The organism is Pontibacter sp. SGAir0037 (assembly GCF_005491705.1).
GTDB lineage: Bacteria > Bacteroidota > Bacteroidia > Cytophagales > Hymenobacteraceae > Pontibacter.
In genome coordinates this window covers 4610877-4668547 of sequence record NZ_CP028092.1, presented here as the reverse complement: position 1 = coordinate 4668547, position 57671 = coordinate 4610877, and the positions used below count along the sequence as shown (strand labels likewise).

The 57671-nt window shown below is 45.3% G+C and carries 47 protein-coding genes (1 of these 47 only partly in view); 22 read left to right on the top strand and 25 right to left on the bottom strand.

Annotated elements, in window-relative coordinates; genetic code table 11:
* Positions 1–137: 137 nt before the first annotated feature.
* The 7 genes from C1N53_RS19365 (at position 138) to C1N53_RS19335 (ending at position 10186) form a co-directional block, all read left to right on the top strand.
* The gene (locus C1N53_RS19365) at positions 138–1820 is read left to right on the top strand and encodes a tetratricopeptide repeat protein (RefSeq protein WP_137760888.1); all 1683 of its coding nucleotides are present in this window, start codon (positions 138–140) and stop codon (positions 1818–1820) included.
* A gap of 225 nt (positions 1821–2045) precedes the next feature.
* Positions 2046–3182: a phytase gene (locus C1N53_RS19360; protein WP_137760887.1), complete on the top strand. Its 1137-nt coding sequence runs from the start codon at positions 2046–2048 to the stop codon at positions 3180–3182.
* Between the two features lie 23 nt (positions 3183–3205).
* On the top strand, positions 3206–6007 hold the full coding sequence (locus tag C1N53_RS19355; protein WP_137760886.1) for a TonB-dependent receptor: 2802 nt from the start codon (positions 3206–3208) through the stop codon (positions 6005–6007).
* A 62-nt stretch (positions 6008–6069) separates the two neighbouring features.
* The gene (locus tag C1N53_RS19350) at positions 6070–7659 is read left to right on the top strand and encodes a right-handed parallel beta-helix repeat-containing protein (protein ID WP_137760885.1); all 1590 of its coding nucleotides are present in this window, start codon (positions 6070–6072) and stop codon (positions 7657–7659) included.
* Between the two features lie 167 nt (positions 7660–7826).
* The gene (locus tag C1N53_RS19345) at positions 7827–8345 is read left to right on the top strand and encodes a hypothetical protein (RefSeq protein WP_137760884.1); all 519 of its coding nucleotides are present in this window, start codon (positions 7827–7829) and stop codon (positions 8343–8345) included.
* A 66-nt stretch (positions 8346–8411) separates the two neighbouring features.
* On the top strand, positions 8412–8750 hold the full coding sequence (locus tag C1N53_RS19340; protein ID WP_137760883.1) for a YciI family protein: 339 nt from the start codon (positions 8412–8414) through the stop codon (positions 8748–8750).
* Positions 8751–8911: 161 nt separating this feature from the next.
* A complete protein-coding gene (locus C1N53_RS19335; RefSeq protein ID WP_137760882.1) occupies positions 8912–10186 on the top strand; it encodes an RNA polymerase sigma factor in 1275 nt (424 codons plus the stop codon).
* Here C1N53_RS19335 and C1N53_RS19330 read toward each other — a convergent pair.
* Both C1N53_RS19330 and gldB read right to left on the bottom strand, forming a co-directional pair.
* Positions 10149–11342: a glycosyltransferase family 4 protein gene (locus C1N53_RS19330; protein ID WP_137760881.1), complete on the bottom strand. Its 1194-nt coding sequence runs from the start codon at positions 11340–11342 to the stop codon at positions 10149–10151. The two genes, C1N53_RS19335 and C1N53_RS19330, sit on opposite strands and share 38 nt — an antisense overlap.
* A gap of 32 nt (positions 11343–11374) precedes the next feature.
* Positions 11375–12367 (bottom strand): gliding motility lipoprotein GldB, encoded by a 993-nt coding sequence (gldB, locus tag C1N53_RS19325; protein WP_240773284.1) that lies wholly within the window; start codon positions 12365–12367, stop codon positions 11375–11377.
* A 76-nt stretch (positions 12368–12443) separates the two neighbouring features.
* Between gldB and C1N53_RS19320 the strand changes: the two genes are divergently transcribed.
* A complete protein-coding gene (locus C1N53_RS19320) occupies positions 12444–13103 on the top strand; it encodes a porin family protein (protein ID WP_137760880.1) in 660 nt (219 codons plus the stop codon).
* A 67-nt stretch (positions 13104–13170) separates the two neighbouring features.
* Here the strand turns inward: C1N53_RS19320 and C1N53_RS19315 are convergent, their stop codons facing one another.
* From C1N53_RS19315 to C1N53_RS19305, 3 genes are all read right to left on the bottom strand, one after another.
* Positions 13171–14766: an Rne/Rng family ribonuclease gene (locus C1N53_RS19315; protein WP_137760879.1), complete on the bottom strand. Its 1596-nt coding sequence runs from the start codon at positions 14764–14766 to the stop codon at positions 13171–13173.
* Between the two features lie 210 nt (positions 14767–14976).
* Positions 14977–15843 carry a tetratricopeptide repeat protein gene (locus tag C1N53_RS19310; protein ID WP_137760878.1) on the bottom strand — a complete coding sequence of 289 codons (867 nt, stop codon included), beginning with the start codon at positions 15841–15843 and terminating at the stop codon, positions 14977–14979.
* 64 nt (positions 15844–15907) lie between these two features.
* Positions 15908–16213, bottom strand: coding sequence for an HU family DNA-binding protein (locus C1N53_RS19305; protein WP_137760877.1), 306 nt, complete (start codon positions 16211–16213; stop codon positions 15908–15910).
* Positions 16214–16560: 347 nt separating this feature from the next.
* Here C1N53_RS19305 and mutY point away from each other — a divergent pair, with 347 nt between their 5' ends.
* From mutY to recG, 5 genes are all read left to right on the top strand, one after another.
* Positions 16561–17643 carry an A/G-specific adenine glycosylase gene (gene mutY / locus C1N53_RS19300; RefSeq protein ID WP_137760876.1) on the top strand — a complete coding sequence of 361 codons (1083 nt, stop codon included), beginning with the start codon at positions 16561–16563 and terminating at the stop codon, positions 17641–17643.
* A 127-nt stretch (positions 17644–17770) separates the two neighbouring features.
* Positions 17771–18235, top strand: a complete 465-nt coding sequence (locus tag C1N53_RS19295) for a single-stranded DNA-binding protein (RefSeq protein ID WP_137760875.1) — start codon at positions 17771–17773, stop codon at positions 18233–18235.
* Between the two features lie 26 nt (positions 18236–18261).
* Positions 18262–19632 (top strand): gliding motility-associated protein GldE, encoded by a 1371-nt coding sequence (gene gldE, locus C1N53_RS19290; RefSeq protein WP_240773283.1) that lies wholly within the window; start codon positions 18262–18264, stop codon positions 19630–19632.
* The gene (gene gldD, locus C1N53_RS19285; RefSeq protein WP_137760874.1) at positions 19589–20212 is read left to right on the top strand and encodes a gliding motility lipoprotein GldD; all 624 of its coding nucleotides are present in this window, start codon (positions 19589–19591) and stop codon (positions 20210–20212) included. The genes gldE and gldD overlap by 44 nt, the downstream gene beginning before the upstream one ends.
* A gap of 109 nt (positions 20213–20321) precedes the next feature.
* On the top strand, positions 20322–22421 hold the full coding sequence (gene recG / locus C1N53_RS19280) for an ATP-dependent DNA helicase RecG (RefSeq protein ID WP_137760873.1): 2100 nt from the start codon (positions 20322–20324) through the stop codon (positions 22419–22421).
* A gap of 6 nt (positions 22422–22427) precedes the next feature.
* On the opposite strand, the gene C1N53_RS19275 is transcribed toward recG, so the two are convergent.
* The 9 genes from C1N53_RS19275 to C1N53_RS19235 form a co-directional block, all read right to left on the bottom strand.
* Positions 22428–22607: a hypothetical protein gene (locus tag C1N53_RS19275; RefSeq protein WP_137760872.1), complete on the bottom strand. Its 180-nt coding sequence runs from the start codon at positions 22605–22607 to the stop codon at positions 22428–22430.
* Positions 22608–23014: 407 nt separating this feature from the next.
* Complete coding sequence (locus C1N53_RS19270; protein WP_240773282.1) at positions 23015–23716, bottom strand: glycosyltransferase family 2 protein; 702 nt, start codon at positions 23714–23716, stop codon at positions 23015–23017.
* A 318-nt stretch (positions 23717–24034) separates the two neighbouring features.
* Positions 24035–25825: an acyl-CoA dehydrogenase family protein gene (locus C1N53_RS19265; RefSeq protein WP_137760870.1), complete on the bottom strand. Its 1791-nt coding sequence runs from the start codon at positions 25823–25825 to the stop codon at positions 24035–24037.
* Between the two features lie 71 nt (positions 25826–25896).
* Positions 25897–26241, bottom strand: coding sequence for a four helix bundle protein (locus tag C1N53_RS19260; RefSeq protein WP_137760869.1), 345 nt, complete (start codon positions 26239–26241; stop codon positions 25897–25899).
* A gap of 48 nt (positions 26242–26289) precedes the next feature.
* Positions 26290–27468, bottom strand: coding sequence for an acetyl-CoA C-acyltransferase (locus C1N53_RS19255; RefSeq protein ID WP_137760868.1), 1179 nt, complete (start codon positions 27466–27468; stop codon positions 26290–26292).
* Between the two features lie 92 nt (positions 27469–27560).
* A complete protein-coding gene (locus C1N53_RS19250) occupies positions 27561–27857 on the bottom strand; it encodes a GIY-YIG nuclease family protein (protein WP_137760867.1) in 297 nt (98 codons plus the stop codon).
* Between the two features lie 78 nt (positions 27858–27935).
* Positions 27936–30338: a 3-hydroxyacyl-CoA dehydrogenase/enoyl-CoA hydratase family protein gene (locus tag C1N53_RS19245; RefSeq protein WP_137760866.1), complete on the bottom strand. Its 2403-nt coding sequence runs from the start codon at positions 30336–30338 to the stop codon at positions 27936–27938.
* 30 nt (positions 30339–30368) lie between these two features.
* Positions 30369–30803, bottom strand: a complete 435-nt coding sequence (locus C1N53_RS19240; RefSeq protein ID WP_137760865.1) for a MarR family winged helix-turn-helix transcriptional regulator — start codon at positions 30801–30803, stop codon at positions 30369–30371.
* Between the two features lie 209 nt (positions 30804–31012).
* Entirely contained in the window at positions 31013–32773 is a 1761-nt protein-coding gene (locus C1N53_RS19235) for a long-chain fatty acid--CoA ligase (RefSeq protein ID WP_137760864.1), read from the bottom strand.
* 240 nt (positions 32774–33013) lie between these two features.
* Between C1N53_RS19235 and C1N53_RS19230 the strand changes: the two genes are divergently transcribed.
* From C1N53_RS19230 to murQ, 4 genes are all read left to right on the top strand, one after another.
* Entirely contained in the window at positions 33014–34171 is a 1158-nt protein-coding gene (locus tag C1N53_RS19230; RefSeq protein WP_137760863.1) for a formimidoylglutamase, read from the top strand.
* A 226-nt stretch (positions 34172–34397) separates the two neighbouring features.
* The gene (locus tag C1N53_RS19225; RefSeq protein ID WP_137760862.1) at positions 34398–34652 is read left to right on the top strand and encodes a cytochrome b5 domain-containing protein; all 255 of its coding nucleotides are present in this window, start codon (positions 34398–34400) and stop codon (positions 34650–34652) included.
* Between the two features lie 69 nt (positions 34653–34721).
* Positions 34722–35579: a BadF/BadG/BcrA/BcrD ATPase family protein gene (locus tag C1N53_RS19220; protein WP_137760861.1), complete on the top strand. Its 858-nt coding sequence runs from the start codon at positions 34722–34724 to the stop codon at positions 35577–35579.
* Between the two features lie 81 nt (positions 35580–35660).
* The gene (murQ, locus tag C1N53_RS19215) at positions 35661–36482 is read left to right on the top strand and encodes an N-acetylmuramic acid 6-phosphate etherase (protein ID WP_137760860.1); all 822 of its coding nucleotides are present in this window, start codon (positions 35661–35663) and stop codon (positions 36480–36482) included.
* 13 nt (positions 36483–36495) lie between these two features.
* On the opposite strand, the gene C1N53_RS19210 is transcribed toward murQ, so the two are convergent.
* Positions 36496–37542, bottom strand: a complete 1047-nt coding sequence (locus tag C1N53_RS19210; RefSeq protein WP_137760859.1) for a hypothetical protein — start codon at positions 37540–37542, stop codon at positions 36496–36498.
* Between the two features lie 307 nt (positions 37543–37849).
* On the opposite strand from C1N53_RS19210, the gene C1N53_RS19205 reads away from it, so the two are divergent.
* Positions 37850–38419: a hypothetical protein gene (locus C1N53_RS19205; RefSeq protein WP_137760858.1), complete on the top strand. Its 570-nt coding sequence runs from the start codon at positions 37850–37852 to the stop codon at positions 38417–38419.
* Between the two features lie 166 nt (positions 38420–38585).
* Here C1N53_RS19205 and C1N53_RS19200 read toward each other — a convergent pair whose 3' ends face one another.
* The 3 genes from C1N53_RS19200 to era all read right to left on the bottom strand — a co-directional run bounded on the left by C1N53_RS19200 (position 38586) and on the right by era (position 41271).
* Positions 38586–38792, bottom strand: a complete 207-nt coding sequence (locus tag C1N53_RS19200; RefSeq protein WP_137760857.1) for a hypothetical protein — start codon at positions 38790–38792, stop codon at positions 38586–38588.
* Positions 38793–38997: 205 nt separating this feature from the next.
* Complete coding sequence (der, locus tag C1N53_RS19195) at positions 38998–40311, bottom strand: ribosome biogenesis GTPase Der (protein WP_137760856.1); 1314 nt, start codon at positions 40309–40311, stop codon at positions 38998–39000.
* Positions 40312–40380: 69 nt separating this feature from the next.
* Positions 40381–41271 carry a GTPase Era gene (gene era, locus C1N53_RS19190; protein WP_137760855.1) on the bottom strand — a complete coding sequence of 297 codons (891 nt, stop codon included), beginning with the start codon at positions 41269–41271 and terminating at the stop codon, positions 40381–40383.
* A 361-nt stretch (positions 41272–41632) separates the two neighbouring features.
* Here era and hemH point away from each other — a divergent pair, with 361 nt between their 5' ends.
* Positions 41633–42661, top strand: a complete 1029-nt coding sequence (hemH, locus tag C1N53_RS19185; protein ID WP_137760854.1) for a ferrochelatase — start codon at positions 41633–41635, stop codon at positions 42659–42661.
* An 84-nt stretch (positions 42662–42745) separates the two neighbouring features.
* On the opposite strand, the gene xylE is transcribed toward hemH, so the two are convergent.
* The 3 genes from xylE to C1N53_RS19170 are packed head-to-tail and all read right to left on the bottom strand — an operon-like array spanning position 42746 to position 47070.
* Positions 42746–44188: a D-xylose transporter XylE gene (gene xylE, locus C1N53_RS19180; RefSeq protein ID WP_137760853.1), complete on the bottom strand. Its 1443-nt coding sequence runs from the start codon at positions 44186–44188 to the stop codon at positions 42746–42748.
* Positions 44189–44219: 31 nt separating this feature from the next.
* On the bottom strand, positions 44220–45551 hold the full coding sequence (xylA, locus tag C1N53_RS19175) for a xylose isomerase (protein WP_137760852.1): 1332 nt from the start codon (positions 45549–45551) through the stop codon (positions 44220–44222).
* A gap of 28 nt (positions 45552–45579) precedes the next feature.
* Positions 45580–47070 (bottom strand): xylulokinase, encoded by a 1491-nt coding sequence (locus C1N53_RS19170; RefSeq protein WP_137760851.1) that lies wholly within the window; start codon positions 47068–47070, stop codon positions 45580–45582.
* A gap of 214 nt (positions 47071–47284) precedes the next feature.
* On the opposite strand from C1N53_RS19170, the gene C1N53_RS19165 reads away from it, so the two are divergent.
* Entirely contained in the window at positions 47285–48319 is a 1035-nt protein-coding gene (locus C1N53_RS19165) for a LacI family DNA-binding transcriptional regulator (protein ID WP_137760850.1), read from the top strand.
* Positions 48320–48508: 189 nt separating this feature from the next.
* Here the strand turns inward: C1N53_RS19165 and C1N53_RS19160 are convergent, their stop codons facing one another.
* From C1N53_RS19160 to C1N53_RS19145, 4 genes are all read right to left on the bottom strand, one after another.
* Entirely contained in the window at positions 48509–49624 is a 1116-nt protein-coding gene (locus tag C1N53_RS19160; RefSeq protein ID WP_137760849.1) for an endo-1,4-beta-xylanase, read from the bottom strand.
* Between the two features lie 40 nt (positions 49625–49664).
* The gene (locus C1N53_RS19155; protein ID WP_137760848.1) at positions 49665–50423 is read right to left on the bottom strand and encodes an SDR family NAD(P)-dependent oxidoreductase; all 759 of its coding nucleotides are present in this window, start codon (positions 50421–50423) and stop codon (positions 49665–49667) included.
* A gap of 15 nt (positions 50424–50438) precedes the next feature.
* Positions 50439–52601 carry an alpha-glucuronidase family glycosyl hydrolase gene (locus tag C1N53_RS19150; protein WP_137760847.1) on the bottom strand — a complete coding sequence of 721 codons (2163 nt, stop codon included), beginning with the start codon at positions 52599–52601 and terminating at the stop codon, positions 50439–50441.
* A gap of 70 nt (positions 52602–52671) precedes the next feature.
* Positions 52672–53706 (bottom strand): LacI family DNA-binding transcriptional regulator, encoded by a 1035-nt coding sequence (locus C1N53_RS19145; protein ID WP_137760846.1) that lies wholly within the window; start codon positions 53704–53706, stop codon positions 52672–52674.
* Between the two features lie 739 nt (positions 53707–54445).
* Here C1N53_RS19145 and C1N53_RS19140 point away from each other — a divergent pair.
* Both C1N53_RS19140 and C1N53_RS19135 read left to right on the top strand, forming a co-directional pair.
* The gene (locus C1N53_RS19140) at positions 54446–57583 is read left to right on the top strand and encodes a TonB-dependent receptor (RefSeq protein WP_137760845.1); all 3138 of its coding nucleotides are present in this window, start codon (positions 54446–54448) and stop codon (positions 57581–57583) included.
* Positions 57584–57594: 11 nt separating this feature from the next.
* On the top strand, positions 57595–57671 hold the start of the coding sequence (locus C1N53_RS19135) for a RagB/SusD family nutrient uptake outer membrane protein (RefSeq protein ID WP_137760844.1). Its footprint extends 1876 nt past the window's final position; the window shows 77 of its 1953 coding nt (coding positions 1–77); its start codon is at positions 57595–57597; the stop codon falls past the right edge of the window.

The window sequence follows — 57671 nt, the reverse complement described above, 5'->3', positions numbered from 1 at the left end:
CTATACCACCTGGTGGATTACCACTGCACCTGTTTCTCAGGAGCTTATAGCAAGCTAATTATAATTTAACCCACTACTAACATTCTGGTAACATACCGCTGCTACCTTACCTGTTTTAGCACTTAAGGTAGCAGCTTATGCTTTTAGTATATACTTGGGGAATCAGCTTTTGCCTCACCCTCCTCTCTTTCAGTACAAACGCCCTGAGTCCTACTCCGCCACTTTCTCAGGATAGCATCTCGGAAAGCGACGGCCCAGGAAAAACAGATCAGCTTACACAATGGGCAGGCCAACTGCTGGCGAGCCACCCTGACTCGGCATACGAGTTGGCGCATCGGGCGCTGCAAATGGCCGAAAAGCAAGAGTACGTCCTGGGGCAGGCCAACAGCCATCAATTGCTCGGGCGGCTCCTTTACCACCAAGGCGTTTATAATCAATCGCTCAACAACCTGCTGCAGGCCGAAAAGCTATACCTGGAACTCCGGCACGAAGATCAGTTAGGCGAAAACCTCAACTACCAGGGCCTGGTATATTATGCCATCCGCCAGCCTGAACTCTCGCTCAAACACCATCAGGAGGCGCTGGAACTATACGAAAAGCAAAAAGATCAAAAAGGAATTGCCTACTCCTATGGCTGCATCGGGCGGCTATACGAGAAACGGCAGCAGTATGTACTGGCTTTGGAATACCAGCAGAAGGCGCTCAATTTATACGAGCAACTGCAGGATAAACAGGGCACCGCTACCATACTGGAAAACATTGGCAGTATACTCGAAGACAAGGAAGAGTATCAGGAAGCCCTGCGCTACTTTAATAAATCGGTAAGGCTGAGTGAGGCTGCCGCCGACAGTTTGGCGATTATAGTAGGGCTGAATAACATCGGCGACATCTACCGAAAGACCGGCCGCTATGCATTGGCCATAGAAACTACCCGGCAAGCCCTGCAATTGGCAACCCGGCTCGGCGATCGGTACCAGATCAGCAGTGCCCACAAAGACCTGAGCCAGGAGTATAGCTTAACTGGCAATTACAAGGCAGCCTACGAGCACCTCGAAACGTTCCGGCGCCTGCACGACGAGCTCTACAGTCAGGAAACCACACAGCAAATCGCCCTGCTGCAGTCGCTGTTTAACGTGGAACAGAAAAATAACGAGATACAGATACTGGAGAAGCAACAGCAACTCAATAACCTGATCAAAATTACCTTAACGGGCGGCATCGTGCTCATGGCTCTGTTAGGTCTTGTACTGTTCAGCCGACAACGGCTAAAAATACAACGCAACAAAGAGGCCATGGAACAGCAGGAGCAGATGTACCAAGCACAGCGCAAATTAATGGAGGCCGAACTTGAAAACACACAGCTACGCGAAAAGCAACTCCAGCAGGACCTGAACACGCAGGTAAAATCACTTACAGCACATACCCTCCACATCATCGGCAAAAACCAGACACTTGACGAACTTAAAACAAAGTTAAACGAAGCGCTGCAGGACGACCAGAAGGCACAGCGACGTAAGTTTAAAAGCCTGATCAACCAGATAGACTATAGCATAGTGCAGGACAAGGAGTGGGATGATTTCAGAGGTACTTTTGAGCAGGTACACCAGGATTTCTTTCAGAAGCTGCACCAGCAGGCACGTGAACTTACTTCTTCTGAAGTACGGCTTGCCTCACTTATCAAGCTTAATCTGCCATCCAAAGAGATCGCCACTATACTGGGTATTTCGCAAGACAGCCTTCGGGTATCACGGTACCGGCTAAAAAAGAAGCTGCAACTGGAACAGGGCGATAGCCTCAGCAACTTCATCCTTAACCTTTGAGTAGCAATAACTTAATTTACGCTTAACATTTAAAAAAGCACTAATTATCAATTACTTACACCCATTTTAACCGCATTTGTTGCTGTTCTGTTAACGCTCCGGATGCTGCTTGTTGCCTTAATGTTCACGCCTTCCTATTGATTTCCCCTCGCCTGCTCAGCTAGTTTTGCCCTGTCTTCAGGAAACAGTCGCCCCTGTTCTCCTGCTCATTCAAAATACATTAAGATGAAAAATCTGACTACCACCTTTTCGCTATTTACACTTTTAGTAACTGCCGCCTGCAGTAACCAGGGAGCTAACCATTTGCCTGCCACACCTGCCGAACCTATCGTAAGCAGCGAAGTAGTAAAACCTGCTATAATAACCGATACAGTTAAACACGACACCGACGATCCCGCCATCTGGATTAACCCTGCTAACCCTGCTGAGAGCCTGATTCTGGGTACTGATAAAAATGAAGATGGGGCTTTGTATGTATTCGACCTGAAAGGGAAAATCATAGCAGATAAAGTGGTGCGGGGACTGAAGCGGCCTAACAACGTAGATATCGCCTATGGCTTTATGCTAAACGGCCAGCCGGTAGACATTGCGGTGGTAACTGAACGCATGACACACCGTCTCCGCATTTATACTTTACCAGATATGCGCCCTATCGACAATGGCGGCATTCCGGTGTATGAAGGCGAAACAGGCGTAGAATACCGCGACCTGATGGGCATTGCGCTTTACAAACAACCTTCGTCAGATAAAATATTTGCTATAGCTGGTCGCAAAACCGGCCCCACAGATGGTACTTACCTGTGGCAATACCTGCTCGAAGACAACGGACAAGGCGCAGTAAAAGCAACTATAGTGCGCAAATTCGGCAACTACAGCGGCATAAAAGAAATTGAATCGATTGCAGTAGATAACGAACTGGGTTATATCTACTACTCCGACGAAGGCACAGGCGTTCGGAAATACTATGCTGATCCGGCGAAAGGGAACGAAGAACTGGCTTTGTTTGCCTCCACCGGCTTTGGCAAAGATCACGAAGGCATTTCTATCTATAAAATGGTGGATGGCACAGGCTATATCCTGGTATCAGACCAGGGAAACAATCGCTTCCATATTTTCCCGAGAGAGGGTGCCCCGGATAAGCCACACCAGCACGACCTCCTGAAGATTGTGAATGTTTCTACCCTCGACAGCGATGGCTCCGATGTAACCAGCATCTCGCTTAACAATCAGTTCAAAAACGGCCTGTTTGTAGCTATGTCGTCTGATAAAACCTTCCAGTACTACCGCTGGGAAGATATAGCGGGCAAAGACCTGAAACTGGCACCTAACGGTGTAGCCACCTCTCTGGCTAAAAAGAAATAAACTAATTTTTAAAAGAAACCGTGATGAAGGACTCGCTAAGCCCCCTGCTTTACAGGCTTCCGCTCTTATGGCTGGCCCTTTTTATAAGTTTGCCCACACTAGCTGCCACTGTTAAAGGCAAAGTGCAGGATACTTTCTCTGAGCCGCTGGTAGGAGCACAGGTAGTGGTGCAAAACAGCTCTAAGTTTGCTACAGTAGGTCTGGACGGCTCTTACCAGCTCACCGACTTGCAGGTTGGCACCTATACCTTATCCGTCGCTTATCTGGGTCACAAGCCCCTGACCAGGATTATAGAAATCAACAGCGCAAATCAGACGATAATACTGGACCTACAACTGGAGCAGCAACACAAGGAGCTCCATGAGGTGACTATTACGGGGAGCGCCCCACGTGGAACAGAGGTAGAAGCCCGACAGATGGAACGGCTCTCGCCCAACACCATCAATGTGGTATCAGCCAAAGCCATTGCCTTGTCGCCTGACGTTTCGGTGGCCAACGTGGTGCAGCGGGTATCTGGCCTTACAATAGAACGTAACAGCAACGGCGACCCACAGTATGCGCTGGTGCGCGGCATGGATAAACGCTACAGCTATACTTTGGTGAACGGCATTAAAATCCCCAGTCCGGATAATAAAAACCGTTATGTGCCGCTCGATATTTTTCCGGCCGCCCTGCTTGATCGCTTAGAAGTATACAAAAGCCTTACAGCCGACAGAGAAGGAGATGCCATAGCCGGGGGTGTGAACATGGCCATGAAAAGTGCCCCTGAGTACCTGGAGATAAAGGCAGATCTGCAGCTCGGCTATAACTATATTAATTTGCTGGAAGGCTTTGATCAGTTTAACACAGCTGTCATCAAAGAACAGTCTCCACGTGATATTTACGGCGCAGCCTACCAGGCTCAGGCAGGCGACTTTACCCGAAAGAACCTGGAAACAAAAAATATTGCTCCTTTGCCTGATATGCTGAGCACTGTTTCAGTAGGTAACCGCTTCTTCTCCGATAAGTTAGGCGTGATGCTGGGCAGCAGCTTTCAGAATGCCTACAGAGGCACTAAAAGCATCTGGTTTGATGCCGAAACAGAGCGGTTTGGCACTAACCAGCCTGCTTTGCGCGAGCTACAGGAGCGCCACTACTCTACACAGCAGATTCGCTTCGCCAACCATGGCCGCCTCGACTACCGCCTCAACAGCAATCACCGCCTAAACCTGTACACAGGTTATTACAGGCTGGTGAACAACGAGGCGCGTGAAATCAGAACCACCATGCTGGATGGCCGCAATTACAATCCAGCAGCAGGCAATGCCATTTTGGCTTACAGCACACGCACCAGGGTTACCCGCCAGAACATTCTAAATTCCACTTTACAAGGTGAACACCAACTGCTGGCACCTCTCCTGCTCGATTGGTCGGTGGTATACTCCAGCGCCAGCAGCTCCCGCCCCGATAATGCCCGCTTTAGCTGCAACGGGGAGCTTAGAGACTTTGTGGAGCAGCCTGTGAATGTAGAACGCCGCAGCCCCAGGCAGTGGGAACGCAACTCTGACACAGATCTCAGCGGCTTCCTGAACCTGCAACTGAAGCCTGAGCACTGGAACGGCAACCTGGTAAAAGCAGGCGCCATGTACCGCAGCAAAGACCGCGACAACTATTTTAACCGCTACTTATTTGATCCGAACCCAGGCAGGCAGGTGCAGGGAGAGCATTGGGATAAGTTCTCAGACATAAGCTGGGAAGTTGTAAACCCCGCAGGCAGCGCCAACGACGAACTGAACTATAAAGCTACCGAAAACATACTGGCTTATTATGCGCTGGGGCAGCTCAACATCCTGAACACGGATATAAACGCCGGCGTGCGGGTAGAGCAAACAAGGCAGGGTTATACGCTAAAAACACCCAAAGAATTCCAGACACCCGACAGCACTCAGATCTATACCGATATTCTCCCTAGCCTCAGCCTGAAGCACCGCCTGAACCAGGCCATGAACATCCGCTTTAGCTACTATAAAGCCATATCACGCCCGGGCTTTTTTGAGGTGGTGCCTTATGTGCTGGAAGAAGATGGTTACGACGAAGTTGGAAACGCCAAGTTGAATCGTGTACGAGCCGATAACTTTGATTTACGCTGGGAATTCTTTCCAACAGCAACCGATCAACTGCTAGCAGGCGTGTTTTATAAGCGCATCCAGGACCCGATAGAGTATGCGGTGGTGCGCCAGGGGGTAAACAATGAGCCTGTTATAAAACCAGACAATTACGGCACTGCCTATAACTATGGCCTGGAGCTGGACTTCTGCAAGTACTTTAACAGGATAGGTTTGAAAGGGAATTACACCTATACCCACTCCCGCATTACCACTACCAAGGCGCTGCGCACCCGCGAAGACCTGAACGACCCGAGTAGCCAGCTAACAGTGATAAATGTGGAACAGGCACGGCCATTGCAGGGGCAGGCAAACCACATTGGCAATGTGTCGCTGCTTTATAAAAACCAGGAGCGAGGCTTAGATGCCCAGCTAGCCTTTGTGTATACTGGAGAACGGCTCGAAACCATTTCTCCTTTCCTCGACAACGACATGTACTCCCGCCCCATCACACAGGTAGACCTGTCGGTGGAGAAGCGGATATCGAAAAAGGCAGAAGTATTTGTGAAAGCCCTCAACCTGCTCAATTCCCCTTACGAGGTGTATATCAAAAAGCCGGTGTACCAGGAAGAAGGCAAAACCATCGCCTATCCTTACCAAACCAACATGAACACCCGAACCCTGATCAGACGCGACGAATATTATCAATCCGTCAGAGCCGGGGTGCGCCTGACCTTCTAAATGAGCATCATCCACAAACATAACAGTAAACACAGAAGAACCTTTTTAAAACAATCAAACAAATGAGAACTGCAAAATCGCTTTTCACAGCACTCTTTCTGGCCGCAGCCTTTACTTTTTCGGCTTGCGAGAAAGAAGACGACACGCTGCCTACAGCTCCCCAGATTACATCTGAGCTGGCTACACTGCCACTAAAACAGGACGAAACGCACACTTTTACAGTTAGCATTTCGGCTGCTGGCAAAATTAAAGAGGTAACTGCCACCGCCACTGCAGGTACTGTAAGCCTGACGGAGATAACAGGCATCGGTCAGAACACGGGGAGTGCCAAGGTAAACTATAAAGCACCTGCTACTGTTGGCAGCAGCACCATTTCAGTAGTCGTAACAGATCAGCAAAACCAACAGAAGAAAATTGATATTTCGGTTAATGTAAGCGAAGTGCCTCCTGTTGTGGTAAATGCCGGAGATGTTGAGGGTACATGGGAAGCTAACCGTACTTACATTGTGCGTGGCAACCTGAATGTACCGGCCGGTAAATCGCTCACTGTAAAAGAAGGCGTAACAGTTATTGTAGAAGGAGACGGAACACAGGGTGGTTCACCAGAGATTACGGTGCGGGGCAACTTCTTTAGCTATGGCACCGCCGAAAAGCCTGTTCTCTTTACTGTACCGGAAGCCCGCAGAACAAAAGAAAATATGTTTGTCGGTCTTTGGGGAGGCATTCTGGGTACGGCACAGTCGCAGGAAATGGTGTTTCAGCACACACGCCTGGAGTATGTAGGTGCCCCGGCCGCTGAAAACAGCCCCATTGTAACGTCAGGCGAAGTAGACGCAGGTGACCCACGCTATGGGATTTATTTTACAAATCCGAACGGTAAGTTTGTGATGCAGTATTCTACCATTGCTTACTCTAAAGACGATGGCATGCGCATTAACCAGGGCAACTTCCTGATCACCAACAACACTTACATTTACAATGGTGCTACTGGCGGAGATGCACTTAATATTAAAAGTGGTTCTATAGGCGATGCCGCTTTTAATGTTTTCTACCAGGCAGCTACTAACGGCATTAAATGCTCTAACTCCGACGACCGCACACCGCAAACCGATGTAAACATGTATAACAACACCGCCATCAACTGTGGCTGGAGACAAACAAAGGCAGGTCGTGGCGGCTCTATTAACCTGGAGAAAGGTGGTCGTGGCAAAGTATTCAATACTATGGTTGTTAACTGCCGTTACGGCATCCGCTTTCCCAAAGCTCCCGATAACCCGGATGTGGCAAATGCTACCACAGGCTATAACTTTTATTTTGGAAACCATGCCGATATTGCCGCCGAGTTTTATCCTTCTACTGGCTCTATTTCAAAAGGCCTTTTCGAAACAGAACACGATATAGCAGGAGCAGCTAATGCCAATAACCCACAGTTCGCCAGCCTGAACATTGCTAACTTTGATCACAACACCGCTAAAACAGCCGCAAATCTGGAAATGCCAGCTGCTAACCTGACCTTTAAGTTACAGGCAGCTTCTCCGGCGCTAAACAAAGGGAAGACCAACTTCTCTCCTCGTCTTGCCACTATCAATGCCGGCGGAAAAACCTATACAGCACCGCAGCCTGCTACCTATATCGGAGCTTACGGAAACTAATAACTCCGTAACACATACTACTAAAAATAACAGCACCCCGTTCTGCCTCTGAGCAGAACGGGGTGCTGTTTTACCAGCCTGCTACGCTAACCCGCAAATAATTTAAACGGCACTCAGAACCAGCAAAGCGATAATGTGCTATCTTACCTCTTCCTAATACAGAACTTATGAAACAGCTTTGCCTTCTCTCTTTATTCCTGCTCTTCGCTTTAAGCAGCTTTGCCCAGACTTCGGCCAGTATCATTAAAAAGCAGGCAGAGGCTGTATCGCAGGCGGTGCTCAATAAAAAACTGGAGCTACTGGCCGACCACACCTATCCCTGGATTATGGAGCAGATGGGCGGGAGGGAAAACATGATTAAAACCTTGTCTGAAAGCATGGCGCAAATGGCAGCTCAGGGGGTTGTCATGCAGCAGGTAACTGTTGGCGAACCTGGCAAAGTGGTAACAGCGGGCAAAGAACTTCATTGCATTGTGCCACAGCAGCTTACCTTAAAGGTTCCGAACGGCACGCTTACTATAAACGGGCACATGCTGGCAATTTCGCAGGATAAAGGTGCAAAGTGGTATTTCCTGGACCTGGCCCAGCTCGACAATAGCTCTCTGAAAACAATCTTCCCCGATTTTAACCAAACGCTGGTTATACCGGAAAAGCAGCAGCCGACCTTTACGCCAGAGGAGAAATAAAGATGAAAAATTTCTGCCTTTCCATGTCCGGCAAAGGCAGGTGCATTTGTCTATAGGTAAAACCTTATGAAACAGTACATGATCTTTCTGAAGGAAGACCTTCAGGCGGCACAACAGCTTGCTCCCGAGCAAATGGAAGCAGACATTCAGCAGTATATGCAATGGGTGGAGGAACTGACACAGGCAGGGCAATTTGTTGCAGGCGATCCGCTGGAGTCTGGTGGCTACCACATCACCCAAAAAGAACTTTTAACCGACGGACCATTTATCGAAAGCAAGGAAGCGATTAGCGGCTATTTTATCATTAAGGCGGCATCAGATGAGCAGGCCATAGAGATTGCCCGCCAGTGCCCTGTTTTTAAAGCAGGAGGAAGTGTAGAACTGAGGCCTGTTATGCAATACTGAGGCTTGGCTAAATTTAAACTTAGAAATCATGAATGGAAAGATGCAGTACCACTCTGATCACACAAACCTGCAGCGCTTCAAAGGCAGTCGGGCTTGTTCCAGCGCAGAAGAAGGTTCAATAGCCATTTCTAATTTCCCATTCATAATTTCTAATTTCATTTATGAATGAGGCGGCAGCAAAGCAGTTACTGGATAAACTGTACAGGCAGCAGGCGAGCAAGCTTACAACCTCACTTGCAGCTTACTTTAAGCTGACCTCTTTAGAACTGGCCGAAGATATAGTACAGGACACTTTTGAGGCGGCGCTACAGCATTGGGGCAAAACGACGATACCTCAGGACCCGCTGGCCTGGCTGTACCAGGTTTGCCGTAATAAAGCCCTGAACAAACTCTCCGGCCAAAGCAAAACAACAACGGTTGGCACCGTGTCTGCCACGCAAAGCCAACTGCCGCCAGAGCTGTTCCTGGAGCACGAATTACCGGAAAGCCGGCTCCGGCTGCTATTCTCGCTGTGCCACCCCAAGCTATCGCCCAAGGCCCAGCTGCTGCTTATTCTCAGGTATATCTGCAACCTGAAAACCGAAGAGATAGGCACCGCCATGGTAATGGGCACAGAAGCAGTTCTGAAAATGCTGCAGCGTAGCCGTCAGGTTTTGCAACAGGAGCAACAGCCGGTGCTGGTGCCGTCGTTAGCCAAAAGTAAATCTTACCTGCCACAGGTTCTTACCGCTATTTACCTTCTCTACAACGAAGGCTATAAATCTTCTTCTGGTGATGCTTTACTAAGGCAGGAGCTTTGCCAGGAGGCTATTAAATTGTTGCACAGCCTCTTGCACCTGCCAGTACTTGCCACTCCCGCAGCCCATGCTTTAATGGCGCTGCTCCTGCTGAATACATCCCGTTTTCAGGCCCGGACCGGGGCACAAGGAGATATAGTTGAGCTGGAGGAACAGGACAGGAAACTTTGGGACAGAACACTAATTGCGCTAGGCTTTCAGCATCTTTCAATAGCAAGAGCAGGTACAGAGATCAGCCGCTTTCACCTGGAGGCCGCTATTGCAGCCACACATAGCCGTGCCGAATCTGTTGCTGCTACCGACTGGCAAACGATTATACTGCTTTATGAGCGGCTTTATCAGCTCCAGCCATCTCCGTTTACAGCACTCAATAAGGCTGTTGCCATTTTTTACCAGCACGGGCCACAGGCTTGCCTCGATCACCTGGCTAAGTTGCCACAGCTGCATTGGCTACAGCAATATTATCTCTACCAGGCACTTTTAGGTAAGGTTTATATGGCCTTGGGCCAGCCTGGCAAAGCAACGGAACATTACCAGCAGGCACTTGTTCTGGCAAAAAATAAAATGGAGCAGCAGTACCTGCACAAGAAAATAGCAGCTCTTAAACCACCTGCTCCAGCACCTGCTCTACCTGCTTAGCTAATATTTGCCGATCGAACAAGGTTTTGGCTACAGCTATACCATTAGCACCTTTTTCTTTCAGACTACCAGGCGCTGCCAGAGCTGCTTTAATGGTCTGCGCCAGAAGCTGTGCCTGCTCTGGTGGTGTATACCACCCAACGTTATACTTCTCAACAAAGCTCTTCGTCCAGCCGGGATTAGTAACAATAACAGGTGTGCCGCAGGCGAGGCTATCGTAAAATTTGGCTGGGGAATTTGTAGCCAGAACAGGTAAATCATTGAAAGTAACCAAAGACACATCTGCCAGTTTAAACAGCTTAAATATTTTCTCGCGTGGCTGTGGGGGCAAAAGCAGCAGATTCTGGCACTGCTTTGCCAGGGCCTGTAGTTGTGGCTCATAATATCCATTGCCTGCAAATACGAACTGAACGGCTGGCTCCGACTTCAGGTACTCTACTGCCTGCATCAGTGTAGGTATATCATTTGCTCTGCCATAAGTACCGGCATACAGTACCACCTGCTTTCCTTGCAGCTGATATTGCTCCCGCAGTCCGTATATTTCTGCTTCTCCTATTGCTGCGGATAGCTCCAGATCAGTACCATTATAGTTCGTAGTGATTTTGGCGGCAGGTATACCTAAACCGGCTATGTAGTCCGTCATGTCAGGCGAGAGGGTAATAATGTGGCTGGCACTCTGGTACAGTTCTTTTTCCAGCTTATAAAGCCGCTGCTGCATCCATTTGCTTTTAACGGCCCCCATCTGTATCGGAAAAGCAGGCCACAGGTCCTGCACCTCAAACACCCAGGGCAACCCGCGTAGTCTGGCTACTTTAGCCGCAACCCAGGGAGTGGAGAGAGGCGTAGAAACGGCCCAAATCACATTCGGTTCAGGCATTCTCAGTCCTTTTGCCATACTGTAGGCAGCAAAGCCGCCATAGGAGAAAAGTCGCTGTGCCACCCCCATCTGGTTCTGGTAGGGTACATATTGTTCATACAATTGTACACCTGCCGGTACCCAGCTATGTTTATCTGTAATTCTAACCTGTTTCCAGGCGCTGCTGGTAACTAAGCTGATGCTATGCCGCTGCGCCAGGTACTCCAGAAAGGTATAGTGCCTGCAGGTGGCAGGGCAGTCCGGGCTATGGTGGTGTTGATTAAATACGGCAATATGCATTCGCAGCAGAGACTTTATACAGTATACTGCGGTTAGCGCCTCTCCGGTTTATACTTCGAATCATTGAAGATCTTCTGAAAGTCAGTCTGGGCCATTAACTGGGGCAATGTTACCTCAGGATGCCGCTCCATGTAAGCACGTACAATCTGCCATCCTACCCAGGTACCAATGCGGCCAGGCGCTCTGGCGTCTATTTCAGGTGTATTAGGGCGTTCTCCTATATATTTATTCAGAGTAAACGGATTCCTGTCGTAAAGCAGGCTCTTTTCGATAAAGTGCGCCCATACCTTCCCTTCGTTATATTGCATATCAGCAATTTCGCGGCTTGTATAACCAATAATTAAAGAATCGGGCGTGCAAGGCATTACCGTCTGCACAAAATAATAGGCTTTACCTGCTGTCACCATCTCAGATAAAAGATTTCGGTTTGTTGGCTCAGCCCTGTTGAATCGGTTCGACATCAGCAGTATAGCAGCAGGCACCATATACTCCCGCTCATAACGCTTCAGAATGTATTCATATGTATCGGGCCGGTAACTGGCATCTTTTCCTGCAAAGAAATCCAGGCCCAGAACCAGCAGGCTATCCGAAATAAAGAAGTCCTGGTTAAACCCGGATACAAACGTTTTTACCTGAGGTTCCTGAAACTCCGGGTAATGGTACTTCATCACTTTAAAAGCCGTTACCAACTGCTGCTGCTCGGTGTTCATATCCCCGAACTTCTGTTCTACCTCGCCTGCCAGCTTTTTCAACTCCTCGTTTGTTGCCAGGCCTTGCAAGGCATTTACCAAGTCAGAATCAGATGGGTAAAGGTCGCGCTGCAGAAACTTTTGGGCAAACAGTGGATTCTGCTCAATAAAGCGCAGCATATCTGCCTTTGTTTGCACCTGGTAAAAAGGCCTCTCCAAACGCTCAATTTCAACCTCTACCGGTACTTTAGCAATTTCAGATGGAAGGTCACAGCCCTTGTTCTTACAGCCAATGGCCAAGGCAAGTACTGCAAATAGGAATAATCTATAATACATTTAGTTTAATATATTTGTACAAAAATAAGCGGTTCTATCGTATTAGAGTTAATCTTACAATAAATTAAACACACAAATGAAAAAAGTAACGTTCCTATTACTCTTTCTGTGCCTTGGTTTCAGCGCTATGGCTCAGGTAGAGATTGGCTTACAAGTATCGCCTACTATTGCCGGAAATCGTTTTATTGCTGATAACAAGTATAACTTTAAAGAGACGAATAATAACCTCCATATAGGTGTTGGTGTTGTTGTAGATTACTTTTTCGCCCATAATTATGCTTTTTCATCAGGCCTGCTCTTCCGCAGCAAAGGTGGAGAATATAGCTATAGGTTCACACAATCTGATGGGAGTGTTATTTCTGCCTCCGAAGACGTTGATCTTCAATACCTCGAAATACCTGTTTCGCTGAAGCTGTTCACCAATGAGGTTGCTCCGGATGTTAACTTATACTTTCAGGTTGGAGGTTCTTTAAACACCATGATCAGTGCCACTATAAACGACCAAAAAGTAATAGCCGGCACAAAAGCGACGAAGCGAATAAATACATTCGAAGCAGACGCTTTGCTGGGAGCCGGCGCAGAACTGGCGCTAGGGCAGAGTACCAAACTCATGGCTGGTCTTTCCTATCATCACGGACTCAGCAACATAGACAACTACTACCGTAAACAGTTTTCCGACAAAAACATTGCCATCAAGAATAACTATGTGTCTATCGACTTTGGTATAAAGTTCTAAGTATACATTCTCCTTAAAAACGAAGAAAGCCGCTACCATTTGCATGATAGCGGCTTTTTCGTGTATGTTACTCATCTTCTGTTGTAATCTCGACTACGGCAGCAGATGTGGCACGTAATTCAATTTCTTCGCCCCGATCGTCCATTACTTTAAAATCTGTAAGGCCCAGCGAAGTATCCTGTACAAGTGTTACCCACTTAAAATATTTAAAGAACCATTTCAGCTGCCTCGACACAAGCCCCTTGGTGTAGTAAGAATACACAAACGGATGCACATACAAGGACAGGCTCTTATGGTTATGACTCGTCAGCAGGTCGTCTACCGCTGCATCAATTTCGTCTGTCACCAGAATACTGGCGGTTATTTTACCAGTGCCATTGCATGTAGGGCAAACTTCACCGGTTACAATATTTTGTTCTGGCCTTACACGCTGACGTGTAATCTGCATCAGGCCGAATTTTGAGACTGGAAGAACAGTTGATTTAGATCGGTCTCTTTTCAGTTCTTCTTTTACAACCTCATAAATTTTCTGTCGGTTTTCAGGTGATTTCATGTCAATGAAATCCACCACAATGATACCACCTATATCCCGGAGTCGCAGCTGCCTGGCTACTTCGCGTGCCGCCATCATGTTAACATGAACTGCGGTAGCCTCCTGATCGGTTTCGGTATTAGATTTATTCCCACTATTCACATCGATCACATGCAGTGCTTCGGTGTGCTCTATTACCAGGTAACCGCCACCTGGTATGGTCACTGTTTTGCCGAAGGCTGCCTTTAGCTGCTTCTCAATGTGGAAGTGTTCAAAGGTTTTGGTTTTGCCGGTATAATGCTTCAGGATCTTTAATTTGTCTGGAGCAATACTGCCGATGTATGTTTTGATCTCGTCATAGAGCTGATCGTTGTCGACTACTATGTTATCAAAACTTTCGTTTAGCAAATCCCTCAAAATGGAAGAAGAACGGCCTAGCTCCCCGATGATTTTATCGGAAGGTTTCGCCGACTTAAGCGCTTTAAAACCCTCTTCCCAGTTACTGAGCATGTTACGCAGGTCCCGGTCGAGCTCTGCCACATCACGCCCTTCGGCCACCGTTCTGATAATAACGCCAAAATTTTCAGGTTTGATAGATGTAATCAAACGCTTGAGGCGTGTGCGCTCTTCTTTGCTGACGATTTTTTTGGATACACTTACCGTATTCGAAAACGGCACGAGCACCAGGTATCGCCCGGCAAGCGAAATTTCGCAGGACAAACGGGGGCCTTTTGTAGAAATAGGTTCTTTTACAATCTGGACTAACAGCTGCTGCCCTTTTTTAAGAACATCAGCTATTTTTCCGAGCTTATCTATTTCAGGCTCAAATTTTAACTGGTTGAGTTTAGGAGAAGCGTTCTTCTGTGTCTGTGCTACTTTTAAAAACTTACTCAGCGTTTTAACATTGGCACCCAGATCATGATAATGCAAAAAAGCATCTTTCTGGTAACCAATGTCTATAAAAGCAGCATTAAGGCCTGGCATTACTTTTTTTACAGTACCTAGAAAAATATCCCCTACTATGTAATTAGTATCTTTACTTTCGTAGTGGAATTCTACCAGTCTTTTGTCCTGCAAAAGCGCAATGCGCTCTCCATCTTGAGTAGAATTGATGATTAATTCATTACTCAATTTCTCTCAAAGATTAGTTGGATGTATAGACCAAAGCCCACAATTGCAAAGCAATGTGGGCCTCTTAACACTTAGAAGAAATTACTTCTTCTTATGTCTGTTTTTTCTTAGGCGCTTCTTTCTTTTGTGCGTAGCGATCTTATGTCTTTTTCTTTTTTTTCCGCAAGGCATAGTCTTGTAGTTTAATATTTTAAATAATAATTTTTTATTCTAGTTTAGTTGTGCCAGATACTCATCCACCGACGTTAAAAGAGCAGGATCAGAACTCATTGTCTTCACTTTATTAAGAACAGCTTTTGCTTCCTCATCCTTGCCTGTTTCCGCTAATGAAACGCCTAAGTAAAAAGTTCCCTCCACGTGCTCCGGGTTAACAGCAATCAGCTTGCGAAAACGTTCCTCTGCCTTATCGAACTGCCTGGACTGTACAGAAAGTATTCCCAGGTTAAACAAAGCCTTCTGATTATTAGGATCAGCCGAAATCACTTCCCGCAGGAGCGTAATACCCTGCATCGGGTTTGTTGTTGCAATGTAAGTCATGGCAACATTGGTTTTGGCATCCAGGTCAGTAGGATTGTTCTTCAGCACCTGCTCATACATACCACGAGCTTTTGCTCCTAATTCGTTTGCTCTTTCCTGAGTTGTTGCAAACGAAAAAGCTTCAAAATATGCGTCACCTGCCTTCTTGTAGCTCTTCTCACCAGGGCGGGCATTAGCTGCAATTTCGTAATAGTAACCAGCACTGTCGTGCTTGTTTACTATAGCATAAGCTGCTGCCAGTTCTGAGGCAAGCCTTGTGCGTGTTTCGCTATCGGCTGCTTTGTTATACTTGGCACGTGCTGTTGTCAGTTCCATTACCTGCTCAGGGGAGGCAGCCATATGCACATCAGCCTGTCCGGCCTCAGCACCTCCATGGTTATGCCCGTCGTCTTCAGAATGGCCCTCCGGCACAGACGCAGCATTTTCATTCTGAGCGAAATTGTCTTTGTCTTTCTCATTTACAACTACCTTAGGCAAGAAGAAGATAGCAGCTGCTACAGCAATAGCCACAACTATTAAGATAATCTGATTCTTTTTCATTCTCCTTGCCTAAGTAATTGTTTATGAATTAATAGTTAATCCAGAACGGTAAAGATACAAAAAATTAAGAATGTGCTAATTCTTTGATTTTTTTACTGTTCTTAATTTTTTGAATAAATGTTTTAGACGGCTTGAAACTCGGAATAAAGTGCTCGTCTATGATGATGGACGTATTTTTTGAAATGTTACGCGCTACTTTTTTAGCACGCTTCTTATTTACAAAGCTACCAAAACCTCTCACGTAGATATTGTTGCCTTCAGCCATTGAGTCTTTCACTACTTTGAAGAATGCCTCAATAGTAGTTTGAACATCAGCTTTATCAATTCCTGTCTTATCAGCAATCTCTGATATTACTTCTGCTTTAGTCACTTTCTTAGATTTTTATAAATTTAAAATTAGGTTAATTTTCCGGCAACCGAATGTCGGCTTGCATAACAAGTCGTATTTTTTCGGGGCACAAAGGTAATTTTACTTTTCGACAAGTAAAAGCTTTACAAAGAAATTCTTAAAACCTTTTGCCTTGTTTATCACCCCTATAGCATGTGTTTTTACAATTTCTTTACCAGTACTACTTCCCCTAACGCACTGCCCGCTGTTATATTTCAATCATAATTTTACCTTTCCCTTACTTCGGGCACTACTTCTAACCAAACAAAACTTTACCTTTATGTGTTCTCAGAAATGGCTTTATAATACAGAAGCCTGCAACAGTAACTATGGAAACACATTTTTTTGCCGATACGCTTATTAACTGGTATCAGCGGCATAAAAGAGCTTTACCCTGGCGCGACACACGCAACCCCTACTATATATGGCTATCGGAAGTAATTCTGCAGCAGACGCGGGTGGCGCAGGGCTTGCCCTACTACCAGAAGTTTGTAGCGGCTTACCCTGTCATACAAGACATGGCTGCCGCCCCGGAAGATGAGATACTGCGCCTCTGGCAAGGCTTAGGCTACTATTCCCGGGCCCGCAACATGCATCACACAGCGCAGCAGATAGTGGAGCAATACGGTGGCACATTTCCGGATAATTACCAGGAACTTCTCAAACTTAAAGGAGTGGGAAGCTATACTGCAGCGGCCATTGCTTCTTTTGCGTTTAAAGAAAAGGTAGCTGTGCTCGATGGCAATGTGTTCAGGGTCCTGGCTCGCACCCATGGCTTATCAGACGATATTGCTGCACCCGCCTCCCGAAAAATATTTCAGGAATTGGCCGATTCGCTTATTCCGGCCGACGAACCGGATACTTTTAACCAGGCTATTATGGAGTTTGGTGCTATTCAGTGTACTCCTGTTATGCCTGATTGCCTGTTCTGCCCCTTGCAGCAGAGTTGTTTTGCTTTTACACATGGCCTGGTGCAGGAGCTGCCTGTAAAATCGAAAGCCAAAGCGGCACGGCCTCGTTTTTTCCACTATTTTGTACTTGCCTACAACGGCACGTATTACATGCGCAAACGCGCTGCTGGTGACATCTGGCAGGGGCTCTACGACTTTTACCTGTATGAGAGCAACAGTAAAAACCTGGATGCTGACCAGGCGCTACAGGAGTTGAAAGAAGCAGGGCTGGAGATAGATGAGACACAGGTTATACTGCCGCTTAAAGATTATAAGCATGTGCTGAGCCACCAAAAAATCACCGCCAGGTTTTATACCATCAAACTTAAATCCCGTTTAAAAGAGCAAATAGCACAGGAAGCGCGGGTAGCCCCTTATACAGCAGAAGAACTGGAGGCACTCCCAAAGCCAGTATTGATCAGCAGCTATTTGAAAGATGCTAAGATTTTAGTAAATTTATAGACTGAACCTTTCCTTCTGCAAAAGCATTATGCACATTATCAGCGGCATAACATACCAGGCTGATAAAATAGCAGTAGCCGGGCAGCAGGAAGCACTTATTAACTTTAGAGCAAAATAAAACACAGGCATGGCAAGTGTAAACAAAGTGATTCTTATCGGTAACCTGGGTAAAGACCCTGAGGTTAGGCATTTAGAAGGAGGCGTGGCTGTAGCCCGTTTCCCAATCGCAACATCAGAAACTTTTAAAGACAGAAACGGCCAGAAGCAGGAAAAAACCGAGTGGCATAATATTGTGCTGTGGAGAGGCCTGGCCGAAGTGGCTGAAAAATATCTCAGAAAAGGCCAGTCTGTTTTTATAGAGGGCAAGATCAGAACAAATCAATACCAGGACAAAGACGGCAACCAACGCTACAGCACCGAGATTGTAGCCGATAACATGACCATGTTAGGCGGCAGAAGCGATAACGGCGGCGGGGCAGGAAATTACCAGGATGCCTACTCTTCTCAAAGTTCGGGCAGCAGTAGCAGCTCTTCTGCCAGCGGCGGTGCCTCTGCCTTCCAGAACGATGAGCCGGACGACCTGCCATTCTAAGCTATGTTTTACTAAGCAATATTATTTTGGACAGTTTAGACACAGGAGACCCCCTGAGTTACAGTTTACTTCAACTTTTACAGGACACAACTGCCCTACTCAGGTTCGACTATATAGCGGCCATGCTGGCCTGCTTTCTATTACTGCTGCTTTCTGCTCTGACATCCGGAGCAGAAGCAGCTTTTTTTTCTATCAGAGATAAAGAACTGGAAAAATATAAGGCCAGCAAGGTTCCTGCCGAGCAGACGATCTATAACCTGCTACATAAACCCCGCCGGTTACTGAGCACCTTCCTTATCGTTAATAATGCCATACATGTAAGTATTATTACTTTGTTTGCCTACATTGCCTGGCAAGTGCTGGGAACTACCAATATACCGGTTCTTACGCTACTGGCTTCTATGCTGCTGATTACCTTCTGCATTGTTTTCTTTGGAGAGGTTTTACCAAAAGTATATGCTCAGAAGCACACCACGCTTATTATGGAACGTACTGCTCCTGCAGTAAATATTATGCAACAACTGGTAGCGCCGCTAGCCTGGCTGCTGGTTTCGATCAGTAACTTCTTTGAGAAGCGCTATATGGTAAATTCATACCATCACACGTTGGAGGAACTGCATCACAGCCTGGATGTAGCCTTAACAAACGAAGACACTTCGCCGGAAGAGCGTAAAATTCTGCGCGGTGTCGTAAATTTCGGGGCCATTACTGTAAAGCAGATTATGCGTCCGCGCCCCGACATCATAGCATTTAATATGCGCTATACGCTGCCCGAGCTTTTACCGAAGATTGTAAAATGGGGCTATTCCCGCGTACCGGTTTATTCCGATAGCACCGATCAGATAGAAGGCATCTTATATATAAAAGACCTATTGCCTCACCTGGATAAGGGAGCGAACTTTGAATGGCAGAAACTGGTACAGCCGCCGTTTTTTGTTCCTGAAACGAAGCTGATCTCTGACCTGTTTAAAGACTTTAAGGCGAAGCACGTTCATATGGCGATTGTACTAAACGAACAGGGTGCCACCACAGGTTTGCTTACGCTCGAAGATGTAGTAGAAGAGATTGTAGGAGAGATTAACGACGAGTACGACGATGATGAAATCATATATTCTCAACTAGACGAAAATACATTTATCTTTGACGGCAAGATATCGTTGCACGACTTTTGCAAGATAGCCGAAGTGCCTTTTAATGCATTCGACGAGGTAAAAGGTACAAATGAAACCATTGCAGGCTTAATGCTGGAGCTCTTTTCCCGCATACCCCGCGTCGGGGAGACAATAGATTACCAACGCTTTCACTTTACAGTAGAGTCGGCAGACAAGAAGCGTGTTAAACGAGTTAAAATTAATGTTGCTACTAAAAAAGAACACTTTTATAAAGTTAACAGCTAAACCAAAGCTGTTTCTACTGGCTGCCCTGGCTGTTGCCCTTACTGCCTGTTCTGCTGAATATACTCCTAAACCTAAAGGCTACAACCGTATTGATTTACCGGAACCGGCTTACCGGCAGTTGGAGGCCTCGCACCCTTATACTTTCGAGTATTCGAAGTATGCCAAAATTCGCCCTGATTCTTCCAGCATTGCACAGCCTCACTGGATAAATATTCTTTATACCAGTTTAGGAGCTAATGTGCAGCTAACGTATAAGGAGCTCAACAACAACCCGAAAATGTTGAACGACTTAATAGAGGATGCCCGTAAGCTCACAGGGAAGCACCAGATAAAGGCATACTCCATAGAGGAAACAGAAGTGAGAACGCCTCAGGGAGATGTTGCTTCTGTGTTTGAATTAGAGGGTGAGGTGCCAAGCCAGTTTCAGTTTTATGTAACAGACTCTACAAAACATTTCTTCAGAGGCGCATTGTACTTTAAAACAGCTACACAAAACGATTCGCTGGCTCCTGTTATTGAGTATGTGAAGAAAGACATTGTGCACCTGCTGAATACACTGCAGTTTAGGGAGAAAAGGTAAGTCATCTCTTAGGTTATCAAAAGGTCAAAACACTTTATCGCTACAGATAAAAGTCTTTTAACCTTTCTGGTTTATCTTTGTACTACAGATAAACAACCAACAGGCGGCATTGAGCAACTTTTTTCATACGAAGATAGAGTTTTTGAAAGGTGTAGGACCTATGCGGGCAGAACTGCTGCAAAAGGAACTACAAATCTTTACCTATGGCGACCTGATTCAGCACTACCCGTTTCGTTACCTTGACCGCACACAATTTTATACAATCAGGGAACTGGACGAGAGCATGCCTTATGTGCAGGTGCGAGGGCGTGTGCGCGGAAAAGAGCTATTAGGTGAAGGCCGTAAGCAACGTTTAGCCGCCACCTTGGTAGATGAGCACGGCGATGAGATGGAACTGGTTTGGTTTAAGGGCGTGAAATGGATGCAGAAGACGCTGAAGAACCACACAGACTATATTGTGTTTGGTAAACCTACCTCTTTCAATGGCAAATTTAACATGGCCCACCCGGAGCTGGAGGAATTAGCCGAAGAAAAGCAAACCTCTGCCTTTCTGCAGCCCGTTTACCATACCACCGAAAAGCTAAAAGCTCACCGCATCGACAGCAAAGTGATCAGTAAAATGATGGAGGCACTGCTGAAGGTGGCTGGTCCTAACATACAGGAATCGCTATCGCCGGCGTTGATCGATCATTACCGTCTGATGGATAAGCGGAATGCGCTGATCAATATTCATTTTCCTGAGACAGCAGATAAATATAATAAGGCAAAATTCCGGCTTAAATTTGAAGAGCTCTTTTACATACAGCTGCGCCTCTTCCGCCAGAAAGTAGTGCGCAAGGCCGACCTCAAAGGACAGGTGTTCAAACAGGTGCCTACGCTTACCGAGTTCTACAAAAACCACCTCTCTTTCGACTTAACTCACGCGCAGAAGCGGGTAGTAAAAGAAATATATGCTGATTTAACTTCTGGCAAACAGATGAACCGCCTGCTACAGGGCGATGTGGGCTCCGGCAAGACCATTGTAGCCTTTATCACCATGCTGATTGCTGCCGACAATGGAGCACAGTCGGTGCTGATGGCTCCTACCGAAATACTGGCAGACCAGCATTATACCGGCCTTAAAGAGTATGCCGATAAGTTAGGCATCAACATTGGAAAGCTAACAGGCTCTTCCAAAACAAAAGAACGCAAGTTACTACACGAACAGCTCCGCTCCGGCGAAATGAAAATGATTGTTGGTACGCACGCCCTGCTTGAGGATGTGGTGCAGTTCCAGAACCTGGGGCTTTGTATTGTAGATGAGCAACACCGCTTCGGCGTAGAGCAGCGTTCTAAGCTGTGGCGCAAAAATCCACGAGTTATACCGCATGTGCTCGTGATGACAGCCACTCCTATTCCCCGCACGCTGGCCATGACGCTCTACGGCGACCTGGATGTATCGGTGATTGACGAGTTACCGGCTGGCCGTAAAGAAATTATTACCACCCACCGCTTCGACAGCCATCGTCTGCGCGTGTTCCAGTTCATCCGCGACCAGATAAAGCTGGGCCGCCAGGTGTACATTGTATATCCGCTTATAGAAGAGTCGGAGCAGATGGAAAACTACAAAGACCTGATGGATGGCTACGAAAGTGTTAAGCGTGCTTTCCCGGAGTTTAAGGTAAGCATGGTGCACGGCAAAATGAAAGCGCAGGACAAAGACTATGAAATGCAGCGCTTTGTAAAGAACGAAACACAGATTATGGTAGCTACTACCGTAATTGAGGTCGGCGTAAACGTGCCCAATGCTTCTGTGATGATTATAGAAAGTGCAGAGAGGTTTGGCTTATCGCAGTTGCACCAGTTAAGAGGACGGGTAGGCCGTGGTGCCGACCAGAGCTACTGCATTTTAATGACAGGCTATAAACTGAGTAAAGACAGCAAGACCAGACTAGAAACGATGGTACGCACCAACAACGGCTTTGAGATTGCCGATATAGATCTTAAGCTGCGTGGGCCGGGAGACCTGATGGGAACACAGCAAAGTGGCGTACTGGACTTACTTATATCAGATCTGGCAAAAGATGCCCCTATTCTTCAGGAGGCCAGAGCGGCGGCTCAACAGGTATTACAGGAAGACCCTTTACTGGAGCAACCTCAGAACATGAATATACGACGGCATATTCAGTCTTTGAGTGTGAATGCTGTAAACTGGAGCAGGATAAGCTAATGCTTTTCAGTTGAAGGTAGAGATAAAGCTAGCTTCAGTAACCTGATCAATTTCTTTAGGTTCAGCAGCAGGTACAGAAGTATTATTTTTTGCCAGTGCCTCTTCCTTTTCTTTAACAGTATCGTTATTCCATTTACTGATCAAGATAATACCGATAAATAGGAATATTTTGAGTAAAATTTTCATAACATAATTTGCTTTCAGTTTAGTAGGCAGTCTCAGTCTCTAAGATTATTCTTACATGGTTTCAGAATAAAAATTTTTAATAAAAGGTTCATTCCGAAGAAGCTGTAGTTGATAAATATTGCCTGACAATCTATTAGATATATATGGAAGCATTTTAATGCCAATGCTATTTACCACCTGCTACTTTAAGAAACAACTAATTGTGGTTAATTTAATATTTTATAGAGGTTATATTTTAATTACCAAATAAAAGATGGAATTGTACTTCTATGAAATTGTGCAGCCGTACTAGAAATGTAAAACCTTACATCAAGAGAAATACAAGACATAAAAAAAGAGCTATAGCAGCTCTTTCCGAACCATCTATAGCTCCTACTGTTACTGTTAAAGCACAGTATAGTATGCCTCTAAAGTTTTTTGAGTTTATATTTCGATGCTCCCTGGGAAGAGTTTCCGAGTTGTTTTGTAAAAGAGGCCAGTTGAATAAACATATGTACAAGACCAACATAGTACACTATTTCAACATACATCCTGAACTCTTTCCGGGAGCCTTCCAATGCCCCCCACTTTTCTGTTTTATAAGTGTTCATGGCAGACCAAGGCATCCAACGCACTACTTTATGGTTTTTGATCATGAAGCGGTTTATAGCTACTTCTAACTGGTAGCGGCTTACCTCCTGGCTCAGGATCTGCTCCAGATCTTTCTTTCTGATCAGCCTTTCGCCAGATAGCAGAACATCGCTTCTGTAAAACTTTACAAACCATGGCGCATTCACTCTTCTCAGGATGATCATATCTATGGAATGATACCTATGAAATGCGGCCACGGCATCCTGTATCTCCTCTTTCTTTAAATCCTGCAGGTCGGCATCCATTAGCAGCACCACCTCATGCTGCACAGCTTTTAACCCCTGCCGGATAGCAGAGGATTTCCCTTGGTTAACTGCTAAGCTCACCACCTGTACCTGAGGCCAGAATGCATTTAAATATGCCACTGTACCATCTGTAGAACCATCGTCTACACACACAATCTGAGCAATACCCTTTACTCTCGATATTACTTCAAGTACTGCGCCTATACGCTCCCGCTCATTGAAAATAGGGATCAAACAAGTAGCCTTCATAAATTTACAATTTCCTTCTGCTGCAATTCCGGGTGCTTTACCTCATACGTTAAACCCGTCATTTCTTTTTAATTTTTAGTAGAGAAAATTTTAAAACAGACCATACAAACCCATGCACCAGATCCGGATAACACTATTACGTTTCTGTAAACAATAAGCACATAACTGGTGCATCGCTCTTTAATCTAAAACCCCCACTCCGGTAACCCTTTTTTAGAAACAAATTAAGCTGCAAAGCATAAAAAAAGCTGCCCCTTCGGGAAGCAGCCATTTTTAAGAAAAAATAGTCAGTTGTTTAGTGTTTTAATAGACAAATTCGTTTGCCTCGATTAGCTTAGCAGCTATACGGCGCCGAGCTTCTTTGGTATTGTATAGATCTTTTTTCGTGAATCGCTTCAAGCCCATAAACAGCAGGCGCTGCTCGTCTCCTTCAGCCATAGCCGCTATAGCTTCCTTGCCAGCTTTAAAGGCAATATCAGCGGCATCATTCACAACTACCCGAACGATGTCCATTTCATTAGCAACTGCATCTTCGCCCTGGTCGGCCACTAGCTTCTCAACCCGTAGCAGCGTAGATTCTGCTACATATGTCTTTATCGCCATGTCAGCTACATTCATCAGAATTTCCTGCTCTTTTGCCAGAGAGTTCATATATTTCTGCACAGCTGTTCCGGCCACTAACAGGATAGCTTTCTTCAGGTTACTGATTGTTTTATGTTCTGCCGTAAACAGACCTTCTTCTTCAGAACCGAAATCAGGTATAGCCATCAGTTCCTGCTGCACCGCCTGTGCCGGCCCCATCAGGTCGAGTTCTCCTTTCATGGCTTTTTTCAAAATCATATCCACAGTAAGCATGCGGTTGATTTCGTTGGTGCCTTCAAAAATGCGATTGATACGGGAATCGCGGTAGGCACGGTCCATGGGGTAATCGGCAGAGAAGCCATAACCACCATAAATCTGTACACCCTCATCTACTACAAAATCCAGCACTTCTGATCCTTCTACCTTCAGCATGGCACATTCAACAGCGAACTCGCGGGCTGCTCCCAGCAGGGCCTCGTTTTCACCTTTGCCCTGCCCCATCAGCTCCTGCTCCATGCGGTAAATATCCATACCGGCTCGATACAAAGCCGATTCTACAGCATAGATGCGGATAGCCTGCTCTGCCAGCTTATGGCGTATAGCGCCAAACTTAGAGATAGGTAATTTAAACTGCTGCCGCTCATTCGCATACTTTACCGACAGATCGGCTACATGCTTAGATGCTCCCAACGTTGCAGCAGCAAGCTTAATACGGCCAATATTCAGGATATTAAAAGCAATTAAATGGCCTTTACCAATCTCACCTAATACATTCTCCACAGGCACTTCACAGTCTTCGAAAAAAACCTGGCGCGTAGAAGATCCTTTGATACCCATTTTATGTTCCTCGTTGCCAAGGCTTACACCAGGGAAATTGCGTTCCACGATAAAGCCTGTAAACTTGTCGCCATCTATTTGTGCAAACACTACAAACACATCGGCAAAGCCAGCGTTGGTAATCCACATTTTCTGGCCATTGAGGATATAGTGCGTACCGGCTTCATTCAACACAGCTTTCGTTTTTGCTGCCAGTGCATCTGATCCGGAACCCGGTTCAGTTAAACAGTAAGCCGACATCCACTCGCCGCTTACCAGCTTTGGAATATACTTCTGCTTTTGTTCCTCTGTGCCGAAGTACAGGATTGGCAAGGTACCAATACCTGTGTGTGCCGCAAAAGCAACCGGGAATGAATGGCCTCCCCCTACAGACTCAGTCACCAATAAAGCGGTATTGAAATCCATATTCAGGCCGCCGTACTGTTCCGGTATTGACACGGCGAACAGCCCCAGTTCCCCTGCCTTTTTCATCAGGTTCTCCATCAGGCCCTCTTCGTGGTTGTCGAGCCGCTCCAGCAGTGGGTATACCTCGTCGCGCACAAAATCGCGGCAGGTCTGCGCCATCATTTGCTGCTCTTCATTAAATTCTGCAGGAGTAAATACCTCCTGTGGGTTCGTTTCCTTTATCAGGAATTCTCCACCTTTTATGGTTTGGGTTTTAGTTTGATCTGCCATTTTGCTAATCTTTTATTTTGGACACAAGACGTAAGACACAAGACTTAAGACTTGTTCTTAATCTCGTTATTTCATTTTTTCTTAAACCCGTCAATCATTCTCTGAATCTTGCGGAGCTGCGCCAGTAGCTCATTAAGCTTATCATTGCCTATAAACCCAAAAGACTGAGCCAAAAGCAACTGTGTTTCTAACTCGAAAGCTGACCCCAAAGCAATACTCAAAAAATGATTAAACTCTTTATCAGAACCTCTTCCCGCTCCTTCAGCTATATTTGAAGGTATAGACACGACGGACCTATTAACCTGAGACGTAAGACCAAACTTTTCATTTGCAGGGAAAGTGGAAGTTGCTTTATAAACAGCCTTAGCTAACTCCATCGCCTCTTTCCAGATAATCAGTTCTTTAAAATTGTGCATTTTAAAATCCTGTGTCTTGCGTCTTGTATCCTGTGTCTATTAAAGCGTCTATTTTAAAAGCTCATACACGCCTGCCACGCCCTGGCCACCGCCAACACAGGCAGTTACTATACCGAACTTCTTGCCTAAACGGCGAAGCTCACTGAACTGCTGCACGCTTAGTTTAGCACCTGAGCAACCCAGTGGGTGACCTAAGGCAATGGCACCTCCACTGATGTTCAGCTTGTCCGGATCGAAGTCGAGGTGGCGCATTACGGCAATAGACTGTGCGGCAAAGGCTTCATTCATTTCTATCAGGTCTATGTCGTTTAGCTTCATGCCTACCTGCTTCAACACTTTCGGTACTGCTGCGATTGGCCCCATCCCCATGATGCGCGGATCAACACCGCCTGTGGCATAACCTGCCAGACGGGCAATCGGCTCCAGGTTCAGCTCTTTTACCATGCGTTCGCTCATCACAATTACAAAGGCAGCTCCATCAGACGTTTGGGAAGAATTGCCAGCAGTTACCGTACCGCCATTTGCAAACACAGGCTTCAGCCTCGCCAGTGCCTCCAGCGAGGTATCAGCGCGAGGGCCTTCATCCGTATCCACTACATAAGAACGGGTCTTCTTTTTGCCATTCTCATCTATATAGGTTTCTTCTACCGTTATCGGCACAATCTGCTCTTTGAAGAAACCACTCTTAATGGCGTTGATTGCTTTCTGATGTGATTTAAAAGCAAACTCGTCCTGATCTTCACGTGAAACATTATAATCTTTCGCCACGGCCTCTGCGGTTAACCCCATGCTCAGGTACCAGTCCGGGTTATTTTTAGCGATCTTATAGTTCGGAACTGTTTTCCAGCCTGCTGTAGGCACCAGCGACATAGATTCTGTACCACCAGCTATGATACAATCGGCCATACCTGCCTGAATTCGGTTACAAGCCATAGCAATGGTTTCCAGCCCGGATCCGCAGTAGCGGTTTACCGTCATGCCGGAAACAGACATGGGCAACGATAGCAAGGCAATCATGCGGCCGATTTGCAAGCCCTGCTCTGCTTCAGGCACTGCATTTCCCACAATCAGGTCGTCTATTCGCTCCGGATCCAGGGCAGGCACAGAAGCGACTAAATGTTTGATGACATCGGCTGCCAGGTCATCGGGCCTTGTGAAGCGGAACCCGCCACGCCCTGCTTTCCCCACAGCGCTACGAAATCCAGCTACGATATATGCATTATTCATTTTTGATGCTCTTTATTATTAGTTATCAACTATAATTTCTCTTTCATTGTCGTCCTGCAAGGATCTTAGTTGCTGGGAGGTTAAGCAGTTGTTTAGTCGTCTATCTTCAGAAACCGTAGGTAAGGATTTTCCTTTTTTATGAGCTCCACCTTGGCTCCCCGGTTAAGCAGCTTCAGCTCCTTTTCCCTTTCAATTGCATGCTGCACATAAGTATAGCGTTCGTAATACAAGAGGTTGTAGCAGTAGTAGCGGCCAGCAAATGTTTCAGGTTTACCTCTATTAGCCTTATGCTGCTCCAGCCTTGTCCTTAAATCATTTGTCACACCAACATATAACACCGTTTTACCTGGATTAGTGGTTATATAGATAAAATAGTTGTGACTTTTCATAGCTAAAGCTTAACCTCCCTGCAACTAAGATTCTTTCAGAATGACAAAGAACGGGGCTACTACTTAGCCCTTTGATTATTAATTTCTCAGCGGCTTCCCTGTTGTCAGGATGCTTTGGATACGCTCAAGCGTTTTGCGTTCGCCAGTCAGGGATAAGAAAGCTTCGCGCTCCAGGTCTAACAGATACTGCTCGCTTACTTCGGTTGGGGCAGACAAATCGCCTCCGCACATCACATAAGCCAGCTTGTGCGAAATCTTGAGGTCGTGCTCCGACATATAGCGTCCGGTTAGCATGGCATTCGCACCCGTTAAGAACATGCCTAATGCGCCACGGCCCTGCACTTTAATGTTGGTTTTATGCACAGGCTTTGTATATCCGGCCTCTGCCAATAAGATTGCCTGAGCTTTGGCATCGGCAATTAAGCGGTTATTGTTGATGGTGATACCGTCGCTTTTTCGCATATACCCCAGATCAACTGCTTCTGCAGCCGAAGTAGATACTTTGGCCATGCCAATGTTCAGGTAAATATTTTTAAGCGTGTTATACTCTATATCACCGTCTTCATACAGTTCTGAAGCACGTACAGTCATTTCTTTTGTACCGCCACCTCCTGGTATCAGGCCAACACCAAATTCTACCAAGCCCATGTAAGTTTCGGCCGCAGCCTGTATATGATCGCAGTGCAGGTTCAGCTCGCAGCCACCACCCAGTGTTAACCCGTGCGGGGCGCCAACTACCGGTATAGCCGAATAGCGCATGCGCATCATGGTATTCTGGAACTGCCGGATGATCATGTTCAGCTCGTCATACTCCTGCTCTATAGCGTACATATAGATCAAGCCAACATTTGCACCTGCCGAAAAGTTAGCGGCATCGCTACCCACTACCATCCCTCTAAAGTCCTTTTCGGCTATCTCTATACCTTTATTCAGCCCCTGTATAACATCACCTCCGATGGTATTCATTTTGGTATGGAATTCCACATTCAAAATACCGTCGCCTAAGTCTATCAGGCTGGCCCCGGCATTCTTCCACACTACTTTGTTGCTTCTCAGGTTGTTCAGGATAATAAAGCTCTCTGCACCTGGTATGGCCTTGTATTCTTTGCTCTGGATATCGTAGTAGCGGCGCTGTCCGTTTTCAACAATGTAGAAAGACTCTTTGCCGTTGTTCAGCATCTCCTCTACCCAGGCTGCCGGCTGGTAGCCATTTTCCAGCATGCGCTGCACGCCTTCCCGGGCACCAATCACATCCCAATACTCGAACGGACCAAGCTCCCAGCCAAAACCTGCCCGCAAAGCATCATCTATGCGATATAATTCGTCTGAGATTTCAGGAATACGGTTCGAAACGTATTGGAACAGGCCGAACAGCGTTTCATTAAAGAACTGTGCTGCTTTATCGGTTTGCGCAGAAAAAGCTTTGACACGCTTCTTCAGATCCTCGATAGGCTTTAGCATCTCCAGGCTCTGGAACCTTACCTTTTGCTTCGGCCCATACTCCATTGTTTTCAGGTCCAGCGTCAGGATTTCGGTTTTGCCTTTGGCATCTTTGGTCTTTTTGTAGAAGCCCTGTCCTGTTTTGTCGCCCAACCATTTGTTGTCAGCCATTTGCTGTACATAGGCCGGTATTTTAAACAGCTCACGCGACTCATCGTTTTCCCCTGCCTGGTAAAGCCCGTTTGCAACATTAATAGTTGTATCCAGGCCAACCACATCCAATGTTCGGAAAGTAGCCGATTTAGGTCTCCCGACAATAGGGCCGGTAATTCTGTCTACCTCGTCTATCGTTAGGCCTGTTTTTTCCATGGCTGCCAGTGTTTGCATAATGCCATAGATTCCCACACGGTTGGCGATAAAAGCAGGCGTATCTTTTGCCAGCACGGTAGTTTTACCCAGATACAGATCGCCGTAGTGCATCAGAAAGTCTACCACTGCTCTATCCGTTTCTGGTGTAGGTATAATTTCCAGGAGCTTCAGGTAACGCGGCGGGTTAAAGAAGTGTGTGCCACAGAAATGTTTCCTGAAATCCTCACTACGCCCTTCCAGCATCAGGTGAATGGGTATACCTGAGGTGTTGGATGAGATGAGGGTACCAGGCTTGCGATGTTGCTCCACCTGGTCAAAGACTGTTTTCTTTATTTTAAGATTTTCTACTACTACCTCAATAATCCAATCTACCGAAGCAATATCTTTCATATTGTCATCGAAGTTGCCCGTTTTAATCAGGTGTGCATCAGATTTACGGTACAGCGGAGAGGGATTAGAATTTACAACAGCCTGCAAGGCATTGTTTACGATGCGATTACGCACATGCTTCATTTCAAGCGACAAACCTTTCGCCTGCTCCTCCGGGCTAAGCTCTCTTGGAACAATATCCAGCAGCAACACCTGCACCCCTATATTGGCAAAGTGGCAGGCAATGCGAGAGCCCATCACACCAGAGCCAAGCACTGCTACTTTTTTTATGGTTCTTTTCATAGAGTATTAATTAGTTATCTATGCTATAGTTTAGAAAATTTCTTTGTTTTCGATCATGTTAATGATCTGGCTACTCACTTTAAAGAAGGCGGCCAACTCATGCTCCGGAATTGCTTCTCTTATTTTATAGTTAAAGCGTTTTACTGTTTGTCGAGAGAACTCCTTTTTCTGCAGGCCTTTTTCTGTCAGGAAAATACGCACCAGGCGTTTATCGCGAGGATCTGATACTTTGTAAATCAGTTCTTTTTCCTCCATACTTTTCAGAATTCGGGTAAGGCTACGTGCTTCCAGGCCAAGCAAGGGGGCAATTTTAGTTGCAGGTGTACCTGCTTCCTGATCTATATTCAGGAGAACAAACCCTATAGAGGTGGTAATGTCGCTTTTCGCCGCCTCGTTGTTATACATCCGCGAGATGGCATGCCAACATACCTTTACATTATAGTCTACTGTTTCTTCCGGCTTCATGTAGTAACTTATGGTTATACCAAATATAAAAAATAATTGTTATGCTTGCATACTATTTTTTAAAAAATTTGTTCTACCTCATCAGTCCATCCACCACTTCCTGTTAACTTAAATTCAAGTTATACTTGTTTAGGTATAAGTGCCTGAATTGTTGCAAACAAAAAGCCCTTTCCGGGTAGAAAGGGCTTTTTGTTTAGTTTTGGTACGTTTTAACTGTACATACTGTCTATCAGGTCTTTAAATTTTGTTGCTATTACCCGCCGCTTCACGCTCAGCTTTGGCGTTAGCTCACCGCTTTCAATGGTCCACATCTTTGGCAGCAGCCTGAACTTTTTAATTGTTTCATACTGCGCCAGGTTCTCATTGGCTTTCTCGATTTCCCGCTGAAACTTATCTATAATTTCAGGCTTGGCAATCATTTCTGCATCGGTTGTATATGGTATTCCTTTAAACTGGCAGTAGTCCTGCAGCCCCAGAAACGAGGGCACCACCAGGGCCGAGGCATACTTCTGCCCTTCTCCCACCACCATTACCTGCTCAATCACAACCGACTCTTTCAGTTTATTTTCGATTAGCTGCGGAGCAATGTATTTACCGCCGGATGTCTTAAACATCTCTTTTTTGCGGTCGGTAATCTTCAGAAACTTTCCTTCTATCAATTCCCCGATATCACCTGTATGGAACCAGCCGTCGGCATCGATTGCTTCGGCTGTTTGCTCAGGCTTTTTATAATAGCCTTTCATAATATGAGGCCCACGCGACAGCACCTCACCGTCGTCTGCAATTTTAACTTCAACGCCATCTATGGCCATACCTACTGTGCCGATCATGTTGTTTTCGGGCTCCCAACGGTTAACAGCAATTACAGGCGATGTTTCTGTTAGCCCGTAGCCTTCCATTACCCGAATGTTGGCCGACCAGAACACGCGCGCCAGGCGGGGTTGCAAAGCAGCGCCACCAGACACAATAGCAATTACATTACCGCCCAGTGCTTCACGCCATTTGCTAAATATTAACTTGTTAGCCAAACTTAGCTGCTTATTATACCACCATCCCTGATCTTCGCGGGTGTCGTACTTCAGCCCCAGTTCAAGCGCCCAGAAGAAAAGCCTGCGTTTGATCCCCGTAAGCTCCAGCCCCTTTGCCACAATCTTATCGTATACTTTTTCGAGCAGGCGTGGTACAGTGGTAAATACATGTGGCTGCACCTCCTTCAGGTTCTCAGCTACTTTCTCTATACTTTCTGCATAATAAATAGAAACACCAATGCGCATGTACAGATACAACAGCATACGCTCAAATATGTGCGACAGCGGCAGGAAGCTCAGCGCCCGGTGCCGGTTATCTACCGGAACATAGGGCACCGTACCGGTTACGTTACTTAGCAGGTTGCCATGCGTCAGCATGACTCCCTTAGGGCTGCCTGTGGTACCGGAAGTATAAATCAGCGTTAGAATATCATCTGGTGTAACAGCTGCCTTAAGAGGCTCCAGCTTAGCCGGATCATCGTTTTTACCTAATTCTATCACTTCTGACCAGTGCTTGGCTCCCTGAACTTTATCGAAGGTATAAATTTCTTTTACACTCTCCATACCCATGGTGGCAGCCACTACTTTATTATAAAGCTCCTGGTCTGCCACAAACACCACCTTTACTTCGGCATCATTAAAAATGTAGCGGTAATCTTCTACTGTTATGGTAGGATACATGGGCACACTAATCCCGCCAATCTGCTGTATGCCAAAATCCGTCATCACCCATTCCGGGCGGTTCATGGAAATAATGGCAACTTTATCGTTCTTGCCTAACCCAAGTTTTAGTAACCCAAGGCTGAGGCTGTTTGCTGTATCTTGTACATCCTGTGTACTGTATTTTACCCAATCTCCATTAACTTTAGCAGCCAGGCAGTCTGGTTGTGGATACTTTTGAAGCTGATGCGGCAGGAGATCGTGTATACGGCTAATGTTCATGATACCTGATAGTTATGTGTTTTATTATGCTCTGCTGTTAAACAAACAGTGTTAGTACTTACTCACTTTTGACTAAATATACTGCATTTTAAGTATTTTTTCTCAATCTGTCACTTCATCACATAGAAATATTTAGCTTCTTTACATTTTAGGATATTGGAGTACTGTAACTGAGTTTATAATATACTACGGCCTCTTAATTTATATTTTTATTATATTTGATTTTCTCAGCCAAGCTACATGAACTTATCTATATTTTTTGAGCCACTAAACGAAGATGCATTCCCCGGTGTAAACAAAGTCCGTACTTTAGGCACCTATATCAACAGGTTTATCAGTAAGTTCCCGGACTGGCGCTCAGCCGATATTGCCTTGCTTGGCGTTCAGGATAACCGTGGGCGGGGCGACCAGGAGGCACAGGACAATACACCGCCTCCCGCTCGGGAGGTGCGCAAAAAGCTTTACAACCTAACCAAAGGTACTGGCCAATGCCAGGTGGTAGATCTTGGCAACCTCCGGCCAGGTATTACATTAGAGGATACCTATTTACGCCTGAAAGAAATTGTGGAAGTGCTCATTTCTCACCATACCATACCTCTGATTATTGGTGCCACACACGACCTCGAATACGGGCAATACCTTGGCTATGAGCACCTGGAACGCGCCGTGAATATGGTAACGATAGACAGCAGTGTAGACATGACAGAGGATTTAGGTGCAACTCCTAACAAGAAGCAGCTTCGCCAGATCCTGATGCATGAACCGAACTACCTTTTTAACCTGGGGCAGATAGGCTATCAAACATATTTAGTAGAACCCGAAGTGCTCGCCACTTTGGAAAAACTGCACTTCGAAGCTTATCGGGTGGGGCAGGTACACCATAATATTCAGGAAATGGAGCCTGTGGTGCGTGTGGCAGATTTGCTTTCGTTTGACATTTCTGCCATCCGGTACCAGGATGCGCCGGGCCAGGACGAAGCCAATCCCTTCGGCCTTACAGGCGAAGAAGCTTGTCAGCTTTGCTGGTATGCCGGCTTAAACGACAGCCTTACTTCTTTCGGCATCTACGGCTATACCCCTGCGCACGACACCAGGAGCTTAACAGCAACTACAATTGCCACTATGATCTGGTACTTTATAGAGGGGTACTATCATCGCAAAAACGAGACAAGCTTTACCAATAAGAACTTTACCAAATACGCTGTTGCCTTCGACAATGAATCTGACAAAATGCTTTTTTATAAGAGCAAGAAAAGTGAGAAATGGTGGATGGAGGTAGTCGCGCTTTCCGAGGAAAAAGGGTCCCGCATTGTCCCCTGCAGCTACAACGACTACCTGATGGCAACCAAAGGCGAGATCCCGAACCGCTGGATACAAATGCAGGCAAGGATGGGGTAAATTATTTAATGTGCTAATTTTTTAAAATGAAGGTGCTAATAGGAGGATAAATTTTTGAGCTGCCTATTTATGAATTAAAATAATGCATAAGTTTTGCAGGTACAGCATGCAGAGATTTGTGATCATCTATATCTATTAGCTAATTATCAAATTGTAAGTCTAAGCCCTCTATACTTTATATAGTCCTAAGCAGCACATTAACACATTTAAAAATTAGCACATTACCATGGCCAACTTACCGGAATATACGCTACAACAGCTAGCTTTGCGAAACGGACAGGACCGGGATGAGGTTTGGGTAGCTTTTGAGGGGGTAATATATGATGTAAAAAAATCCAGGTTGTGGCGCGATGGGAAACACTATGAGCACTGGGCCGGACAAGATTTAACAGAAGAAATGAAAGATGCACCACATACTACCTTTGTTTTTGATAAATTTGAGGCAGTTGGCTTCGTAAAGAATTCTGTATACAGAAAGTAGGCTTGCGTACTATATTTTCAGAAGCCGGAACAGAAGGATTATATTCTGATAAACCAACGTTAACTAGTTATGATTTTACTTGCAGATAGTGGTGCTACTAAAACAGATTGGCGCGTTATTGATATCGATCGTGAGCTGGAGCAAATTACGACATTGGGCTTTAACCCGATGTACCAGGAATCAGAAGAGATTTACCAGGTTTTGCACGAAAGCTTGCTTCCTAACCTCTTAAACAAAGCGCCTTCTGAAATTCATTACTATGGCGCAGGTTGCAGTACCCCGGATCGGAATAAGCGTGTAGCCGATGCGCTTAGCCGTCTTTTCCCGGAAGCCTCTATTTACATTGAGCACGATTTACTGGCCGCTGCCCGTGCTGCCTGTGGCCAGGAAGCGGGCATAGCCTGTATTGCAGGCACTGGCTCTAATACCTGCCTCTACGATGGAACAGATGTGATAGACAATATACCTTCTTTAGGTTTTCTGCTGGGCGATGAGGGAAGCGGCGCTTATATGGGCAAACTCCTGATAAGAGCTTATTTATACCGTGAACTGCCCGATGAACTTGCCAAATCGCTTAAAAACCGCTTTAACCTTACAAAAGATATTGTACTGAACGAAGTATACAGTGCCCAGGTACCGAGCCGCTACATGGCAACTTTTGCAAAATTTATGCATGAGAAACGCAAAAACCCTGTCATTCATGCCATGATTTACGAGAGCTTTGCGCTGTTATTCGAAAGGCACATCAGCAAGTATGACGGGTACCCAACTCTACCTGTTAATTTTGTCGGTTCTGTAGCTTATCATTTCTCAGATGAGCTGAAACAGGTGGCCAAGAAATACGGTGCCAAAATAGGCAAAATCATCAGTAGCCCAAGCGAAGGCCTTATTCAGTATCACCAGGATTTGCTCAAGCAAAAGGCTTAGCTAATGAGAAGCTGGTGAAAAGGGTAATCTTACATACGCTCCGGTTCTAATGCATACTTTCCAATTTATAATTCATTAAACGTGTCTACTACAGAATCAGCATCCAACTACCAGCGCCTTGAGCAGATGCCTGTTCGGGAACTGCTCGAAAACATCAACAAAGAAGATAAATCTGTGCCTTTGGCTGTAGAAAAAGCGCTTCCACAGATTGAAGCGCTGGTACATGCTACTGTAGACAAGTTAAAGCAGAATGGCAGGCTCTTTTACATTGGAGCAGGCACCAGTGGCCGGCTAGGCATTGTAGATGCTTCGGAATGCCCTCCTACTTATGGTGTTCCACATGGAATGGTAATTGGAATAATTGCCGGAGGAGACGGTGCCATTAGAAAGGCTGTTGAATTTGCCGAAGATGACCTTAACCAGGCCTGGCAGGACCTGCAAGAGCACCAGATCACTGACAGAGACATTGTAGTAGGCATTGCCGCTTCAGGACGCACACCTTATGTAATAGGTGGACTTGAAGCCTGCAGGAGCCGGGGCATCACGACAGGCTGTATTGTTTGCAATGCAGGCAGTGCCGTTGCCGCCGCCGCCGATTTTCCGGTAGAAGTTGTAACAGGCCCTGAGTTTGTAACAGGCAGCACCAGAATGAAAGCCGGAACCGCTCAAAAGCTGGTGCTAAACATGCTCACCACCTCCACCATGATCCGGCTGGGACGTGTAAAAGGCAACAAAATGGTAGATATGCAGCTTTCTAACAACAAACTGGTAGACAGAGGTACTCGCATGGTGATGGAAGAACTGCTGCTTCCTTATGAGCAGGCAGCAGCTCTTCTGAAGCAGCACGGCCAGGTAAGGGCTGCCATTGATGCTTTCAGAAGCAGTAATGGCTCTAACAGCTGATAAGCCTTAGCAGCTACTCTACAGCAATCAGGTTCTCCGTCAGCACTTCTGCCGCTTCTTTACTGGGAACATTATAGTTTGTAACCGACCAGGTATAATTCAGCTTAAACCTTTTATCGTTTAAACTGTAAAGCACTTTCCGCTTGTAGTCGCGCAGGCTCTCCAGGCCGATTTCGGCACGAATTGTATTTACCTTCTCTTCTTCTTCCTCGCTGATCTTTTCTGTCAGATAACTACTCAGGCTGCTGTTATCGATTTCTTCCTGGCATTTCTTAGAGGTATTACACTTTACCTTTACCAGCACTCTGGAGCGGTACAAATTGCTCCCTATCTGCTGGTCCATCAGAAAAGCTGCAGCCTGTGGAGAAAGTTTTCCCGCTGAAACAGCACTTTTTAAAATAGGAGAAAAATCATAACCTTTTTTGGCTTTAGTCTGCCGCTGGATAACAATGCTAAAGCGGGGAAGATCTTCTAATGTATCGGCTACACCAATTAAAGCTTCACCAGGGTAGCCATACTTATCGATAAACTCTCTTAGTATAACAACATTAGCGTTTTCAATTTTTCTTAGCGTATCGCCGTAAACACGCAAGCCGCCTTTGGCCTGCCTGAAATACTGATCGCGGGCATATAACTCATCCAGGTCAGCCCTTACATCCTGATCAGTCTTTCTCTGATATTTGCGCCTGTTTTTAGGGTATTTCTTTGCAAACTTCTTCCATCTTTTGTGACTGTGCAGAGGCTCGAATACATCCTGTCTTTCCAGGTAAGTGAGCTCCACCCCTTTTACAACCAGGTCTTCCAGGTAGTTAAAGGCCTGTTTCACATCATTTACTAATGTTGCACACACAGCTGCATTGTAAATATCTTTGGCAAAAGGCTCCTGTACCTTGCTAAATGCCTCCCGATAAAAGGATAATGCTTTCTCATAGTCGTTCGCCACAATGCTAAGTTCAGCCTGGTTAATAACCGGGTAGTAAGCTGTAATGTATGTAGATTCTGTATCTGCTTTGCTTTGGAAAAAGGCAAGACACAATAAGAGCAGCAGGCTATACTTCAAAAATATAACCCTTTTAAAAGGTAATTTTGCTCGGTTAAGGGTTTTCATGAGCAGAGGATTTAGGTTGACAAAGGTATAACGAGGTAAAAACAGCTTTCAGCATACTCTCTTTACACAGGGTAGAAAAATTAAGCTTAACACTGCTTTATATTTTAGTATCATTACGGAATTTTGGGCAGCCATGACTATGTTCTTTAGCTATAACACGACTAAATACAGGTATAAACCTCAACTTTGCAGGTACACTTACAGTAGAAAAGCTACATATTGCCTGCAGCTTCAGCTGCTCTAAGAAAGACGAAATCACATGCATACGATAGAACCATTTTACAACTGGCTGGAAATGTATTCTGCCTCGGAAGATCCGCGGTCGCCCTTATTCGGTGCAGAAAACAGTTTCTCGCACTATACGCATAACATTTATGGGTATTATATACATCCCCAGTGGGATGACATTGATTCTGAGACACTTTTCATCAAAATCCTATTTGCCGACTATGAGACAGGCTATAGCATTATAGAATTTATAGGAGAATGGAACGATGCGCTGAACAACGACATCATGCAGCTGAAGCGCAATATCCTGGATCCTTTGATTAGTGAAGGTATAAAACATTTTATCCTGATCGGGGAAAACGTTTTTAACTTTCATGGCTCCGATGATTCCTATTATGAAGAATGGTTCGAAGACATTGAAGACGGCTGGATTTCAGCAATCGGTTTCCAGGATTTTGTATTGAGTGAAATGAAAAATTACCACCTGGATTACTACATCAACTACGGTGGCAGCCTGGAGCAAATAAACTGGCGCACATTTTCACCCAAACACCTGTTTACATTAGTAGATGGAATGATTCAAAAAAGGCTAGGCGCATAGTGCTGCACCGTATTAAAAACCATCAACGATTGTAAAATGAATTTCTCACTTATCTTACAATTGTTTATAACTAAAGACGGTGGGACAACGCCACATTAGTCAGCTAAAAGCAAAAGCCCCACATGTAACAACATGTGGGGCTTTTGCTTTAAAAAGGATGTATAACTTAGTCTACTTTATCCTCTATATCATCTCCGGCATCTTCAATTTTATCGCCGGCCTCATCAGTTCTTTCTTCAAATTTGTCGCCAGCTTCTTCCGCATCCTCTTCAATTCTCTCCGATGTATCTTCTGTTCTGGTCTCGTTTCCAGATTCGCAAGAGGCAAAAGTAAATAAGCTAGCAGCTGCAAGTAAAAATATTGACTTTTTCATAACTTTCTGATTTAAGCGGTGGTTTTATATCATTTTTTCAATATACTTTCATTCTTTTTCAGAAATGCAGCACCACCATTTTCACCGCATTCAGACAGGTATTACGGTATATAAATATAGAGGTTACGTTAATAAAAAAAGAGGCCACTCCATTGCCCGGAGCAGCCTCACTTAATCATACATGCTACTGTAGTTTACCAGTCTCTTACTTCTTCCTGAAGATTAATTTTACCGGCACACCTTCCAGACCAAAATGCTTGCGCAACTGGTTTTCCAGGTAACGCGCATACGGCTCTTTAATATATTGCGGCAAATTACAGAAGAACGCAAAAGTAGGATTATGAGTAGGCAACTGTGTTATATACTTAATTTTCACAAATTTACCTTTGATAGCTGGCGGCGGATAACGTTCAATTTCCGGCAGTATGGCATCGTTAAGTTTAGAGGTTGAAATCTTGGTGGTCTTGTTATCATACACTTCCATTGCCGCCTCGATGGCTTTGTGCACACGCTGCTTGGTAACAACCGAAGTAAAGATTATTGGCACGTACTTTATAGGTGCAATTTTCTCCAGAATCTCTTCTTCGAACTTCTTGGTACTATGGTTATCCTTTTCTATCAGGTCCCACTTGTTTACCAGAATTACAATGCCTTTGCGGTTCTTTTCAGCCAAAGAAATAATATTTACGTCCTGAGACTCAATTCCCCTGGTGGCATCCAGCATCACAATGCAAACATCGGCATCTTCGAGCGCACGAATAGAGCGCATCACAGAGTAAAATTCAATATCTTCGTTTACTTTGCTTTTACGGCGTAAACCGGCAGTATCTACTATAATAAACTCTTTCCCGAAGGCATTATAGCGTGAGTGAATCGCATCGCGTGTTGTACCGGCAATATCGGTTACAATATTTCTTTCTTCCCCTAACAGCAGGTTCACAAAAGAAGATTTTCCTACGTTAGGGCGACCCATCACCGCAAATTTTGGAATACCGGCATCCGGATCTTCAGTGCCTTCCTCTTTAAAATGCTTGATCACCTCGTCCAGCAACTCGCCTGTACCAGAGCCGTTCTGTGAGGAAACCGGGTAAATTTCTATTCCTACTCCCAATGCATAAAACTCGCCAAACTGGTACCCGCGGGCATAAGTATCTGCTTTGTTAGCTACTATATAAATAGGTTTATCGGTACGGCGTAGTACGTTGGCAAACTCTTCGTCCAGGCTGGTTACACCCGCCTCCACGTCTACCATAAACAGGATCACATCCGCCTCTTTTATAGCCAGCTCTACCTGCTTGTTAATTTCTCCTTCAAAAATATCGTCGGAGCCATGTACATAGCCACCTGTGTCTATCACAGTGAAAAATTTGCCTGTCCACTCGCCATGTCCATAGCTTCTGTCGCGGGTTACACCGCTTTCGTTGTCCATGATGGCTTTGCGCTGGCCAATCAGGCGGTTAAATAAAGTTGATTTGCCCACATTCGGGCGGCCTACAATGGCAATGATGTTACTTGACATCTTTCTAAAATAAAATGGTTAAAGTGCCCCCGGAGCACCTTGCTCCGAAGCTTTATGCTGTGCGCCTACTTACTCGTTGCTATAGCCGAAGCGCCGAAGCAGCTTCTGGTCTGTTCGCCAGTTTTCGTTCACGCGCACATACAAATCAAGGAAAATCTTTTTCTGGAAGAACTCTTCCATATCTACCCGCGCCTGTGAGCCTACCTTTTTCAAAGCCTCGCCTTTGTTACCAATCACAATGCCTTTCTGGCTTTTGCGCTCCACACTTATTTCGGCACGGATACGGATAATATCTTCCTCTTCTTTAAATTCCTCTATCACTACTTCACAGCTGTAAGGAATTTCTTTTTTATAGTTGAGGAAAATTTTTTCCCGAACTATTTCCGACACAAAGAAACGTTCAGGCTTGTCGGTCAGTTCATCTTTCGGGTAAAAAGCAGGGTGCTCCGGCAAATAATGCAGTAAACGGCTGAACAGATGCTCTAAACCGAAATTATGCAGCGCGGAGATAGGCAGTATTTCTGTTGGCTGCATTTTCTCCTGCCAGTAAGCTACCTTCTCATTCACCTCCTCTTCTGTGGCCTGGTCAATTTTATTGATCAGCAGCAAAATAGGTACCTGTGCATGCTGCAGCCGCTTGATCACATCATCCTCATCATGCTTTTCATAAATATCCGTCACAAACAGAATCACGTCGGCATCCTCCAAAGAAGTACGCACAAAGCTCATCATAGACTCGTGCAACGCATATTGCGGTTTTATAATGCCAGGAGTATCAGAATAAACGATTTGGAAATCATCGCCATTCAGTATACCCATAATGCGGTGGCGTGTGGTTTGTGCTTTGGAGGTGATAATGGAAAGCTTCTCCCCTACCAGGGCGTTCATGAGCGTAGATTTACCTACGTTCGGTTTACCCACTATACTTACAAATCCAGCTTTATGAGGAGTATCGGCCATGCTTCAAAATTTAAGGCTGCAAAATTACGTCTTTTTTACGGAGATACCGCATGTTGGGAATAATTGATTTACAGGGAAGTAGAAATCTTTCATGTGCTGGTGTGGAGATCAGGAGATTTGAAAATTTGAAGATGAGGAAATGTGATGTGATCTAAAGTTAGTTATTGTGTGACAAACCAAAACACAAGTGCCGCTTGCGCCATGTATAAGTCATTTAACCCGCCATGTAAATTATTTTTGAACATTATAACCCCTTACAGCATTTATAGGTGGTAGAAAGTCTATAACGCCATAGAAATTATCTATCCTGACTAACTGCTAATACTTTGTATATTTGCACTATAACGCATTTAAGATTTAAATGAGCAAAAAAGCCACTAGCAAAATTGGAGTTTTACTCGTGAACCTGGGCACACCGGATACACCCAATACTCCTGATGTAAGAAAATACCTGCGCGAGTTCCTGCTGGATAAGCGTGTAATTGATATCAATCCTGTCGCACGATATGCTCTGATAAACGGAATTATAGCTCCCTTCAGAGCGCCAAAGTCGGCAAAGGTATACAAGGAACTCTGGACTGATCGTGGCTCCCCCCTACTTTACCATGGCCTTGATCTTCAGAAGAAGCTACAAGCTACCTTAGGCAATGGCTATCATGTAGCCTTTGGGATGCGCTACCAGAGTCCTAGTATCAAAAGTGCCTTAGAAGAACTTCGCGAGAAAAGTGTAGAGCGCATCATTGTGCTTCCACTGTTCCCGCAGTATGCCTCCGCCTCTACAGGTTCTGTACAGGACAAGGTAATGGAAATAGTAAAAGACTGGTGGGTGATACCGAACATCAGTTTTATATCCTCTTTCTGTGATGACCCTGGCTTTATAAAAGCTTTTGCTGAACTAGGAAAGCAGCACATGGCCCAGGACGATTATGATTTTGTGGTTTTCAGCTACCACGGCATTCCTGAGCGCCATATACATAAGGGAAGCGACAAAGGCTACTGCCAGTTAGGAGCCTGCTGCAACTCTTACAATAAGCGAAATAAGTATTGCTACCGAGCCTCCTGCTACGAAACATCCAGGTTACTGGCAGCTGAACTTGGCTTACGCGAAGATCAGTATACTGTCGCTTTTCAATCCAGGCTAGGCAAAGACCCTTGGTTAAAGCCTTATACCGATCAGATTTTAGTAGATCTGCCAGCAAAGGGTATTAAGAAAGTGTTGGCTTACAGCCCTGCTTTTGTGGCAGATTGCCTAGAAACCACGATAGAGGTTGGAGAAGAATTCAGAGAAATGTTTTTAGAAGCCGGTGGTGAGAAGTGGCAACTGGTAGAAAGCCTTAACTCGAACGATATGTGGGTAGAGGCGGTAAAGGAAATGGTACTGAATAATTAGTTCAAATTAAAAACTAGATCCAATAAACAGAAATGGCGAACCTGTAGAAGGCTCGCCATTTCTGTTTATTGGATTTGCAGCTTTTTATTGTGCTACTGCTGCTCTTTCTTTCAACTCGGCCTTTGCCTTGCAATTCCAAAGCTCTTCCATTTCTTCCAGCGATTTGTTTTTGGTTTCCGGCACCATCTTCCAGACAAAAAGAAGCGAAAGAACACTCATCACGCCATAGAAGCCATAGGTAAAGGCTCCGCTGAACTCCATCATAGACGGATAAGTAGACGAAATAAAGTAATTGGCTGCCCATTGCGCGGCAACTGCTACCGCTACCGCTTTCCCCCTGATCTTATTCGGGAAAATCTCAGAAATGAGCACCCAGCAAATTGGTCCCCACGACATCATAAACGAAGCCGTATAAAGGATAATGAATACCAGGGTGCCTATTCCAATCACTTCAAAATAAGATAGTGCAGAAATGGCAAACATTCCTATGGCCATACCAACCGAACCAACCATCAGCAATGGTTTTCTGCCCCATTTATCAACCGTAAGAATAGCCAATATGGTAAACAGCACGTTTACCACCCCCATTACCACGGTTTGCAGCATAGAAGCATCTTTACCGGCACCCATACTTTCAAAAATACGCGGCGCATAGTATAGCGCCACATTTATACCTACAAACTGCTGGAACACAGAAAGCAGTATACCTATTACAATAACCGTGGTACCATACGACAACAGTTTGCCTGAGTGGTGCTCTACTGTGTTTTTGATGTCAGCCAGAATACCTTTTGCATGTGCTGTACCGTTTACTTTTACCAGTATTTTCAGAGCTTCTTCATCTCTGTTTACCATGCTCAGGTAACGTGGCGTTTCAGGCACAAAGAACAGCAGCACGGCAAACAGGCCTGCCGGTATTGCCTCCGAAAGAAACATCCATCGCCAGCCGACGTTGTTTAACCATTCTGCCGGCTGCCCGCTGGCAATACCCCAGTTCACAAAGTATACCACCAGCATACCAAAGATAATGGCAAACTGGTTCAGTGAAACCAAGCGCCCGCGCATGTGGGCCGGAGCAATTTCTCCAATGTAAACGGGGCAAACGGCAGAGGCAAGGCCTACTCCGATACCGCCTATTATCCTGTAGAAATTGAACATATACAGCAGTTCCATGCTAGGCTCGCCCTCGTTAAAGAACAGGAATTCCGGGTAACCGGAACCTAAAGCAGACAGCAGAAACAGAATAGCTGCAATAATTAACGTTTTTTTTCTGCCGATTCCTGATGCAAAAACGCCGGAAACAGCACCGCCTATAATACAACCAATCAGGGCACTGGAAATAGTAGCGCCGTGCACCCAGGTACTTAAACCCAGGCTGTTTATCAGGTAAAGCTGTACCGATTTCTCGGCACCTGATATAACAGCTGTATCGTAGCCAAAAAGCAAACCGCCTAATGTGGCAATCAGGGTAATGCCTGTAACGTAGGGCAGGTTCTGACCCGCTGTTCCTTTTTCGTTCTTAACCATAAACCAACAGAAAAAAATTATCGCTTATTTCTTAGATGAACCTGTTGATCAGATTCTCCAGGTACTCTTGTCTTCCGCTCTTAACAGCCGGCTCACCCTGTTCGATAGCATAAGCTCTCAGGTCTTCCAGGGTTAGCTTGCCTTCTTCAAATTCTTTTCCTTTACCAGAATCGAAAGAAGCATAGCGCTCTTCACGAATCTTTTTATAATCAGAGTTCTGCAGAATGTTATCTGCCGTGATAAGTGCTCTTGCAAATGTATCGGCACCACCAATGTGTGCATAGAACAGGTCGGCAGGATCGGTTGAGTTTCTTCTGATTTTGGCATCAAAGTTAACACCACCACCTTGTAAGCCACCAGCCTCTAAGATTACCAGCATCGCCTCTGTTAGTTCGCTCACGTTGTTCGGGAACTGGTCCGTATCCCAGCCATTCTGATAATCGCCACGGTTAGCATCAATAGAACCCAACACACCTGCATCGGCAGCTACCTGCAGCTCGTGCTGGAATGTATGGCCTGCCAGTGTAGCATGGTTTACTTCAATGTTTATTTTGAAGTCGTTCAGCAGGTCATACTTCTGCAGGAAGCCAATAACTGTGGCAGAATCGTAGTCGTACTGATGCTTGGTTGGCTCCATTGGCTTCGGCTCAATAAAGAAAGTACCTTTAAAGCCTTGCTTGCGTGCATAATCTTTTGCTGTATGCAGGAATCGGGCAAGATGCTCCTGCTCACGCTTCATGTTGGTGTTTAAAAGGGTCATGTAACCTTCACGACCGCCCCAGAACACGTAGTTCTCGCCGTTCAGGGCAATAGTAGCATCCAGAGCAGCTTTTACCTGAGCTCCGGCATGTGTTAACACATGAAAATCAGGGTTGGTAGAAGCCCCGTTCATATAGCGGCTGTGTGAGAATACGTTGGCAGTACCCCAAAGTAGTTTTACACCGCTTTCCTGCTGTTTTTGCTTCGCATATTCTACTAAAGCCTGCAGGCGTCTTTCGTTTTCAACAATATCGTTCCCATAGTCTACCACATCTACATCGTGGAAGCAGTAGTAGGGCATTCCTATTTTAGTGATAAATTCGAAAGCTGCATCCATTTTATCTTTGGCGCGCTCGATAGGATCAGACTTTTCGTCCCAGGCAAACTGCAGCGTAGGCCCGCCGAAAGGATCGGAACCGTTTGCATTGAAAGAGTGCCAGTAAGCTACCGCAAACTTTAAATGCTCTTTCATGGTTTTACCCGCTACCACACGGTTTTCGTCGTACCAGCGGTACGCCAGTGGGTTATCAGACTCCAACCCTTCAAATTTAATTTGTCCTATGCCTTTGAAGAATTCTTTTTCTCCTGTTACTATGTTTGCCATTCTACTATTATAGTTTAAAATTGAGGTTTTACTTATTTAATTGCTGTAAGAGAAGTGCTTTCCACTCCTGGTATGTTGTTTCGTATTGCTCTTGCTCAGCAGCACCTGGCTCTATAAAGCTCTTCGGCTGCATGTTGGTAAAGGCATCTTCGGCAGAGGCGAAGGCTTTTACACCTATACCTGCTCCTAAAGCGGCTCCCACGCTTCCATCGTTATGGTATAGCTCTACAGGCACCTGCGTTGCATTCACAAATGCACTTGCAAACAGGTCGCTCAGGAACATATTTGCTTTGCCTGCCCTAATTACCTGTGGATTCATGCCATTCTCGCGCATAATGTCTAACCCATATCGGAAAGCAAAGGCAATGCCTTCCTGTACGGCACGGAAAACATGGGCACTGGAGTGCAGGTTAAGGTCGAGGTGATGGAAATGGGCCCCCACTATCTTATTGTTCAGCATTCGTTCGGCTCCGTTTCCGAACGGAAGTATGCGCAGGCCATCGCTGCCAATGTTTACTTTTGCCGCTTCACTGTTCATGGCCGGGTAGCCGATGCCAACCCCCATGGTGTTTTTCACCCAGCTGTTCATAATACCAGTACCATTGATGCACAGTAGCACCCCTACGCGCTTCTCGTTACCGCCGGCATAATTTACGTGCGCAAACGTATTCACCCTCGATTGCTGGTCGTACACCAGCTGGTCGCTTACCCCATAAATAACACCTGATGTACCTGCTGTAGCCGCCACTTCTCCAGGCTTCAGCACATTCAGCGAAAGCGCATTATTAGGTTGATCGCCTGATTTATAGGTAACAGGTATACCTGCTTTCAAGCCCAGAGCCTCAGCCACCGAAGCTTTCACTTCGCCGTGTGAAGAGAAAAGCGGCCGCACCTCCGGAATAAGATCTTTTTCAAAACCATAGTAGCTCATAACATCAGCCGAGACCTCGTCATTTTTAAAGTCCCAGAAAACACCTTCTGAAAGAGCAGATGTACTGGTGGTGATGTCACCTGTCAGTTTCATGGCTATAAAATCGCCTGGAAGCATGATGCGGTGAATTTTACTGTACACTTCTGGCTCATTTTCCTTGACCCAGGCCAGCTTGGAAGCTGTGAAGTTCCCAGGAGAATTCAGCAGGTGAGACAGGCTTTTTTCTTCTCCTATCTGCTTAAAAGCGGTATTTCCGATTTCTACAGCACGGCTGTCGCACCAGATGATAGAATCGCGCAGCACCTCCTGGTCTTTATCAACCACTACCAGCCCGTGCATCTGGTAAGCTATACCAATGGCTCCGACATCCTGCGAATTATACTTGCCGCTTGCATGTGCTCTTTTAATTGCCTGTTGCGTATGCTCCCACCACATTTCAGGAGATTGCTCTGCCCAACCAGGCCTGTTGGATGTAATAGCGGTCTCAGTATCCGGATATTGTGCAGAAACAATGTTCTGCTGTGTAGCTGCATCAACTACAGAAACTTTAATGGAAGAAGTACCTATGTCTATACCTAATAATAACATGTGTTATCTGCGCCAGGCAGCTGTAAGTGTCGTGTTAAATTTCTTTTTCAGAAAACTTGTTAGAGTTTATGCCAACGTTGGCATAAATTTGAAAACTTTTATTTACATAAACAAGTGTTTACTTACTTATTCTATTTTCGAAGCTGAAATTCTTTTTAAGTTTACACGACTTTAGTACTTTCAGATTTACTTTCGCCTATTTTTCAAACAAGAGTTGAAACGAATTACCATACAAGACATTGCTAAAGAGCTGGATATTGCTTTTTCTACTGTCGCCAGAGCCTTAAATGATCACCCTGCTATTAGCGACGCTACCAAAAAGGCTGTTAGAGAAACTGCTCAGCGGCTAGGTTACCGCCAGAACAAGCTGGCGTCCTCCCTCCGCTCCGGCCATACCAATACAATCGGTATCATTGTGCCTAGCCTGGATGTAAGCTTCTTTAGCTCGGTAGTTCATGGCATAGAAAAGATCATGAATGAAAACGGTTACAGCATTTTGCTCTACCAGTCAAACGAGGCTTATGAGAGTGAAAAGAAAGGTATTGAAACGTTCCTGAACTCCAGAGTGGCAGGCATTATAGCGTCTGTCGCTAAAGAAACCACCAGGTATGAGCACTATTCAGAAATCCGAAAGCGCCGCACCCCTCTCCTCTTCTTCGATCGCACAATAGATGCTCTTCCGTTACCGTCTGTTACGATAGATGATTATAAGGGGGGTTTTATTGCCACGGAGCATTTGATCAGGCAAGGCTACAAACGTATTGTGCATATTACTTCTGCCCAAAGCCTCCGCATTTTTACAGAACGGTTGAGAGGGTATATTGATGCTCTGAAACTACATAACCTGCCTGTAGACGAAGATCTGATTCTTTACGGAGACTTTTCATTAGACTATGGCCGGCAATGCGTCCTGAACCTCTACAACAGGAACATAGACTTTGATGCCGTATTTGCACTCGAAGACTATACAGCCATGGGCGTGCTCCAGCAGCTGCTGGCTTCAGGTGTAAAAGTACCCGAAGAAGTAGGTGTAATCGGGTTTGCCAATGAAGCTTTTACAGCACTGGTTACGCCAGGACTATCTACCATAGACCAGCAAACGGTGGCCATGGGTGAAGCTGCTGCTGAGTTGTTTTTAAAGATGTTAAAATCAGAGGACCTTTATAATAACTTGCCTGAACGTGTTATACTTGATCCGCTTCTGATTGCCAGAGGCTCTACTCAACGCCTGGTACCGGCAAAGCAGTAAAGCAGGTAACGTGTTTGCGCCTTCTTAACATCAAAAAACGCTAAACCCGCTGCTCTTTCTAGAACTTGCAGGTTTAGCGTTTTAAATGATTTGTATAACTGATCTGCAAAAAAGATTTGAGATATATCTTATTCATATACGCAGGCTGAAGCCCAAGTAAGCATCATTCCTGCTTACCGGAGCACTATCCTATTTAGCAGCAGCTTGTAACACTGCATTAAAGGCAGGTTTGGGCTGATACTGTCGGTCGAACAGCAGCGGATAACTGGTTCTGCCTCTCATAGGCCAATCATTTAGCCAAGAATCGTTGTCGGTTACACCCCAAAAGGTTATTCTGCTGATTTTGTCGCTATGCTTCCGGAAAAGTTTAAAGATCTCGGCATAGCGCTCCGTGAGCTGTTGCTGCACCGAGTCTGGCAGACCTGTAGTATAGAGGTTATACTTTTCTTCAAAGTCGAAAGTAGCATCAATATCAGCACCTTGCCTGTTGCTTGGATTTGGCAGCACATCTATGTCCAGCTCTGTGATCATGACTTTAAAACCTGCTTTCGAGATGGCTACTATACTGGCTTCGATCTGCTCGAGGCTTGGATTCTTCAGGCCCCAGTGCCCTTGCATGCCTATACCATCTACTTTTGCTCCTTTTTTCTTCAGGTTCTGTGCCAACTGAATAGCACCATCACGCTTAGCTGGCTTCCACATATTATAGTCGTTGTAGTAAAGCTCTGCTTTCGGATCCGCTTTTTGGGCCGCCTTAAAAGCTCTTTCCAGATACTCTTCGCCTGTTATCTGAAGCCACTTCGACTTGCGTAAAGTGCCATCGTCGTTTAGTGCCTCGTTCACCACATCCCAGCCATTTATCCTGCCTTTGTAGCGACCTGCCACAGTAGCAATATGATCTTCCATGCGCTTCAGCAGCACCTCTTTACTGGCATTGTTGCCGTTGTCGCCCTGAAATACCCAGTCTGGTGTTTGCTGATGCCACACCAGGGTATGCCCCACCACAAACATTTTATTCTTTTCGCCCAAAGCCACATACCTATCCGCCAGATCGAAATTATATGTTTCCGGCTGCGGATGAATGGGGCCCCACTTCAGGATATTTTCCGGGCTGATAGTACTGAACTGACGCTCGATAATGGCTGTAGATTTCGCATCCTGTCCAGCGATCTGCCTGCCGTTGAGTGCGGCGCCAATGTAAAAATCCTTTTTGTAAACCTCCTTTAAGGTTTTATCAGCCTTGCCAATAAAGCCAAAACTAATGGCAGCTATACCAGCCGCTATACATAATTTAGTCTTTTTCATGTTCTTGTGATGAGTTCAGAAAACTTTACAAAGGCAAAAACTAGAACCCGACAGCGTTGCCGCCATCTACTGGTAGTATAGTACCTGTTACATACTTTGCTGCGTCGCTTGCGAAAAAGTAAACAGCCTCTGCCACATCTTCCGGCAAGCCAAGTTTACCCATTGGCGTTCTGGATAATACTTTCCCTTTACGCTCCGGATCGTTATCTAATGCTTTGGCAGACATATCGGTGGCTATAAAGCCAGGGGCTACGCAGTTGATGCGTATACCTTGTGGCGACAATTCTGTAGCCATGGCTTTCGTCATGCCTTCTATGGCTGCTTTAGATGCGGTATAGGCAATTACTTTTGGAATTCCATACTGCGAGGCCATTGAACTGATATTAACAATGCTGCCTCTCCCTGCTGCAGCCATCGCTTTTACCACTTCTCTGCTAAGTGAGAAAACCGCCGACACATTGGTTAAGATTATCCGCTGAAAATCCTCATCCGTCACCTCTGTAAAAGGCTTTTTCATGTTTATCCCGGCGTTGTTCACCAAAATATCCACTTTCCCATACTGCTGCAGTATATCCTCCACAAGGGCAGGAATCTGCTCCATGTTATTAAGGTCGAACGAAATATAAGTGCACAGCTCTCCAAAAGCACCCTTTGCCTCCTGAAGCTTTTGCTCGTTTCTGCCTATGATAATGGTGTATATCCCGCTTCTTGTAAACTTCTCTGCAATAGCATACCCCAGACCTGATGCCCCGCCTGTAACAATGGCAACTTTCTGTTCTGATGAAAAATTTTCTGTCATGAATTTATATAGTTCTTAAATACCTGGTGCAAATTTAGGATCCAGCTGCATGTAGTATTCCAGTGGATGCCCTGGCTTTTCAAACCCTGCTGGAAGAGGGCGTTTTGAGAATGTCTGGAAATAAAGCAGACAAGCATCCCGCCACCAAACAGCCTCCTGCTCTTGTATGGCAAGAAACATTTTTATGTGATTAAATCGCTCTGCATCCACCAGGCTTTCCATTTTATTCCAGATTTGTTGCATCTGACGCACGCTGTCTACTCCTGCGTAATATTTATAGCACATTTCATCCCACAGGGTTCTGCCTGACTTCATTTTCCGATCCCACTTTACATGATGGAACCAGAGCAAATATTTTTCAGGACAGTTTTTGATGTTCCCGAACTGTTTTTGAACAGGTGGAAAATACTGGCTGATAGCATCGCTACCTGATTTTGTTCTGTCGAAGCCGATTCCTTCTGCTGTAGCACGATGGTAATACACAGATGTCCAGTCGGCCCGGTGTTTGTCTTTGATCCACGGTCCGGGACCATAGTGGTGGCTCCAGCCCATGATGTGGTGCAGGCCAAGGGGTGTCATGTAATTAACGGCTGCCTCATGCGAGCCCAGCATCATATTTTTTACAGGGCTTACCAACTGGTTATTGTTGGTAAAGGTCATCTTCACCCACTCATCAGCAATGGCCTCAGAGGAAAGGTTGTGGTCCCAGGCAAGGCGACCAAAAGAATACCAGTTGGACTGCCCGAACTGGTGGCCCGTCCAGTTACGGTCGGTGCCTATGTTACTAACTCCTGCTATACCTGTCAGGCCGTGGTTGTTTAAAGTCCCGTCTATCACTTTGGCTACCGTAGAGCCTTTTCCTTTGGCATAAGTATCAGAATCCAGCACTTCTTTAAATAGCGGCGAAAGGTACACCAAGTTGGTACCCTGCCCCAGGTATTCCTGTGTAATCTGGAACTCCATCATGATAGGTGTTTTAGGCATGGCTCCGAACAGCGGGTGAAAAGGCTCCCGTGGCTGAAAGTCGATAGCCCCGTTTTTCACCTGCACCATCACATTCTTCCTAAAAGTGCCATCCAGAGGCTTAAACTCATTATAAGCCTGTTTGGCACGATCGTCGGGCACTTCGTTATCATACACAAAGGCTCGCCACATTACAATACCTCCTTTATCTGCTACGGCATCAGCCAGCATATTGGCCCCATCAGCATGGTTTCGGCCATAGTTCTGCGGCCCGGGCTGCCCCTCCGAGTTTGCCTTTACCAGAAAGCCACCGAAGTCAGGCACATACGTGTAAATTTCGTCTGCCTTTGTTTTCCACCAGGCCTGTACCTGCGGATCCAAAGGATCAGCTGTTTTCAGTCCTCCGATTTCGATAGGCGCGCTAAACCTGGCTGTCAGATATACTTTTAAACCATAAGGCCGGAATACATCAGCCAATGCTTTTACCTTAACTAGGTATTCTTTGGTAAGAATAAGCGCATTTGCGTTTACATTGGTCAGCACAGTACCATTTATACCTATAGAAGCGTTTGCTCGGGCATAATCTATATAGCGCTGATCTATGTAACCAGGCAGTCTGTGCCAGTCCCAGAGCGAGAAGCCGGCATAACCACGCTCTACTGTTCTATCCAAATTATCCCAATGGTTCAGAATTCTTTTCTGCAGTTTTGGAGCACTGCTCACAGAAAGGCTGTGAATGTCCTGCTGTGTCTGCAGCAGCCTTAGAAAGTGAAAAGTGCCGTATAATACGCCTACATCTGTGTTTGCTGCAATAACAGTGTACTTTTTACCACCTGTATTCGCAGTAAGAAGTAAGTACCCTTCCTCCCCAACCGCTTTTAACCTATCCGCTAATTGCAGAGAAGCTATCACAGGAGAACTTGTTGGGGTACCCGCCACCACGGCACCTGGCACTGCTTCACCTTCCCCAACAGGAACTACCACGCCCAATAAGCCTTGCAGGGCGGCACTCAGTTCATTTTTTACAATAGTGAGCGTGGGTGAGTTACCTGCCACCTGTATTCTGGCAATAGCTTGTTTATAGGCATTCAGCTTCCCGGCGTCATCAATCAGATCGTAGCGTTGCCACAGCCTGTACCCATCTTCTGCCTGTAAAGCATTTGCCACCAAAAAGAAAAAAAGAACAAACAGGATGTTTTTATACTTATGTTTCATAGAATGGAAAGGTGATTAAATGGCCTCAGGCATACCGGATGCCAAACCAGCACAATGTTTACAGCACTTATTATGATGCTTTTCTAACAGATGAATCCCGGACAATCAGTTCGGACCTCACCGTAATAGTATTTGTTATCAAAATATCAGACTGACCAGCCACATGATTCATCAGGGTGATCAGGTTTTTTACTGCCACTTCGCCCATTTCGTAGCCGGGATAGTCTACAGTGGTTAAATTTGGCTCTATCACTCTTGAGATAGGATCATTGTTGAAGCCAACAATGGCAATATCGCCTGGCACCACAACTCCGGCTTTCTTAAGCTTTTTCATGCAGGTAGCGGCACAGGTGTCGTTTGCCACAAAAATCCCATCTGGTAACTTCTCCATTTCCAGAATCTGCTGTGCAGCCTCTTTACCTGCCTCTTCGCTCAAATTTGTGGTGATAACACTAGATTCTTTAAAAGGCAGATTATGATCTATCAGTGCATATTTATAGCCTTTCAGGCGATCGGCATACACATTGATTTTCAGGTTACCGCTTATATGCACAATATCTTTACATCCATTTTCTATTAGATGAGTAGTAGCTTTATAAGCTGCCTGTATGTTATCGATTACAATACCAATGCACTGCTTATGTTCAGCTACCCTGTCATAGAATATAACGGGTATTCCTTTGTCAAAAAATGGCTTGAAATGGTCAATATTCTCTGTATCGTATGCTAAAGAAACCAACAAGCCGTCCACTCTGCTGTCGTACATCGTTTTAGCGTTGGCACTTTCCTTCTGCATTGCTTCCAGCGACTGGCTGATAATCAGGTTATACCCAGCCTCATTGGCTACTTTTTCCATGCCTGCCATCACAGATGACTGAAAGTTACTATTCAGCCGGGGCACAATAACACCAATTGTATTCGTCTTCTGCTTTCTTAAGTTACTGGCAAACATGTTTGATCTATACCCCAAGGTATCAGCAGTTGCCAGAATACGCTGCTTGGTTTTCCCGTTAACGGCTGGATGATCATTTAAGGCTCTGCTTACCGTTGCAGGTGAAATCCCCAGATCCTTTGCTATATCATAGATGGTTATATCCTTACTCATCCTCTCTAGTGCTTATGAAACTACACAATGAAATCGGTTTCAATTTATAAATTTTATGATTCTAATCTAAGGTTTTTCAGTAATTAAAATCTCATCAAAACAGTAAACCAAATGTTTTCCTTCTATTCTTCCTAGCTAAAACCCTACAACTCTCATGCGACTGCTACGACAAACATAGCCAAAGCTACCAAAGGCGTATAAGTGACAACTTACTTTATGTCAGAAAGACGCATTAATTATTAATTAATACGCAATTAAACAAATTAAAAGAAGAGACAAAATTTTAAAAAAAGTTTCTGCAATCGGTTGTAATACTAAAAATTTATCTTCATGTTTACAAAATAAAAGTGAGGAGTTACTTACAAAGTAACAATGCCTGAAGAGCAAATAATATAATAAAACCGATGCAAAACATTAATAATAACACGGCAACTTAAACAGATAGCATAATTTTTTCAAGACTTACAAATCAGTTCTGCAAAGACAAAAAATGGGTTTAGCAGAAACAGCAACAAGTAAACACACAACTCTACTTACTGATAAAACATCCATACAATAAAGAATAAATTATGAAAAGACGCTTTTACTACAAGCTTATTCTACAACATCACTTTGCAAAAGACTCCCATCCGACAGCCTTTATCAGCTGCAGGCATAGACATGCTCCAGTTTAGCACGCGCACATCTCACTCAACCTATACAAGCAAAACAGAATATCTAAACCTCAAAATTAGCTTCTATGAAATGTGATTTTACTCAAAATCCCAAATCGATGGCACTACGGTTACAGAAACCGGGCGTCATTAGAATCGCTATCCTGCTATGGACCTGCCTGCTTCTGGGCACACAAGCAATAGCACAAACAACTGTAACAGGTCGTGTAACAGATGAAACAGGACAAGGACTCCCTGGTGTAACTGTTTTACTAAAAGGAACCTCTACGGCAGCTCCTACCAATGTAGAAGGCAACTATTCTATAAATGTACCTGATGGAAACGGAACTTTAATATTCTCATTCATAGGTTACTTAACGCAGGAAGTCCCTATCAGCAACAGGTCTTCTATTAATGTGAGCCTGAGAACGGATGATAAAACCCTGGAAGAAGTAGTTGTAATTGGCTATGGTACGCAACGAGCAGAGGCTGTAACGGGTTCGGTTGCCTCTATTAGTGGAGAAGCCTTGACAGAAGTGCCATCAGCGAACATTTCACAAGCCCTACAAGGGCGTTTGCCAGGTGTGGAGCTTTCGCAAACTTCATCACAGCCGGGTGCGCCTATGCAAATCAGGATAAGGGGTACTCGCTCTTTAACAGCCAGTAACGATCCTTTAGTAGTACTCGATGGTATACCTTATCCCGGATCTATTGGAGATATTAACCCTAACGACATTCAAAGTATTGATATTCTAAAAGACGCCTCCGCCACCGCTATTTATGGTTCTCGCGGAGCAAACGGTGTTATATTAGTAACTACAAAAGGAGGAAAAGCAGGGCAGAAGCCACAGGTAAGTTACAACACCTTTACAGGTATTAGAACTGTCTTTGCCAAGTTTCCAATGATGAACGGGGAGGAATTTGCCGCTCTGCGTCAGGCAGCAGGTAGATATAGCAACGGAATTGATGAGTCTTATGATGTTGATACAGACTGGCAGGATTTGTTTTATAAGACTGGTGTTACTACAAGCCACGATCTAGGTGTTTCAGGAGGCACCGAACAAGGGCGCTATAACTTTAGTGTAGGCTACTATGACGAATCTGGTGTAATTCCTACTCAACAATATACACGCTATTCTATGCGTGGTAGCTTAGACCAGGGTGTTGGTAAACATTTCCGCTTTGGCTTCTCTACTTATAATAACTATAATATTACCCAAGGATCAAATATTGGCCTGTATGGCATCCTTAGTGCTTCGCCCATTGCGAATCCTTATAATGCAGATGGCACCTGGAAAAGAGTTATGAACACAGGAGGCGATGGTGATGTATGGGTAAATTCCAGGGAAAATGTAGAAAACTTACGGGACAGATGGTTAAGTCAAACCAGAGCCTTCGGAACGTACAATACCTTATTCGGCGAAATTCAAATACCGGGAGTAGAGGGATTAAAATTACGCACTAATTTGGGTGTGAATTACCGCCAGAGCCAGGGTGGAGCATTTACTGCAGCGGGTATAAACAATGTAGATCCTACCACTCCATCTACTGCTTCTGTCAGTAACCAAGTAACAACCGACTGGACCATTGAAAACATGCTGCTTTATGATCGTACTTTCGCCGAAAAGCATAATGTGAATGTAATAGGTTTGTATTCAGCCTCTGATAATCAAATGAACCGCTCTCGCATAGCGGCAAGAGATATTCCTTCCGATGCCTTTCAATTCTATAATCTTGGGCTAGCAGACGGTGAAATAACAGTTGCTCCTGGTGATCAATGGTATACACGAAGTGGTTTGATGTCGTGGATGGGGCGTGTCATGTACTCTTATGACGACAGGTATTTACTCAGTGCAACACTACGTTCAGATGCTTCCTCCCGATTGGCGCCAGGACATAAATGGCATACCTACCCTGCCGTATCCGCTGGCTGGAACATCGGTAGAGAGTCCTTTATGGAGAACCTAACTGTTGTAAATATGCTCAAACTGCGAGCAGGCTTCGGTGTTACCTCTAATCAGGCTGTTGCACCCTATGCAACCCTCGGAGGTCTTGCCACACGTCCTTACAACTTTGGCGATGATAACTACCAAAATGGCTTCTTTGTATCGGAGTTGCCAAATCCTTCTTTAGGATGGGAATTTTCAGAAACCTGGAACTATGGCTTGGACTTCTCAGTACTTAACCATCGCTTGTCAGGCACTATAGAGTACTATACAACAAATACAAAAGATATTTTACTAAGAGTTCCTCTTCCTGCTACCTCGGGTGTTGGCAGCGTAATTCAAAACATCGGCAGGACCCAAAATAAAGGTATCGAGCTTTCGCTTAATGGCGTTATCCTGAATAACTTAAATGGCTGGACATGGGAAGCTGGTGTGAATATGTATGCCAACCGAAATAAGCTGGTAGCGCTTGCCGGAGATCAGCCGCGAGACGAAGCTAACTGGTGGTTTGTTGGCCATCCAATTAATGTTATCTACGATTATGAGAGAATCGGTCTGTGGCAGGTAGGTGATCCACATATGGGACTCTTTGAGCCTGGCTCAACTAATCCAGGAGATTTAAATACAACAGTTGGCACTATCAAAGTAAGATATACCGGTGATTATAATGATGATGGAACACCAACGCGACAAATATCAGCTGCTGACAGGCAGATAATAGATGTGAACCCAAATTTCCAGGGAGGCTTCAACACAAGAGTAGGCTTTAAAGGGTTTGATCTTAGTGTTGTAGGTGTATTCCAGAATGGCGGTATTCTAAACAGTACCCTTTACGGTTCGTCTGGTTACCTTAACATGCTGACCGGCCGTCGTGGGAACGTAAAAGTAGATTACTGGACGCCTGAAAACACCGATGCCAAATATCCCAACCCTAGGGGGTTCATTAGTGGCGACAATCCTAGATATGGCAGTACCTTAGGTTATTTTAATGCTTCGTATATGAAGATTCGGACAATTTCTTTGGGATATAACTTTAACAAAATCAACTGGCTACAAAATGCCGGTGTTAACAACCTCAGACTTTATGTTACGGCTCAGAACCCGTTTGTACTGTTCTCTCCATATAACAGGGAAACGGGCATGGATCCTGAAACCAACTCTTACGGTAACGAAAATGCGGCAGTGCCCTTATCAGATAACCTGAGACGCATTCTGACATTGGGAACAAACGCTCCTGCAACACGAAATTTCCTGGTTGGTTTAAATGTTAATTTTTAACAAGAGTAAGAATGAAACGATTTAAAATAAAAACTGTTATAGGTGCAACAGCAGCAGCCTTATTATTGGGAGCATGCGGCGATATATT

Bases quoted from the DNA above. Each gene is read 5' to 3' on its own strand.
- C1N53_RS19365 (WP_137760888.1), top strand. From the start codon at position 138: ATGCTTTTAGTATATACTTGGGGAATCAGCTTTTGCCTCACCCTCCTC.
- C1N53_RS19360 (WP_137760887.1), top strand. From the start codon at position 2,046: ATGAAAAATCTGACTACCACCTTTTCGCTATTTACACTTTTAGTAACT.
- C1N53_RS19355 (WP_137760886.1), top strand. From the start codon at position 3,206: ATGAAGGACTCGCTAAGCCCCCTGCTTTACAGGCTTCCGCTCTTATGG.
- C1N53_RS19350 (WP_137760885.1), top strand. From the start codon at position 6,070: ATGAGAACTGCAAAATCGCTTTTCACAGCACTCTTTCTGGCCGCAGCC.
- C1N53_RS19345 (WP_137760884.1), top strand. From the start codon at position 7,827: ATGAAACAGCTTTGCCTTCTCTCTTTATTCCTGCTCTTCGCTTTAAGC.
- C1N53_RS19340 (WP_137760883.1), top strand. From the start codon at position 8,412: ATGAAACAGTACATGATCTTTCTGAAGGAAGACCTTCAGGCGGCACAA.
- C1N53_RS19335 (WP_137760882.1), top strand. From the start codon at position 8,912: ATGAATGAGGCGGCAGCAAAGCAGTTACTGGATAAACTGTACAGGCAG.
- C1N53_RS19330 (WP_137760881.1), bottom strand. From the start codon at position 11,342: ATGCATATTGCCGTATTTAATCAACACCACCATAGCCCGGACTGCCCT.
- gldB (WP_240773284.1), bottom strand. From the start codon at position 12,367: ATGTATTATAGATTATTCCTATTTGCAGTACTTGCCTTGGCCATTGGC.
- C1N53_RS19320 (WP_137760880.1), top strand. From the start codon at position 12,444: ATGAAAAAAGTAACGTTCCTATTACTCTTTCTGTGCCTTGGTTTCAGC.
- C1N53_RS19310 (WP_137760878.1), bottom strand. From the start codon at position 15,843: ATGAAAAAGAATCAGATTATCTTAATAGTTGTGGCTATTGCTGTAGCA.
- mutY (WP_137760876.1), top strand. From the start codon at position 16,561: ATGGAAACACATTTTTTTGCCGATACGCTTATTAACTGGTATCAGCGG.
- C1N53_RS19295 (WP_137760875.1), top strand. From the start codon at position 17,771: ATGGCAAGTGTAAACAAAGTGATTCTTATCGGTAACCTGGGTAAAGAC.
- gldD (WP_137760874.1), top strand. From the start codon at position 19,589: ATGTTGCTACTAAAAAAGAACACTTTTATAAAGTTAACAGCTAAACCA.
- C1N53_RS19275 (WP_137760872.1), bottom strand. From the start codon at position 22,607: ATGAAAATTTTACTCAAAATATTCCTATTTATCGGTATTATCTTGATC.
- C1N53_RS19265 (WP_137760870.1), bottom strand. From the start codon at position 25,825: ATGGCAGATCAAACTAAAACCCAAACCATAAAAGGTGGAGAATTCCTG.
- C1N53_RS19260 (WP_137760869.1), bottom strand. From the start codon at position 26,241: ATGCACAATTTTAAAGAACTGATTATCTGGAAAGAGGCGATGGAGTTA.
- C1N53_RS19255 (WP_137760868.1), bottom strand. From the start codon at position 27,468: ATGAATAATGCATATATCGTAGCTGGATTTCGTAGCGCTGTGGGGAAA.
- C1N53_RS19250 (WP_137760867.1), bottom strand. From the start codon at position 27,857: ATGAAAAGTCACAACTATTTTATCTATATAACCACTAATCCAGGTAAA.
- C1N53_RS19245 (WP_137760866.1), bottom strand. From the start codon at position 30,338: ATGAAAAGAACCATAAAAAAAGTAGCAGTGCTTGGCTCTGGTGTGATG.
- C1N53_RS19240 (WP_137760865.1), bottom strand. From the start codon at position 30,803: ATGAAGCCGGAAGAAACAGTAGACTATAATGTAAAGGTATGTTGGCAT.
- C1N53_RS19235 (WP_137760864.1), bottom strand. From the start codon at position 32,773: ATGAACATTAGCCGTATACACGATCTCCTGCCGCATCAGCTTCAAAAG.
- C1N53_RS19230 (WP_137760863.1), top strand. From the start codon at position 33,014: ATGAACTTATCTATATTTTTTGAGCCACTAAACGAAGATGCATTCCCC.
- C1N53_RS19225 (WP_137760862.1), top strand. From the start codon at position 34,398: ATGGCCAACTTACCGGAATATACGCTACAACAGCTAGCTTTGCGAAAC.
- C1N53_RS19220 (WP_137760861.1), top strand. From the start codon at position 34,722: ATGATTTTACTTGCAGATAGTGGTGCTACTAAAACAGATTGGCGCGTT.
- C1N53_RS19205 (WP_137760858.1), top strand. From the start codon at position 37,850: ATGCATACGATAGAACCATTTTACAACTGGCTGGAAATGTATTCTGCC.
- C1N53_RS19200 (WP_137760857.1), bottom strand. From the start codon at position 38,792: ATGAAAAAGTCAATATTTTTACTTGCAGCTGCTAGCTTATTTACTTTT.
- der (WP_137760856.1), bottom strand. From the start codon at position 40,311: ATGTCAAGTAACATCATTGCCATTGTAGGCCGCCCGAATGTGGGCAAA.
- era (WP_137760855.1), bottom strand. From the start codon at position 41,271: ATGGCCGATACTCCTCATAAAGCTGGATTTGTAAGTATAGTGGGTAAA.
- hemH (WP_137760854.1), top strand. From the start codon at position 41,633: ATGAGCAAAAAAGCCACTAGCAAAATTGGAGTTTTACTCGTGAACCTG.
- xylE (WP_137760853.1), bottom strand. From the start codon at position 44,188: ATGGTTAAGAACGAAAAAGGAACAGCGGGTCAGAACCTGCCCTACGTT.
- xylA (WP_137760852.1), bottom strand. From the start codon at position 45,551: ATGGCAAACATAGTAACAGGAGAAAAAGAATTCTTCAAAGGCATAGGA.
- C1N53_RS19170 (WP_137760851.1), bottom strand. From the start codon at position 47,070: ATGTTATTATTAGGTATAGACATAGGTACTTCTTCCATTAAAGTTTCT.
- C1N53_RS19160 (WP_137760849.1), bottom strand. From the start codon at position 49,624: ATGAAAAAGACTAAATTATGTATAGCGGCTGGTATAGCTGCCATTAGT.
- C1N53_RS19155 (WP_137760848.1), bottom strand. From the start codon at position 50,423: ATGACAGAAAATTTTTCATCAGAACAGAAAGTTGCCATTGTTACAGGC.
- C1N53_RS19150 (WP_137760847.1), bottom strand. From the start codon at position 52,601: ATGAAACATAAGTATAAAAACATCCTGTTTGTTCTTTTTTTCTTTTTG.
- C1N53_RS19145 (WP_137760846.1), bottom strand. From the start codon at position 53,706: ATGAGTAAGGATATAACCATCTATGATATAGCAAAGGATCTGGGGATT.
- C1N53_RS19140 (WP_137760845.1), top strand. From the start codon at position 54,446: ATGAAATGTGATTTTACTCAAAATCCCAAATCGATGGCACTACGGTTA.